This is a genomic window from Halobacillus naozhouensis, assembly GCF_029714185.1.
In the GTDB taxonomy this organism is placed as follows: domain Bacteria; phylum Bacillota; class Bacilli; order Bacillales; family Halobacillaceae; genus Halobacillus_A; species Halobacillus_A naozhouensis.
Map to the genome: position 1 here is coordinate 2363294 of NZ_CP121671.1, position 57671 is coordinate 2420964.

Sequence of the window (57671 nt, forward strand, 5' to 3'; positions counted from 1 at the left end):
AGATTCCTTGGATTTTCTCTGCAATTGCCTGAGCCACTCGGCCGCTGACACCAGTATCAACTTCGTCAAAAATAACGCTCGTTACACCTTGATGACGTGAAAAGATACGTTTGAGGGCAAGCATAATCCGAGACATTTCTCCTCCTGAAGCTACTTTGTGCAGTTCCTTCAGCGGTTCGCCAGGATTTGTAGTAATTAAGAATGTAACGGTATCAAAACCACTGGAAATCAATCGTACATGCTTTCCGTCAAATTCAGGGTCATCTGGCCGCCCCTCTTTTATTTCTACATTCGTCTGAAATGACGCCTTTTCCAAGTATAAATCTGTTAATTCTTCATGGATCATTCTGGCTAAGTGTTTGGATGCTTTTGTTCGAATATCATGAATGTTTTTAGCTTCAAGAACTGCATCTTTTCCAAGTTCCGTAATTTGCTTCTCCAATTTATCGAGGTGAGAATCCTTATTTGTAATCTCATCAATCTCCTCTTCGATTTTCGAAGCATATTCCAGCATATCCTTAACGGTTTGCCCATATTTTTTCTTCAGTCGATTTAGTTCGTTTAACCTTGACTCAATATCATTTAAACGTTCTGGGTCAAATTCAAGCTCAGCCATCTGATTACTTAACTGAAACGTCAACTCCTCTAGAACATAATAACTGTTTGACATTTCCTCCGAGAGCTTCTCTAATTGGTTGTCATAATCTGACGTATTCTCTAAAGAAGTCATCGCCAGACTCAACCAGTCTAACCCTTTCTGTTCGCCATATAACGCATTATAGGCATCATGAATCCCCTGATACACTTTCTCATAGTTCATGAGCTTTTTTCGTTCTTCCTCGAGTTCTTCATCTTCAAATGGACGTAAATCCGCCTGTTGGAGTTCACGCAGTTGGAATTGGAGCAAATCAAGTCGTTGAGCCACTTCCTGTTCATTTTCACTAAGTTCATTATACCTTTTTTTAACCGTCTGATAGCTTGAATATAACCGGTGGTACTCCTCTATAGAAGGCGATATCTCATCTATAATAAACATGTCCAAAAGGTCGATGTGGTGCTCAGGGTTCATTAAGGATTGTGTTTCGTGTTGGGTGTGAATATCAATTAAAGTAGAGCCAATCTCTCTCAAAATTCCCAGTGTAACCAGCTTCCCATTTACCCGGCAAATACTTTTCCCTTGTCGAGTGATGACCCTTTGCAATACAACCATGCCGTCTTCCCCGATCTCAACGCCGAATTGTCTGCCTTTTTGAAAAACAGGGTGAGTCATATCAACTGTAAATAACCCCTCAATTTCTGCTTTATTTGTGCCATGACGGACAAATTCAACAGAGCCTCGGCCCCCTGACAATAGCTGTATGGCATCAATAATAATTGACTTACCAGCACCTGTCTCTCCTGTAAGTACTGTGAGACCTTCCTTAAATGTGATGGATACTTGATTAATGATGGCAAAGTCCTTTATCGATAATTCAGTTAACATAGCGAATCACCTCAGCTATAACATATTTAACAACTGTTCACTGATGCTTTCGGTTTGTTCTTTACTTCTGCAAATAATCAAACAAGTGTCATCACCGCAGATGGTCCCCATAATTTCTTCCCAATCAAGATTGTCAATAAGGGCGCCTACTGCATTAGCATTTCCTGGCAGTGTTTTTAAAATTATAAAATGACCCGCTTGATCAATACTAACGAAAGCATCCATCATTAATCGTTTTAATTTTTCCAAGGGATTGAAACGCTGATCAGCAGGTAAGCTGTACTTATACCGCCCATCAAGCATCGGAACTTTTACAAGGTGTAACTCTTTGATATCCCTCGAGATCGTTGCTTGTGTGACGTCATAGTCCATCGCCTTCAACCGGCTCACTAACTCATCCTGCGTCTCGATGTCATCGTTCGTAATTAATTCGCGAATCTTAATATGACGCTGTCCTTTATTCATAGCCATCCTCCCATAACAAAAGGGCTAAATAGTAGCCCTTGAATGTCATCCATATAAATCCTATTTTCATAAACCCTATTTTCGATGTGCTTCATGCGCTTCCGCCACAACACTATCCACTTCGACATAATCGTCTATATCTCCTGCTTTTTTGCCGGTCCAATATAAATGAACAAGAAATTCGATATTTCCATCGCCGCCGGTAATCGGTGAAAACGTGAGGTTCTTAACCGTAAAACCCAGCCCGTTAGCGAAGTCGAGAATTCTCTGAATCACCTGTTTGTGGATCGCAGCATCTTTAATAATCCCTTTTTTACCCACTTGTTCACGACCTGCTTCAAACTGTGGCTTAATTAAAGCCACCACATCACTGTTTGCATTCAACAGATTCGTTAATACAGGCAATATCAAACGGAGTGATATAAACGAAACATCAATGGAAGCAAATTGAGGTGTTCCTTCTGTCAGGTCAGCAGGCGTCACATACCGAAAATTTGTTCGTTCCATGACAACTACTTGGGGATGATTTCTAAGCTTCCAGTCCAACTGATTGTAACCTACATCAATTGCATAGCTAAGGCGAATACCATTTTGCAAAGCACAATCCGTAAATCCACCTGTCGATGAACCAATATCGAGCATCGTCTTCCCTTTTAAGTCCATCCTAAACTTGTCAAGGGCTTTTTCAAGTTTTAACCCGCCTCTGCTGACATAAGGAATGGCGCTTCCCTTAACGGTAAGTTCAATCTCTTCGTCAACTTTTTGGCCAGGCTTATCGAGCCGGTGATTTCTTTCGAAAACGAGACCAGCCATTATGGTACGCTTAGCCTTTTCTCTCGTTTCAATCAGTCCCCGTTCAACTAGCAATAAATCTAATCGCACTTTTCTTCCCATAATTTAAGCCCTCTGTTTTTTCTCAGGAATAATTTCTTTAATGTTCTTTATCACGTTGTCTTCCGTCAATCCGATTTCTTCCCAAAGTTCAGGTACGCTGCCGTGTTCGATAAATCGATCAGGAATACCAAGTCTGTTTACCCAGGAAAGATAGTTGTGTTCTTCTTTAAACTCCAGAACACTTGAGCCGAACCCTCCCTGAAGCACAGATTCTTCAACAGTTAATATTGGAAGTTTATTCTTCATTATGTCATGAAGCATTGCCTCATCCATCGGTTTTATGAACCGTGCGTTGACAACACGTACGGATATACCCTCTTTACTAAGCCGTTCGCTGGCAGCAAGAGCCATAGGAATAGTTGTACCGAATGTTAAGATAACAACATCTGTACCTTCTTTTAGTACTTCCCAGCTGCCAATCGGTATCGTTTTCAGCTCTTTACTCATCTCGACTCCTAATCCATTTCCTCGCGGATAACGGATAGCAATCGGTCCATCATCATAGGAAACAGCAGTATGAACGAGATACTGCCCTTCATTTTCATCCTTTGGCATAGCGACCACCATGTTTGGAACTGAGCGAAGAAATGCCACATCAAACACTCCCTGGTGAGTTTCACCATCAGCACCAACCAAACCAGCTCGGTCCACACCGAATATAACATTTAAGTTTTGTCTTGCTACATCATGAATCACCTGGTCGTACCCTCGTTGTAGGAAGGTGGAATAAATAGCCAAAAACGGTTTCATTCCTTGAGTAGCCAATCCAGCTGATAAGGTGGTGGCATGCTGCTCCGCAATCCCGACATCGAACAAGCGGTCCGGAAATTCTTCACCGAATTTTTCAAGCTTAGACCCCAGCACCATTGCCGGTGTGATTGCTACAACTCTTTTATCGACACGAGCCTCTTTTCTTAGCGTTTCGCTTATCACTTCGCTCCACGCTGGCGGAGCGTCAGTCGGTTTAATTTTCTCCCCAGACTCAATTTTATAGGGACCGACGCCATGCCACTTATCTTTCTTGTCTGTTTCAGCGGGATGATACCCTTTTCCTTTTTGCGTGATGACATGTACAATCACAGGTCCGCTTGTCTTCTTAGCATAATTTAAGTTCTCAAATAAGTCTTGATAATCATGTCCATCTACTGGACCGTAATAGGTAAAACCTAATTCCTCAAAAAACATTCCAGGCAGAACAAAATATTTCATACTATCCTTCAATCTTTCAGCGGCCTGAGCCAATCTTCCTCCGACAGCAGGAATCCGCTTAAGTATCCATTCTAAATCGTCCTTTGCCCGGTTGTATTTTCCGGCACTTCTCATGCGCCCTAATGCTCCGTGCAGGGCACCTACATTTCTGGCAATGGACATTTCGTTATCATTTAAGATAACGGTTACATTCTTTTTCTCATCACCAATATGATTAAGAGCCTCAAGAGCCATACCGCCTGTGAGAGCCCCGTCCCCAATAATAGGCACGATCGAATGCGATTCTTTTCTCAAATCGCGGGCAATAGCCATGCCCATGGCTGCAGACAATGAGGTCGAACTATGGCCTGTCTCCCATGTATCATGTTCACTTTCATTTCGTTTCGGAAAACCGCACAACCCATTGTACTTACGTAACGTATCAAAACGGCCAGCACGCCCTGTTAATATTTTATGAATATAAGACTGATGTCCGACATCAAACAGCAAACGATCTTTCGGACTCTCAAACACTCTATGCAAAGCTAACGTAAGTTCTACAACCCCCAGGTTAGCACCTAAATGTCCTCCTGTACCTGACAAATTTTCGATAAGAAACTTGCGCATATCTAATGAAAGTTCTTCTAATTGACCAATCGACATTTCCTTCAGAAATGAAGGTTCTTTAATCTTGTACAGATCCATTAAAGGACCCCCTTAGCGTGATTTTCTAGCATGATTTGATGCGCTAGAAAGAATATTGATTTTTGTTTTATCTTCTACCCAGGCAATGAAGCGGGCAGTTGTAAAGATGACTTTAGTGGAAGAATGGATGGCAAAGTACTTTCCAAGAGCTTTGCCGCCCACCGTTAAAGCTGCCACGATACTCGTCACGAATACCGAAAAGACTAGCTGAAAGGTAGAGCCGTCGTCATGTCCCAGAACATTAACAATTTGCAGGACTACTACAGTAGAAGCAGTTCCACTGACTATACCAGATATATCCCCGATTACATCGTTACAGAAACTTGCAAAGCGATCAGCATTCCTAACGATGATAATCGCTTCCTTAGCTCCACGAATTTTCTCGGAAGCCATGGAATGAAAAGGGGTTTCCTGTGCTGCCGTCGCAGCTATCCCTAGCATATCAAATATAACCCCTATAAATACAATAGCTAGTACAATTAAAATCCCCACTGCCCATATGACACCGCTTAACGCTGATGTTGAAACAACTGAAAAAATAGCCGCTAACACAAAAGTGATAACGGCAATACTCAAACTAAATTTTAGTGATTTTTTAAATTGATTATCCATTTTCAACCTCATTATTTATATACATTCGTATGTAGGAAAGGAATGGTCATGAAAAAGGTAAAAATTACGGCTTAGGTCTAGTAGGTTTTCCCAATCAGATACCGAGTGTCACCACTCTGGCGGTTCCCCTTTAAATCTGACTCAGCCCCGTTCCCGGTGACTGGACTAGATTGCCACTGAGTCCGTACTATAATTCCCTTTTCACGTCCGTCCCAGAACAGTCTAGGGGATTTCCCCGACAGCCTTTAACCGTTCCTTAGCCTCTTTTGCAGTTCCGATTTCATATAGCTCAAGCCTTCATTTTCAGTGGCCATCCGAAAATTTGAATGCTCCATGACTATAATCCCCTCGACCCCACTCAAGGCAGGCTACGCTGCTTATACAGTAACCCAACCATATAAAGCAGGTTCATACCCCATTTCATAAGAATCTCCGGCGGGAGATACTCTTACAAAGATGGGCCTCCGCGGAAGAAGGGTCAACGCCCACATGCCTTTGTGGATCGCCCTGCCACCTTAACTCCCAGCACCGACCCAAGGCTGGGCGCCTCAAGCCGGCACAAGGAACTTCATCGATGTGCCCTTTGGCGGATTTTTAGGCCCGCCTTCAGGAACGGAGGACCGACTAGAATACTGCACCATTCCTTTTGTAACTTTAATATACCATATTCCTTCACGTGGCTCAATGAATTTCCCTTGAACGCTTATCGGTCCCTCGTGCTTAAGAAATCAATCAGGGCAGCTAAAAACGTATGATTCAATTCTGCTTTCTCTAGAGATTGCAAGGCAATATCCACATACTCGTTCATTTCTCTAATCGCCCCTTCAACGCCCAGCAATTGCGGATAAGTGCTTTTTTCGTTTCCTTCGTCACTGCCAACCGGTTTGCCAATAGCATTGGCATCCCCTAATACATCTAAAATATCATCCTGAATTTGAAAAATAAGACCAAGGACGTTTGCCATCTTCTCCATTTTCTTAAAGGTTTGTGTGGAGGAATGACTTAGAAAAGCACCCGCTATAATGGAGAAAGAAAGCAACTGTCCCGTTTTATTCATATGGATGGATTTCAATTCATCTAACACAACTCGCTTTCCCTCACTTAGCATATCCTTCATTTGTCCATCTACCATTCCAGAGCCGCCGCTTGCCCTGGAAAGCTCTCGGATCAGAAATACTTTTTCATCACTAGTTAAGCTTGGGTCTTCGGTGATGACTTGAAAGCTTAGGGTGAGGAGAGCATCTCCCGCAAGAATCGCCGTAGCTTCATCAAATGCCTTGTGAATTGTTGGTTGACCTCTTCTCAAGTCGTCATCATCCATTGCAGGAAGGTCGTCATGAATTAAAGAGTATGTATGAACCATCTCTATTGCACATGCTGCTGCATATCCACGTGTATAATCAGCTCCAAACGCCTCTATCGTGGAAAGAAGGAGGATTGGGCGAACACGTTTTCCTCCAGCATCTATAGAATGAAGAATCGCATCTCGTACTCGTCCCGGATTAATGTATTTGTTAACAAATTCAAACATTCTGTCATTGACAGCCTGCTGATAGTACTTCAGATCGTCTTGAAAAGCATTCACTTATTCCTCCTCCTGGACTTCATATGGTTCAAATTCTCCATGTTCATTTAAAATTTGCTGCATTTGGCCTTCAACATGATTAAGTTTTTCATTACAAAACTTTGAAAGCTTCATGCCGTCCTGATAATACTGAATTGCTTCTTCCAGGGGCACATCTCCTTCTTCAAGTTTTTCCACGAGCTTTTCCAATTGATCCATGGCCTGTTCAAAAGTAAGTTCCTTTTCTTGATTTGTCATGACTGATCCTCCTCAATATCATTTACAAGGCAATGCAAACTGCCATTATGAAGTTTTACTGTTAATGAATGGCCCGGTTTAGTTTGATCAACACTTTTTAGTACCTTCCCTTTTTCTGTATAAGGAATGGCATACCCCCTTTTCATTATGTCCAGGGGATTCAGCAGTCCCAGCTTATCTAAAACAGCATGAAATCGATCTTTTTTTGTACAGACCTGTCTATTAAAACTTATACTTAATTGCTTTGTTTGTTTATCCAGGAGTTTTCGATTCATTTGAAATTCCTCTTGTGGGTGCTGTTGAATCAGTCGCTTCTTCATGTAAGATAAACGTTCGGCTTTCTGATTATAAAGATCATTTATATTTCTTGACAGTTGTTCTAGTTGCCGATCAAGCTCCTGTTCCTTTTGTTTCAAAAGCTGCTCCGGATATTTAAATGCATAGGATTTCTTTAACCGTGTAAGTCGTTCTCCAGCCTCTGATTGTTTAAGAGTTACAGACCGGGTTAGACGTTGAGTCGTCACTTTAAGCTGTTCTGTCAGCTCTTTCAATGAAGGTACAGCAATTTCCGCTGCTCCCGTTGGTGTTGCTGCTCTTGTATCAGCTACAAAATCGCTGATTGTCGTATCTGTTTCATGCCCGACAGCAGAGATGACAGGGATTTGAGAATGGTGTATAGCCCGGGCAACTACTTCTTCATTAAAGCACCACAAATCCTCAATGGAACCGCCACCTCGCCCTACTATAAGAACATCACAATTCAAGTGTCCATTCGCATAGTGTATAGCTTTCTCTACAGAAGCCGCTGCTGAATCTCCCTGGACGAGCACAGGGAGAATGGAAACTTTCACAATTGGATACCGCCGTTTAATAGTTGTTAGGATGTCACGGACTGCTGCTCCTGTAGGTGATGTGATCACACCTACATGTTCCGGATAGCTAGGAAGTGCTTTTTTGTTGGTCACTTCAAAAAGTCCTTCTTTTTGGAGCTTTTCCTTTAATTGCTCATAGGCCAAGTACAATGCGCCGATTCCATCAGGCTGCATGTCTTGTATGTACAGTTGATACTGTCCCATAGGTTCATAAACATTGATCTCACCACGGATGAGCACATTCATACCATTTTCCGGCATGAATTTAAGCCTGCGATTATTTCCAGCAAACATTACAGCTTGAATACGCGATTGTTTGTCCTTGATCGATAAATACATATGACCACGGGTGTGCTGTTTAAAATTCGAGATTTCCCCCCTCAGCCACACTTCTTTCAGATGAGGGTCGTGGGAAATTTTCCTTTTTATATATTTAGTTAGCGCCGTTACCGTCAAATAGCGATCTTTCACAAGTAAATCTCCCCTATTTTTGCTCTATCCACTTCGCTGCTTTAATGGTGTTATGCAATAGCATAGTAATGGTCATCGGACCGACGCCCTTAGGAACAGGGGTAATATAAGAAGCCTTTTCCTTTGCCGATTCAAAGTCAACATCTCCTGTTAACTTCCCGTCCACACGATTGACGCCGACATCGATAACAACTGTGCCTTCAGATATATCTTCTCCTGTAATTAAACCCGCTTTACCAGCAGCTACAATTAGGATATCTGCACGTTTTGTATGCTCCCTTAGATTTTCCGTCCGAGAATGGCAGTGGGTAACAGTTGCATGTTCATTTAATAACAATTGGCCAACCGGTTTTCCCACCAGGTTGCTGCGCCCAATGATGACTACATGCTTCCCTTCAATGGATACGTTGGCACGCTTCAGCATGACTAAGATTCCAAATGGTGTACAGGGATAGAAGGTTTCCTGACCTGTCAACATCCGCCCAGCGTTTATCGGGTGAAAACCATCCACGTCTTTGCTGGGATTGATCGCTTCAATCACCTTCTGTTCATCAATTTGCTGAGGTAAAGGCAGCTGCACCAAAATGCCATGAACCGTTTTATCCTCATTTAACCGATTGATAATGTTTAATAGTTCAGCTTCTGATGTTTCTTCGGATAATTCAATCAAGTCAGAATCCATTCCGATTTTTTCTGATGCTCGTTGCTTTCCTTTAACATAGGACATAGAAGCTGGATCTTCACCTACGATCACCACAACTAATTTTGGATAAATACCGTTTTTCGCTAATTTGGCAGTTTCTTCTTTCATTTCTTGGCGTAACTCTTCTGCTAATTTCTTTCCGTAAATAACTTCAGCTGACACCTCAACGTCCTCCTTTGAATGAACTACATCATTTTTGATAAAACACCATTTATAAATTTACCTGATTGATCTTCACCAAATAACTTGGCTAACTCTACTGCTTCGTTGATGGCTACTTGACTTGGTACATCTTCAGTAAATTTTATCTCATAGGCGGCCATACGAAGCAGTGTTTTCTCAACACGAGCCAATCGTGAAAATGTCCAATTCTCTAAATGATTTTCAATCCACTGATCGATCTCAGTTCCATTTGTAACCACGCCGTGGACCAACTGGTTTACAAACGCATCATGAACTTGCTCGTCCATCACATGTTCAATCGCCTCTTCTGTGTTTATTTCACTTGAATCTATTTGAAAAAGAGCTTGAAATGCCTTTTCCCTCGCTGTACGTCTTTTCATAATCATTCTCCTTTAAGAGGATGTTCAAAAAGTCACCAAATGATAAAAGGCGAATTTCTTCGTTGCTCGGTTTTCCGGTCCTCACGTATTAAAAGGCATACGCTGTGGCCCTCAAAACTTTCACGCCTCGGACTTCTTGTTTCTCATTCGTCAAATCTTGAACACACACTTTAATGTCATTTCCGTTAGAATAATAACATTTTACCACCTGAAAAGCCATACAATGCGAAAAGACCAGCCGGGGAACCCCATAACTGGTCTTTTTATTAAACTTCTTCTGTTTCAGGCTCTTCTTCTTTACCTTCCATTTGAATCCCAACGATATGGACATTCATTTCTTTAATCTCAAGAGCTGTCATATTTTTTAGCGCCTGACTTGTATTGTCTTGAATCTTTTTTGCCGTATCTGGAATAGAAATCCCGTAATCCATTACGACATAAGCATCAATTAAAATGCCGTCTTCAGCAAGTTCTACTTTTACACCTTTTCCATGGTTCTTTTTTCCAAGGCGTTCCACAACACCTGAGGCAAAGTTTCCACGCATAGAAGCAACGCCTGCTACTTCAGACACGGCGATTCCAGCTATAACTTCGATAACTTCTGGAGCAATCTCTACATTACCAAGTGTGGACCCTTCTGAAACGTTAAGTAATTGTTTCTCACTCACTTGTGACCACTCCCTTCTTTGCTGTCCTCCATTATAGTATAGTTTTCCAGGAATTTTGTGTTAAAATCGCCGCCGACAAACACTTCATGTTCCATCATACGACTATGGAATGGTATGGTAGTATGAACCCCTTCAATGACAAACTCATCTAAAGCTCTTCTCATTTTTTGAATGGCTTCCTCCCGGTCACGACCATATGTGATCAATTTTGCCACCATTGAGTCGTAATATGGTGGAATCATATATCCAGGATAGGCTGCCGAATCTACACGTACACCAAATCCGCCTGGTGCTAAATACATATCAATTCGTCCAGCGGAGGGCATGAAGTTTTTATGTGGATCTTCCGCATTGATGCGGCATTCAATCGCCCATCCGTCAAACGTGATCTCTTTTTGAGTAAAGGAAAGCTTCTCATCGTTTGCAACCTTTAGTTGCTCTTTAATTAAATCAATTCCCGTAACCATCTCCGTGACGGGATGTTCAACCTGGATACGGGTGTTCATTTCCATGAAGTAGAAATTACTCTTCTCCTTATCAAAAATAAATTCAACTGTTCCCGCTCCAGAATAATCAACGGCTAAAGCAGCTTTAACCGCTGCCTCACCCATTTCCTGGCGAATTTCCGGTGTTACGGCAGGGGACGGTGTTTCCTCAATCAACTTTTGCAAACGACGTTGAATCGTACAGTCCCGTTCTCCTAAGTGGACAGCATTGCCGTGATTGTCAGCCAGCACCTGTATTTCAACGTGGCGGAAATCTTCGATGAATTTCTCAATATAGACACCCGGGTTACCAAATGCTGTTTCTGCCTCTTGTTGGGTAACATTAATCCCCTTCACGAGATCTTCCTCTGTTCTGGCAACACGGATTCCTTTACCGCCTCCGCCAGCAGTCGCCTTTATGATAACGGGATAACCAATTTCATTAGCTACCTGCTTGCCTTCCTCAACATCAGCGATAATTCCCTCTGAACCTGGGACAATAGGGACACCTGCTTCCTTCATAGTTTCCCTGGCGACATCTTTTGTACCCATTTTCTGAATAGCATAGGAAGACGGACCAATGAATGTGATGTTGCACTCATCACAAAGCTCTGCAAATTCAGCATTTTCAGCTAAAAATCCATAACCTGGATGAATGGCATCAGATTCAGTTAATGTCGCTGCACTCATAATATTTGTATAGTTCAAGTAACTGTCCTTACTTAAAGTCGGGCCAACACAATAGGCCTCATCAGCGATTTGTACATGCAAAGCTTCTTTATCTGCTTCTGAGTAGACAGCTACTGTTTCAATACCCATCTCCTTGCAAGCCCGGATAATACGGACGGCAATTTCTCCCCGGTTGGCAATCAATACTTTTTTTATCATCATTTAACCTCCGTATTATGCAGTTTTCACGCGGAACAACGGCTGACCATACTCCACAAGTTCACCGTCATTAACAAGGATTTCTACGATTTCTCCTGAAACTTCCGCTTCAATTTCATTAAATAGTTTCATCGCTTCTACTATACAAACGACAGATTCCTGTTTCACTTGATCACCCACCTGGACGTATGGACCTTGATCCGGAGAAGGTGATTGATAGAACGTCCCAACCATAGGCGAAATGACTTCTTTATCATAATGAGAACTTTCCTCAGACTGAGTTTCTTGTTCTTTCTTTTCAACAGCAGGTTCTTTTCGCTGTGTCTGCTCTTCCTGTACTGGTTGCGTTTGTTGTGGAACTGCTGACTGTTTCACCTCAGTCGGTACTTCTGTTACTACTTGTTCACTATTTTTTTTCATCGATACCTTTGTTCCATCTGACTCATAACTAAATTCATCAATATGAGAGTCATCAATTAACTTAATTAATTCACGTATTTCCTGCACCTTTAACATAATTACGGCACTCCCTTATGTAGAATACTTAAAAACTAAAAACTATTCATTCCTTTTAATATTTTACGATACATGTTGAGGACCTGCAACTGAAAGAAAGATCTTAAGACACACAAAAGGATCAACCCTTGTACTGTGTGAAGGGCTGACCCTGGTTTTAAAAAGCTATTTGGATGGTTGGAATTTCACATCAACAGGAACTTCTCCGAACTCATCGTAGACCATTTGCATAATTTCCCTCGTTTGAGATTTAGATAATTCGTTCGCTCTCACTGTCACATGTACGCCATTGTCTTCCGCCCTAACGAGTACATCTTCATAAGGTACACTGGCACTTATCGTTTTCTCAAGAATGTTTTCTTTCGTTCTCCTATCCTGCAGGTTGTCTAAGTTTTCAGTAGCTTTAGCCTTTTCTTCGATGGTAGCGGTAGATGATGCCATAACTGCCGACCACTGTTCTTCCAACTTATCGCGTTTATTTTGCATTTCTAAACGGATTGATGCAAACAGTTCATCTGAAGACATTTGCGAAACGACTGTGTCATCTGTAGTTCCATCTCCGTTCATGTTACCCGTAGTTTGCTCTAGTTCTGCATCCTGGATGAAGGCCATTTCCCCACTATCCGGTGATGTCATGTAGTACACACTCAAAACAATTAGCAGACTTAACATCGTCAACAACCAAACCGTCTGTTTTTTTACCAAAATAATCCCTCCCTATGATTTAGGCAAAACGGAAACTCTATGACTTGGCACATCTAGCACTCTTGACACTGCTTCTACCACCCAGCCTTTAACTTTCATTTGATCCACACCTTTGGCAGTTACAAAAACACCTCTTACTTCAGGTTTCTTTGTTTTAACTAGCAGTGGTACTTCCCGGTCGCCTTGCCTCACCAGGACTAACTGCTGTTCCTTTGAATAATCTTCAATTTCTCTTTCTCCCCCATTCGTATCAGTTTCCTTTGTAGTTTGTTTTGAGATAATTAAATTTTTATCGAATACCTTTTCTTTAGTAGCAGCCAAATTGATCATGAGCTCTACTTCACTAACCCCTTTTATATTTTCAAGAAGAGGAGTGAGTTGTTTCTCATACTCCACTTCCAGCTGACTAATTGAAACAGCTGAAGGCGCCTCTTTACTGCTGGGTGACTCCTGGACAGTCTTCGGCTGAGGAGGTGCCTCATTAGTTGGTGTTTGAAACCAGTTGCTTATGATAATGAAAAAAACTCCAATTAAGCCAACGATAATAAAGTATTTAGGCTTATTTATTTTTGGGCCATCCCCTGAAGACAGAGGTTTAAACAGCTTATTCCACCATTTACTCATTGTTTTCCTCCCAGCGGATTTCAATTTTATCGTTTTGCAATCCCAATAAACCAGCTGCCATGTCAAGAATTTCCTGCTCCTGGTTTCGTTCCAACGTCTGTTCGTCCTCGGTTATGGAGATCGCTACTTCTTCTACAGCTCCTTGACCTGGTGTGGAGGCCACGTATAAGATCAGCTTGTCCAACGATTCCAGACTATGGGGTTCTTCTGAAAAGGTCATGTCCACTTTTTCAAGTGAAAGATCGAATTGCACTTGAAGTGGCTCCTCCATTTTATTCGAGATGGTTTCTGTGACTTGTTGTAATGTATATGCATCTTGTCCCTGTATTATTTCATTTTTCTTTGACTCTATTTCCTCTGCTAATTGCTCAGTAGTTGAACGGCTCTCCAATTGATATTCCGCCGACTCGACTAATGTTTGTGGGTCGATCTGAAGTACTTTTAGCAAAGGGCTCAACAATATGAGCACTAACAGGATGGACATCACTAGCCGTGCATATTTCTTCATTGAACCTGACGGAAGAAGAGCATCCGCAACCATTGCTAATAGTAAAAATAATACAATTTGTGTGATCCATTGAGTAAAGGCTGCCATCTGTTATCACCCTCATCGAACCATCATAGTAATATTGCTAGCAGCAACCATAATCACAATAACGAGGAAGAACATCATTGAGACCATGAGTAATGCTGCGAAAATGTACATAATATGGCGACTCACGATTGCCATTGCTGTAATGACAGGTCCGTCTCCTAACGGCTGCAAGAGTGCAGCAGCCAATTTATAAATCAAAGCTATCGCAAACACTTTTAATGCCGGGAAGATCGCTATCCCTAATAAAATAATGACCCCTGCCAGTCCCAACGTATTTTTCAACAACAGGGACGCGCCGAGAATCGTATCTGTAGCATCTGTAAACAAACGCCCGACGACAGGAACAAAGTTTCCTGTTACGAAACGTGCTGTTTTCATTGTGACGCCATCCTGAACAGCCGTTACGGTCCCCTGGACAGAAATCACTCCAAGGAAAATTGTTAGATATACACCCATAATTGCCATACCGGTTTTCCTCAATAACTCAGCAAGCTGATCCACTTTATACGTATCATTCAACGTCCCAACAATTAATAACAGTGCTGATGAGGCAAATAGCGGAATGAGAATAATTTTCACTAACAGTCCACTGGATTGAACAAGAACAACGATAATAGGGTGAAAAAATGAGAATGACATAAGATGACTAAACGAGGCCATAATCCCTAAAAGCAAGGGGAGCAGGCCAATCATAAAGCTGCTCATCTGGTTGATCGCACCGATCGTGTAATCAATGACTTGTCCAAAACTCTCCAATGCCAGGGCAATAAGGGCAAGGTAAATCACCATGTAAGCGATTCGACTCACAACTGTATTCTCGAAAGAAGATTGCATAGCTTGTAATAACGTGCTGAACAAAGTAAGAAACAACAATGATGCTAGCAATTTTCCGTTGGACATTAACTCATGAAAAAGGAAAGATAGAATGCCAGACACCCACCCTTTAGGGGTACTCCCCCCCTCCTCTTCCATAACGCTCCGAAAGTCCTTTATTGAAATATCTGGTAAGTAATCGCCATACTTCTGATTGAGCTGCTGCAAACTTTGTTCGAGTTCGTTAGTAGAAACATGTTCCATTAAGGAAGGTACAGCATCTTGTGGTGTTGAAGCTGAAACTGAGTCAGGGTAACAAATCATCCCGATCAATAAACAGCTTATAAAAAATAAACGTATCATTTTAAACCACTCAATTCTCATCCTGCCGCTCCAGGAATAAAGTCCAAAATCGTTTCAATAACAGCTGTAATAATGGGGATAGCAAGCATTAGAATAAATAACTTCCCTACCAGTTCGACTTTAGAAGCGAGGGCATTCAATCCGGCATCTCTGATCAACTGTGCGCCGAATTCTGTGATATAGGCAATTCCAATAATCTTGAGGATCGTCTTAAAATAAACGGACTCTACTTTTGCTTGGTCTGCCATGTACTGGAGTAAGGAAAAAATGTATTTGATCTGATCTAGAACAGTCGTAAAGATAATGATCACCGTTATTAAAAGAAGCAAAAATGCAATCGAAGTCTTCTGCTCTTTTAATAACACGATCAATAATGTCGCGACTAATCCAAGTGAAACGATTTGTAAAATCCCCATATACTCTACCCCTGATATAAAAAGACAGATTTTATTTGTTGAAACAATTCAGCAAGGCGATGGAGAACTATGAAAAGAACGATGATAAAACCTGTTAACGTGACTACTTGAGCAATTTCTTCTTTGCCCATTTGCTTTAAAATACTATGAATCATTGCTACGATAATACCGACTCCGGCGATTTGAAACAGGATGGATGCATCTTGAAGCACAATGTCCCTTCCTCCTTATCATATGAGTAATATAATCACGAACAGACCACTTAAGACCCCTATTCCCCGAGCGAGTTTCTGATGCTTGCCTGAAGATTCAATGGCATCAGTTAATTGCAAATCGAGGTGATGAAGTGTTAACTTAATTTGCTTTTGCTGCTGCTGGAGATCATGCTGCCCTAATGTACTTCCAAATTGGGCTAATATATCCAAATCTGTTTTTGTCATGGCATTTTTATACCAATGTTGTTTTAGGCTGTCTGTCCACAAGGCTGCAAAATCCGTACATGACTCCCTTTCCATCATCAAACTCGAATAAAATTCGCTCAATGGCTGAGGCAATTGTCTTGAAATATTATCACAAACCTCCCATAAGGAAGATTGACCATAAACCATTTCTGCTTCAATCATTTGCAGGGCACTCTTCCATTGCCGGATTTGGCCAGGTCTTTTTTTAAACCTTGCTGCTATATCAAAACCTACCCATGTACTAACGGTTAATACGATTAAGGCGCCGATCCACGCCATGCTTATCTCTCCCTCCATAGGAAGTGATTTCTGCTCCTTGTGCATTTAGAATTCGAAAAGAACCACTTTGATGAGATGAAAGCCTTTCGAGTACGATGTACCTGTCAAAGGCTTGTTCACTTATTAAACTGCTGGCAGCATTCCTCTTCTGTACAGACGCAAGATTGCTGCCGTGAATACTGCAGATCACTTGAACGCCTGTATAAACAGCTTCGCGAACTGCTTCAGCATCTCTCTCACCGCCCAATTCATCTACCAATATAACTTCAGGGGACATAGAACGTATCATCATCATCATGCCTTCCGCCTTAGGGCACGCATCCATCACATCAGTTCTGACTCCGACATCCAGTTGAGGAATGCCTTGATGACAAGCAGCCAGCTCTGATCGTTCATCTACTAACCCAACCTTTGAAGCCTTTTTCAAACTTGAATCTGTACCAATACATTTAGAAAGCTCTCGCAGCAACGTGGTTTTCCCTGAATGCGGCGGTCCAATAATTAAAGTATTTTGCCATCTACCTCGATCAAGCAGATGAGGAAGAATCTTTTCTGCCAAGCTAACGGTGGAGCGGGCAATGCGTATATTCATAAAAGAAATAAATTTAAGTGTTTCGATATCCCGATTTTTCGTATTGGCTTTTCCTGCCAACCCAACTCTATGCCCGCCTTCTATGGTGATAAACCCTTCTTTTATTTCGTCTTGCAATCGATAAAGGGAAAATTGACTGATTTGGTTTAATACAAAGGATAAATCTTCTGGTGTTAAACGAATGTCAGTCAGTGTTCGAACACCTCTTGAATCTAGCACCTCCAATCGTTGATGAACCCGCAAACGAATTTCTTGAACACTTTTCCATTCGATGTTTTTTAATAGGAGAGGGTGATAGTGTTCTGGAAATAATCTCATGACCTCTTTCATTCAACCCAAAACTCCTTTTATTGATTTACCTTATACCTATGTACAAGCACAGGAGTTATGACAGTTCACCTGTGATTTTATACTGAAAATCTAGTAGAAAAACCTCTTCTGCTAACCCTCTATTAATTTAAAACAAGAACATACGCGTAAACGTCCCGGGAAACATGACGGGGGATGTTCAGATTTAAGCAATTTGTAGAGGAGGTTCGACTAAGAATGGAGCGAGCCAGAAGTTCGTTTAAAAACCAGCACATCGTGCGGGGCCAAAAAAAGAGCCAGCCCTCGCAGGCTGACTCTAATGATACCCTTATTCAATTAAGCTCGAGATACATATTTCCCATCTGTGGTACTAATAACCAACGTTTCCCCTTCATTTATGAAAAATGGAACTTGTACAATAAGACCTGTTTCAAGTGTAGCAGGTTTTGTTCCACCGCTTGCTGTGTCACCTTTAATTCCAGGTTCAGTTTCGGTTACTTCTAGTTCTACGTTCTTAGGAAGTTCAACTCCGATTGTTTCTCCCTGGTAAGACTGAATCTGAGCTTCCATGTTTGCTTTTAAATAATTAAGCTGATGGGAAATTTGAGCAGTTGGTAATTCAACTTGTTCGAATGTTTCGGTATCCATAAAGGCATGCATATCTCCTGACTCATACAAGTATTGCATTTTACGGTTTTCAATATGAGCTCGCTCTACTTTCTCACCGCCGCGAAATGTTTTTTCTTGTATATTACCATTCCTTAGATTACGAAGCTTCGAGCGCACGAAAGCCGCTCCTTTACCAGGTTTTACATGTTGAAAATCCATCACCTGCCAAATATTACCATCCACTTCAATTGTTAATCCCGTACGAAAATCATTTACAGAAATCATTGGTATCCTCCTTTATACTTTCCTCTATTTATAGAATGATTAGTTCCTTTGGTGAACGACTCAAACGTTCATTTCCTGACTCTGTTACGATCGTGTCATCTTCAATTCTACATCCACCCACAGTTGGAACATAAATACCAGGCTCAACCGTTACGACCATTCCTGCTTCTAACACTTGCTCTGTCCTAAACGATAACCCTGGGCCCTCATGTACATCAAGACCAATTCCATGGCCTGTGGAATGGCCAAAGTATTCTCCATAGCCTTTGTCCGCTATATAATCACGTGTAAGTGCATCGGCTTCTTTACCTGTAATGCCAGCCTTAATGCCTTCCATTCCTTTAAGCTGCGCTTGGAGAACGGTATCGTAAATCTCCTTCAATTCATCACTAATTTCTCCTACAGCTACGGTTCGTGTGATGTCGGAGCAGTAGCCTTTGTAAAGTGCTCCAAAATCTAAGGTTACAAGTTCTCCTGACTGAATTTCTTTTTGAGAAGCTACACCATGTGGAAGCGCAGATCGATTGCCTGAAGCCACAATAATATCAAAACTTGACGAAGTTGCTCCTTGTTTTCTCATGAAAAACTCTAACTCGTTCGACACATCAATTTCCTTTAACCCTGGTTTTATATAAGACAGAATATGTTCAAAAGCGTCATCCGCAATTTTCACAGCGTCCTTAATGATATTAAGTTCATCTTCCGTCTTGATCAAACGCAACTTTTCAATAAGTCCAGAAGTTGGAATTAACTCTGTCTTCAAATGGTTGCGATAAACATCATATTGTTTGTATGTAACGTGATCTTGTTCAAACCCAAGTTTTTTTATTTGCAGCTTCTCCACCTGTGTACTGATCTCTTCAGCCATAGGACCTTTATGTTCTATAATTTTGAATCCATCTGCCTGTTCAGCGGCCTGTTCCGTATATCTAAAATCCGTGATGAAGACCGCTGCCTGCTCTGTAATCAAGACTGCCCCCGAAGAACCCGTAAAGTTTGTGAGATATCGGCGGTTCTGACTGCTTGTGATTAACAATCCATGTAACTGCTGATCTTTCATTGCCTGACGCAATTTCCCCAGTTTATTCATTATCCTTTTCTCCCTTCCAATATCAGCGTTCTCGTACTAACCCGCACACAGGCAGCAGCCAATTATGATTTCATATATCATAGACATGCCACCCATGTGAGATCAGACCGATTACAACACATTTCAGCCCAATTTGCTGTGTTGTATCCACTTATGCACTTCCACTTTTCTAATTTTACCATACTCTTAAAATATCATCATTCTGTTGGCTGTTTTGCAGTCTGTGTTGGTTGATTATATTCATGATATTCATATGATATGGAATACCCTATAAATACCCCATATAAAACAAACAGACAGACAGCTGTCACGATGGAATCAATTGTGAGTTGTGTAAATTCAGGTACTGCCTGGAAAATGGGGTTCATTAAGTAAAATAAAACCCCAAATAGAACGACCCCGAAAATGAGGCCTGGCCATATTCCATCTTTCCTTTTTAATACGACATAATAAGCGAGAGCCATAAATATAGATAAAACGGCAACTATCCCAATCGCCAAAACTTCAGCTAAAAATGTGCTTGTCCAATCTGTTTGCCAGAAGGAACGAAAAATGAATGTGGCAGCTGATACCTGGGAAAAATTAAAGTAGTACGACACTCCACCAAGTCCGCCCCATAATATTCCTGCTACAAACCCTATAACCAACGTTTTCGATAATACACTTTGTGGCGGTTCCTGAGTACTTTGTTCTATATGTTCCTGATTTTGTTTAGGTTCTTTTGAATTCCCTTCCATTTTTATCACCTCAGCATTTATTTTCTCCATTAAGTTATAATTCATGCTAAGAGTTTATCTTTAATGGTAGTGAATCTGATGTCTTTGCGGTAAAATAAAAGAAAGACCTTAACTCTAAAAATGCGTATAGGATGATAAAATTTATTGAATAATATTAGGTAGAAGGGACAGAATCTAAAGTAGCGAGACTTCCATCTGATTGGTTCCGATATCTATGAAACATAGATCAACATAAAGATGTGAAAAAGATAGTCAATCATGATAAGAACAGAGGAATTAAGGGTATATACAATAGTAAAAGGAGATTTAAATAATTTTACCGGAGGAGGGAGCTGTAAAGATGTTGAGAAACTGGGGTGCTCTGGTTATGTACACGATGATTTCACTCGCCATTTTCTATGTTGGATTTCAATTGGTGAATAACCCATCGTCCTTTCTATCATCAATTATTATGACGATTGGAATAGCCGTACTAGTTTTCGGTGCTATTTACTTCTTGTTTCTTCGTAATCGAGTCGGATCAGGCAGCGGCAGAAATAGTAATGAAATGAAGAAATATAAACAGGCTGTTAAACAATCAAAACAAAAATATAAATCGTCCCAGCCCATTAAAAGCAATAAATCAAAGCTAGACACAAAACTCTCAGTAAATTCGAAGAAAAAGAAGCCAAAACGAAAAAACACGCCAAATTTGCGTGTCATTGAGGGCAGTAAAAGCAAAGGAAAAAATCGAGCCACCTTCTAGTGCGGCTCGATTTTTTTATTTCTTCCAACGGTCCAGAAATTGCTTCGCCTTCTCTTTCCCGATACTCATTAACTTTTCTTTTTGGTCGGCATTCATAGAAAAATCTGTCGTTTCGACTCCTTTTACCGGAATAAATATGACATCACGACTGGTAGACTCCGAAATATATCTAGCATCATGCGCTTTTTTCATAGTACGGAATAAGGCATGGAACATTTGGATAGAATTTTTTATTTTTTGCTCGGGAAGCTGGTCTGGTGGATCACTTAATTGCATACCCAATATCGGACGTCTCCGTTTACCCTGTTCATTTTCGAATAACCAAATGGGAAAGTTACTCAGCACTCCCCCGTCCACTAACAGTGATTTGCCTTTCTTCCCGTGCAGTTTGACTGGCATAAAAAAATAAGGTAAACCAGCACTAATTCGAGCAGCTTTAGCCACTGAAAATGTATCGGGATCAATTCCATACAGCCTGTGCAGATCATCTGGTATCACAACCATTTTACCTAAAGTTAAATCTGAGCAAATGACTTTTAGGCTGCCATGTGGCAAGTCAGCAAAAGTATGGACTCCTTTTTGTTCAAGCCATTTCTCAAGCAGATTTTCTAGACGGTTCCCTTTAAATAAGCCCATGCGGAAGTATAGTAACAACCATTTGTAGAACGGGAGGAACTTTTCTGGAAACGGTGTATCAATTAATTTTTCTAAAGACAGTTCTACTAATATCTTCTTTAGATCCTTAGCTTGATAACCGGACGCAATTAAACAAGCCACGATCGCCCCGGCGGAAGTTCCAGCAACTCTTTGGAAACGATATCCATTCTCATCTAACACTTCGAGTGCTCCTATGAAAGCTAATGCTTTCACTCCGCCGCCTGAAAACACACCATCTATATTTATAAGATCACCCCGCTTATTACATATATAAACGGAATTTGATTGGTTAGAACAACTTTGTTAAAACAAAAAAGACGCATATTTATGCGTCTGGTTTTGCTTCATTATTTTGGTCTTCATTTTTCTGCTGAACTCCCCGGAGCTCTTCTACCCGTGAGCTGTTTTCCTCAAAATACTGGACCAAATCTCCTATACGATCGATGGAATCCCAGCTTAAATGATGTTCGATCCCTTCAACATCATTATAAATTTTATCCTGATTCACACCGATAATCTCTAGAAATTGTTCTAGCAGTTCATGACGATAGACTAGCCTTTTGCCTATTTTCTTTCCTTTTGGGGTTAAAATAAGCCCGCGGTATTTTTCGTAGTTTAAGTATTGGTCACGATCTAATTTCTGAACCATTTTCGTAACGGATGATGGATGCACTTGAAGGTTTTCAGCAATGTCAGATACACGTGCATACCCTTTATCTTCAATCAAGATATAAATTTGTTCGATATAATCCTCCATGCTTGGTGTTGGCATGTTAAACCCCCAATATTGCTGATGTTTATGTAATTTGCTTCATAAAAAGGATACACTAGTTTGTGCCCTGTGACAAGCAACTCTCTCTTCTACAAACAAACAGGCGACCAGTCTGCACTGATCGCCTGTCTTGCTTCTCATTTAGTATTCACGATGATGGTCTGAACTTTTATAACCCGCATTTGAGTTGTGCATTACAGTTTGTACAGGTGTTACAGCCGCCAATATCTTCAACAGTTCCCTTACGGCAAACTGGACAAGTATCACCGACTTCTGATCCAATTGTCACATTAGTTTTATCTAGTTCATGGACAGTATCCATTAAAACGACATGCGGTTTCTTCTCTTCTTCAAATTCAAATTCTGTTTGTTCGCCTTCAAATCCGCTGTCCTCAGCTTTGAGGGTCAGAACCTGACTGTCACGGCTTCCATCCACATAAACGGTACCGCCTTTAGCACCTCCATGGTAAAGGCGCTGATACACTTGTTCCACTTGCTCAACTGTGTACCCTTTTGGTGCGTTGACCGTCTTAGAAATTGAACTATCCACCCAGCGTTGAATGACACACTGGGTATCCGCATGAGCTTCAGGTGTCATGGTCATAGCGGTAATAAACCAGTCAGGAAGATGCTCTGGATCCTGATCAGGGTGTTTGTCCAGATACTCTTGTACGATATCTGCTTTCACTTCGATAAATTTACCAAGACGGCCGCTTCTATAGTAGGAGAATGAGAAGTAAGGCTCGAGACCCGTACTTACACCGACCATTGTCCCTGTACTGCCTGTTGGAGCTACAGTTAGTAAGTGTGAATTACGAATTCCGTATTTGATAACATCTTCTCGAATATCCTCAGGCATATCCTGCATATACCCAGTCTCGACAAAACGCTGTCTCAGCTGCAGTGTCTCTTCTTCAGAGTCCCCTTCTAAAAATGGGAAACTGCCTTTTTCTTTCGCCAGATTGATGGACTCTCGATAAGCAGTGGTCGCGATTGCCTCAAAGATTTCGTCAACAAGCTTGTTACCTTCTTTTGAACCATATTCCGTCTCACAGTAAATAAGCAAGTCGTGAAGTCCCATTACACCTAATCCTACCCGACGCTCTCCTAGAGCCTGCTTCTTATTTTCTTCAAGGAAGTAAGGAGTTGCATCGATGACGTTATCCTGCATGCGTACACCGGTGGCTACTGTTTTTCTAAGCTTATCAAAATCGATTTTTTTCGTTTCTTTGTTTGCAACGGAAGCCAGGTTAACTGCAGCTAAATTACAGACAGAAAAAGGTGCTAATGGTTGTTCCCCACATGGGTTGGTAGCTACAACTTTTTGACCATAAGCGCTGGCGTTTGTTTTTTCATTGGCATTATCAATAAAGAAAATACCTGGTTCAGCAGAATACGTTGCACATATATTAATCAACTTCCAAAGCTCTGCAGCCTTAACTGTACGATACGTTTTTACACCGAATCCTTTTGCTTCCCACTCGCGAACGTCTCCACTCTCCTGCCATTCGGCATTGTAAGTAACCATGTCTTCTTTTGAGTAGGATTCTACATCTGGGAAACGGAGGCGGTATTCTTGATCGTTCTCGACGGCCTCCATAAACTCTTTCGTAATACATACTGAAATGTTCGCCCCAGTCAGGAATTCCGGATTATGAACAGAATAAGTGCCTCCTGTCTGTAGTTTTTCCTGTGCTTCGCGAAGGCTGCTCTCCGTAAATCCACCCTGTCCAGGCATCGTTTTATAGTTAACCACGCTTTGATACAGGTCTTTCTCGATTTCCGTTAAAGGAGTGAATTTAAGCTTTTCTTCTGCTAGTGCTTTAATTTGTTCATCTTCGGTGTTTTCAATTAAAAATCTTAAAATTCGCGGGTTCTGCATTTTTGAAATGATGAATTCGATAATATCAGGGTGCCAATCTGATAACATAATCATTTGTGCGCCACGTCTTGAACCGCCTTGCTCAACTAAATGAGTCAGCTTAGCGATATCATCAAGCCAGGAGACTGATCCTGATGACTTGCCGTTAACCCCTCTTGCCAGTGTGTTGCGGGGTCTCAGTGTAGAACCATTTGTACCAACGCCGCCTCCGCGAGACATGATTTCCATCACTTGCTTACGGTGATCAGAAATTCCTTCCCGAGAATCCTGAATGTACGGCATTACGTAACAGTTAAAATACGTTACATCTGTATTTGATCCCGCACCGTAGAGAACTCGTCCAGCTGGAATAAAGTTGAGATTCGAAAGCTCTTCGTAAAAATCATTGAAGCTTTTTTCCTTCTTAGCTTCATCGACTTCCACTGCTGATAGTCCAGTTGCATTCCTTAAAGCAATTTGCTCATAGAAAACCTCAAGCGGCTTATCAATCGTATCCAGGTTCCTAGTAATTAAGCCTGTTTCTCGTTCTTCCTCTTTTTCGAGCACATTAATAAACTCAGCCTCGACTTTAACCTTTGCCTTGTGATTTTCCCAATCAATTGACTCAATGAAACCAAATCCTCTAGCAGGGAACTTCGGATCATCCTTGACGGTCAGGACTACGAAATCCCCTTCGGACAACGTCAGCTTCTCCGTATCTTTGAATGCATAACGATCCAGCATCACTAAGCGTGATACTCCACTATGAGTTAAGTGCATATCTGATGTTATTTCGTGCACTTGATCAAATTGACGGATATCCGCGTTCAGCCGTTCCACATTCAACCTTGATGGCGTGTTACCTGTGGTTGTTGTCTGCATGTCTACCTCTCCTTTTCACCCTTTAACTACTTTTATGCTGCATGTCTAAAACTCATTGAATTAATCTCTATAGGTAACATACCACACCCACAAAAAGTTAATCAATATATTGTATTCGAATTAAGAATATTTCTCCATATATTGTGTTTCGATCAAGTTTAAGTCATTTTGTCAATCTAATAATTTTGCAAAATCAAAAGAAAAATAAAGCTAAGAAGAGAATGTTCCCCTTTTTTTATAACTCATAAACTTTTTCCTCTGTTGCATCCACCGAAATTCAAAAAATGCCTAGACAAACGGATTGAATTCGATAACATGCCCAAATATTTTTTATTTTAAATTCATCGGCTATAAAAATTCTTTGAAAACCGACGCATTCCACCATATAATAGATAAGGGAAGAGGGGGTATATAGAGTATGGAACTTTGGATATTAATAGGTGGCCTTGTCATCTTAATTGCATTCGGTGTATTCCGGTTTATCAAAGCAAATAAAGTACTGACCACATTAACGGAAGACGAATTCCGACAAGGATACAGAAAGGCACAACTGATTGACGTTCGCGAACCTAAAGAATTCGATGGCGGCCATATTTTAGGCGCAAGAAACATTCCTTTATCTCAAATGAGAAATCGTCTCGTTGAAATCCGAAAAGACAAGCCTGTTTATTTCTATTGTCAAAATGGCACACGCTCATCAAGAGCTGCTCTGATGTTAGATAAAAAAGGATATCAAGACCTTAATCAACTTAAAGGCGGCTTTAAAAAATGGACAGGTAAAATAAAAGTGAAAAAATGAGTAAAGGACGGCGCCCTGTAAAAATAAGGGGCCGTCCTCTTTAAGTTATACTTAAAATACAAATCCAGATATTAAAAACAGAACTGAAGCTATACCAGCTGCCATTAATGCATACGGAAGCTGTGTATTAATATGTTCCATATGTTCTACGTCAGCACCAACTGAAGACATGATACTTGTATCAGAAATAGGTGAAGAATGATCCCCAAATGCTCCGCCTGAGAGGACCGCTGCAGCTGCAAGGAATGGGTCTCCTCCTGTTGCGATCATCAGCGATACACCAATCGGCATCATAATGGCCCAGGTTCCAAATGAGGTTCCCATCGAGAAAGCCACAAATCCCGAAATAATGAAAATGGCTACTGGGATAATACTATTTGGTATGACACCCGCTGCCACTTCCTTAATATATAGAGCAGTTCCAATCCCTTCCGGGGCTCCAGCCCGCATAATGTCCCCTAATGTCACAGCCAAAATAATAATGACTCCACCAAGGATAACGGTCTTACTTCCTTCAAATAATTCATCCAGAAATTCATGTGCCGACATCAGCTTTTTCGAAGTATACTTAATAAAAGCAATTACGATTCCTATGGAAAAGCTCAAGATTAACATTTTATTTCCATTAAGAGGAACAGTAGGAACATCGACAAAGTTAGTAACTGTATAATTCCATAAGCCTAAGAATACGAGAATAGCAACAGATACCCCAAGTGGAAGAACCATATCCGAAACGGTTCCGTTAAGTGAGCTTTTTTCGGAGGAAGATTGGTTATTTTCTTCCTTCGCCGCAGCGATCTCACTTTGTGCATTGATCCCCTTTTTAGCTCTCTCTTCCGCTCTTTTCATAGGACCAAAATCCTTAATTTTACCAGCTGCATACAGATACACTATAATTAAAATAACAATATTATAGAAGTTATAGGGTACCGTCTTGGCTATTCCCATAATTGGATCCTCTACACTTGGTATATTATCTACCATTAACGCCCCCATAAAGGCCACCCATCCCGAGATAGGAACAAGCACATTAATCGGTGAAGAAGTAGAGTCCAGAAAAAAAGCAAGCTTCGCACGAGAAATATTCATTCTGTCATAAATTGGCCTAAATACCGTTCCAGTCGCCAAGGAACTAAAGTATGCACTAGTAAATAAAGAGCTACCCATCACGGCCGTCGAAAGTTGCGCACCCTTTTCACCTCTCACCTTTTTGGAAAGCCATTTACCAAAAGCGTAAGCTCCTCCAGATTTGTTCAGAACTCCTATAAATGCCCCTAGAAGAAAAACAACAATGATAAGTTCTGCACGACCTGCTCCCTTCACCAGTCCCATTCCTCTTATCCCTGCTTCGGGATCTGCAGGGTGACCTGCGATAGCACCAAACATATTAATAATCGAAAAAATAATTGCATGAATAACCCCATTATTCTGAATGTCCATCATCATCGTTCCTATTAATATACCTGCTAGCAAAGAAGGAACAACCCTTTTTGACCATATCGCTAAAGCCAAAGCCAAAATCGATGGCAACAAGGAAAATATTCCGAAATGATCCATGAAAAAGACCCCTTTCTCTATATTCGTTTCCGAATAATTTTAATTGTTCGAAAACTCAGTTCAAATTATAGTAAAAGGATAGGCTTGTTCACAGAGAAAAGAATGAAAAAAATGGACGACACCGAACTAGTGGCTACTTCGTATACCAGCGATAAAGTTTCTTAGGGCGGCCAACCTTCTGGTGACTCTCTATCAGTTTGACCTTTCCCTCCTCAAGCAATTGCATTAAGTATCGATACACCGTAGGATAGGCTAGACCAATATCTTTAGATAGCTGATCAACAGACTGTGGCTCACTATGCTGAGTAAGGAAGTCAGTAATATGGGACATTGTCTTCTTGCTAATCCCTTTTACACTGTAAACATCTTCTTCTGAAGCATGAAAATCTTTAATGTTCGAAAGCTGAACGTGTATTTGGATACGAGATATGATGTCAGGAGCTTTAACCGGTTTTAAGGCAAAGTCTGTTGCACCGGCCTCGAGAAAAGCGTCAGCTACCTCCTGACGTTCGTCAACAGTCAAAACTAGAATCGGAATGTGACTATTCATTTGGCGTAACTTTTTAACCGCTTGTAACCCATCCATTTCCGGCATGTGGTAATCCACTAATACGATATCATAGGCATCATCCAGAAACATTTCCATTCCTTCACGTCCATTTTCTGCTAAGCTGGATTCCCATCCAGCATAGTTAGCTATTTCTCTTAACATATACCTTAATGACTCATCATTATCGATGATTAGAATCTTCATAGCGTACACTCTCCTCTAGTACAGTAATCCAAAACGTTGTTCCTGCATCAATGCAAGTTTCTATTGATAAATCAGCCTCATGCTCTTCGACGACATTTTTCACAAATGTTAACCCTACTCCCGGATGGGCTTTAGTGCTATATCCCGGCTCCCATATATTATTCTGTTCCCGCTTTGAAATTCCTCTGCCGTTGTCTTCCACCCCCAATAAAACGTTTTGGCCCTCTAGTTTGGAATGGATCGTTACTCGGGGGTTCGATACCTGCCCGACAGCATCAGAAGCGTTATCAATTAAATTTACCATAGCTCTCGTCATACGAATCTTATTAATATAAATTTCAACATCTTTGTCGGCAAGTAAATTAAATTCATAGGATGTTTCCGAATTAGAAAGTTTGTTTTGGCGTACATAATTAATCAAGGAATCGAGTGTGCACCAATTTTTACTCTTTTGATTCAATATTTCAGATACCATGCTATTTGTTGATTGAATCGAAGTGGATATACGCCTTGTGTATTCTTTAATGTCCTCGTCCGTTGTCTTCATTTCAATAAGTGAATTCAGTCCTTCCATTAAAGCAAGCGGTGTCTTTATATCATGAACAAGGTGAAGAGCCTCTCTGCCAGACCTGGATTCGACTATCTCTCCGTGCGCAATCCTGAGGTCCTGTGTCATCTGCCACTTTTGTTCCGAAACAGTCAGATAGATAGCTAGTGCTAAAGCATTCACCATAAAAACCGTACAAAGAACGAGACTATAAAAAGACAAAACTCCTCCGAATTGCAGTTCTAAGGCTATGTCTTTGACTTGGGTAGAGATGGGGCCACCTCCAAAACCAAACACCGTTAGGAAAATGACCATATCAAGCCACTGAAATCCAAACAACAGCTGAACTAAAACAAATGATTTGAATACGGGGCGCAGCCGGCCTTTCCCTATCAAATTTAGTAAAATAATCGACAAAAGCAGCAACAAGGCTGGACCGCCAAAGTCGTAGTTCAATGGATTATATAGATTAATGATTATATAGACAAGCGGGATAATTAGAAGAGGAATCACTACCTTCATCCATTTTTTCTGAAAGTGGTAGCTCAATTCGTCACCAAGAAGAAGCGCACCTATATAATGGGGCAGCGCCCGAAGGGTATTTAACATGACCAGCACAAAGACGGTAATCATCAATGTACTTGCGGAGGGGTTCCTATTCAATTCATCTAGTAACGATGTTAAGCCTACTTCATCCGCACCTATCCAGAGCGGCATTGTAATCCCTATAACAATCAACAAAATTTTGATTAGAATACTTTTATTTCGTAACCATAGATGATCCATTCAGATCCCTCCTTCGAGAAAAATATGAAAAATAATTGTTTTTATTTTTATAGGTATGAAACACTTTAATTACTGCCTCTTTGCAGTCGTTTTTAACAATTCAATTTATCATTTTATACCCATTCCCGTCGAGTGAACAGGAGGATTTTTTAATGGATACATTAATAAAGCAAGCAAGAAATTTTAGTAATGAACTAACCGAATGGAGACGTTGTTTACATGAGCAGCCTGAAACTGGCTTTGAAGAGTATCATACTTCTCAGTTTGTTCAAGAAAAATTAAAGGAACTTGGCTATGAACCAGAAATCATCGCTAAAACGGGAGTTGTGGCTGTACTAAAGGGACAACATCCTGGTCGTACAGTCGCTCTAAGAGCAGATATGGATGCACTACCTATACCTGACGAGAAGACAACAGCCTATGCTTCAAAGATAGAAGGTAAAGCTCATCTATGCGGGCATGACGGACACACCACAATGCTAATCGGCGCTGCGCGGTTGCTAAAAGATAACCCTCCTGAAAAGGGAACGATTAAATTTATCTTTCAACCAGCTGAAGAAGGGTTGTTTGGAGCGCAGGCGATGATTGAAGAAGGCGTATTGGAACACCCAGAAGTCGATGTTATGGCTGGGTTGCATGTTAACCCGGATATAGAAACAGGACAAGTCACTTGTGCTCAAAGTGAGGCTTGTGCTGCCGCTGACTTCTTTAATTTAGAGATTATTGGCTCAGGAGGACACGCAGCTCATCCACACAAAGCAGCCGATTCCATAACGATAACAGCTGAGATCATAAGCTCTCTTCAGCAGCTGGTGAGTCGTCAGATCAACCCACTATCACCGACCGTCTTAACCATCGGACAAATTCATGGTGGAACCGCCGATAATGCAATTGCTCCAAAGGTGAAAGCCGGAGGAACTGTGCGAACACTGGATCCTGAAGTCCGGTATTCAATTGAAGAACGAATGGAGCAGCTCATTCGTGGGATTTGCCAGGCCTTTGGGGTAGAATACCGTCTGAATTATAAATACTTTTATCCCCCGTTAGTAAATGATCAATCCCTTCTGCCTTCAATAGAAAAATCTGTGGAACGTGTACTAGGTAAAGAGAGCTTTTCTGTTGTTAAACCCTCAATGGGCGGCGAAGATTTCTCTTTTTATGCTGAAAAAGTTCCGGCCATCTTTTTCAGGATCGGGGTACGGAGTCAAGATAAAAGAGCTACCTATCCTTTACACCATCCTCTTTTTGATTTAGATGAAGAAGCTTTACCTAATGGCTCAGCTATTCTTGCAGATTGGGCCCTATCAATGACAGTCGAAACTCAAGATTACATTAATAATTTGTAAATATGAATCGATAACGAATAATAAAAGGGAGTATTCCAGAGGAAAACTCAGGAACACTCCTTTTTTGTATTAACCCTATTAACCTTCTTTACTGTAACGAAGAACAGGCTTTCTAGCTGCTGTCGTCTCATCCATACGACTCACAATCGTGGTGTGAGGAGCGTTTTGAACCAGTTCGGGATCTTCTTTCGCCTCATTTGAGATTTGAATCATCGCATCAACAAACTCATCGAGGGTTTCTTTAGACTCCGTTTCTGTTGGCTCAACCATAAACGCCTCATCCACATTTATTGGAAAATAAATAGTTGGCGGATGATATCCAAAGTCAAGCAGACGTTTTGCCATATCAAGCGTACGTACTCCAAGTTTCTTTTGCCGTTTGCCGGATATTACGAACTCATGCTTACAATGCTGATCATACGGTAAGTCAAACTCCGATTGAAGTCTTCTCATCATATAGTTCGCATTTAGTACGGCATATTCACTCACTTTTCTTAAACCTTCTGCCCCCATCGTACGAATATACGTATAGGCACGAACGTTAATACCGAAGTTTCCGTAGTAAGGCTTAACGCGTCCAACCGATTGCGGGCGGTCTCCGTCAAACACAAACATATCATCCTGCTTTGTTAAAATCGGCTTAGGCAGGAAAGGTTCGAACTCTGCGGTCACACCGACCGGGCCTGATCCTGGTCCTCCCCCTCCATGTGGTCCTGTAAATGTTTTATGAAGATTAAGGTGAACGACATCAAATCCCATATCTCCAGGCCGGGCATAACTCATAATCGCATTTAAATTCGCTCCATCATAGTAAAGCTTGCCGCCAGCATCATGGATAATTGCAGCCATTTCTTCAATATCTTCTTCGAACAAGCCGAGTGTGTTCGGGTTTGTAAGCATAAGGGCTGCTGTCTTTTCATCGACTACCCGCTTTAAATCCTCTAAGTCTACAAGCCCTCGTTCGTTCGTCTTAACGGTAACTGCCTCGAAACCCGCCACCGTAGCTGAGGCAGGATTCGTCCCATGAGCTGAATCTGGTACAATTACTTTCGTTCGTTGGAAATCACCGTTCCCCTCATGGAAAGCACGGATCATCATTAAGCCGGTCCATTCTCCATGCGCTCCAGCAGCAGGCTGCAATGTAACCGTATCCATACCAGTAATTTCAGCTAATGTTGTTTGCAGATCGTACATTAAGCCTAGAGCTCCTTGGACCGTCTCAGGAGCCTGATAAGGATGGATATGACTAAAGCCGGCAAGCCTGGCCACATCCTCGTTCATCTTCGGATTGTATTTCATGGTACAGGACCCTAACGGATAAAATCCAGAATCAACCCCGTGATTTCGCTTAGACAATGCCGTATAGTGACGCATGATTTGCAGTTCACTCACTTCAGGAAGATCCGGTTCATTTTTTCTAATATACGCTTCTCCCAACTGTTCTTCTACGTTTGTCTCTGGCACATCTAATTCTGGCAAGCTAAAGCCTGTACGGCTCTCTTGACTCAATTCAAATATTAATGGAAAGTCTTGATTAGCCATGAATATCCCCCAATTCTTTTACAAAGAGATCAATTTCTTCTTTTGTGCGGATTTCCGTAATTGCAATAAGCATGTGTCCTGCTAAATCATCGTAGTCATTTCCCAAATCGTACCCGCCGATCATTCCTTTTTCCAGGAGCTGCTGATTAACCTTGGTAATATCTCTGTCAACATTAACCACAAGCTCGTTAAAAAATGCACCTTGATAAGGAATAGTAAATCCTGCAGATTCCAGTTGTTGTTTCATATAAGAAGCTTTCTGCATATTCATCCAAGCCATGCGCCTCAAACCCTGTTTTCCTAAAGACGACATTGCTACTGAAGAAGCCAGCGCATTTAAAGCCTGGTTTGAGCAGATATTGGACGTTGCCTTATCTCGACGAATGTGTTGTTCACGAGCTTGTAATGTAAGTACAAAACCTCGTCTGCCTTCTTCATCTTTCGTTTGTCCAACTAGGCGACCGGGTACTTTGCGCATAAGTTTCTTCGTTGTGGCAAAATAACCACAATGTGGTCCACCGTATTGTGCCGGAATGCCAAATACTTGCGCATCACCTACTACGATATCTGCCCCGAATTCTCCTGGCGGGGTGAGATACCCAAGAGCAAGCGGGTTGCTGGAAGCAATCAGCATCGTTTTCTTCTGATTATCTACAAGTGAGCGCACTTGATCCAGTGGCTCTATTTGACCAAAGAAGTTAGGATACTGTAAGACAACACTAGCTGTGTCCTCATCCAACTCCCTCTCAATTTGGTTAAGATCCGTAACGCCATCTTTATGGTCTATCTCAACGATTTCCACTCCTGGTCCTTTAACGTAAGAGTGAATGACCTCCATAGATTCCGGATGGATAGCTTTTGAGACTAGAACTTTTTTCTTTTTCGTTTGCCCGGCAGAAACATTAACTGCTTCAGCGAGCGCAGTACCCCCGTCATACATAGATGAGTTGGCTACGTCCATTCCGGTGAGCTCACAAATCATCGTTTGAAATTCGAAAATCGCCTGAAGCTCTCCTTGAGAAATTTCTGGTTGATAAGGTGTATAGGCCGTATAGAATTCGGATCTGGAAATCACATGATCTACGATAGATGGAATATAGTGATCATATACCCCGGCCCCTAAAAAAGAAGTATGTGACTTCACATTAACGTTTTGTTCTGCAAGTTGAGTAAGTTCTTTCATTAAAGCAAATTCATTCTTTGGCTCTTTGATATTTAACTCGCCTTTATAGCGAATATTTTCCGGAATGTCAGCAAATAACTCATCTGTTGATGTAATACCGATCGTCTCCATCATCTGTTGTTTATCACGTTCTGTCATAGGTAAATAACGGAATTCCATGACTCTTCCCCCTTATGGCTTATCGTTTATAAAAAGGTGTAGCGACAACTTTTGCCTGTAATTTTCGTTTACGAACCTGAACGGTGACTTCTGTCTCTTCCGTCGTGTAATCAGTATCCAAAAGTGCAAGACCCACATTCTTACCTAACGTAGGTGACTGAGTTCCCGTTGTAACAAATCCGATGATCTTATCCCCATCCAATACTTCATAATTTGTACGCGGGATACCTTTATCGATCATTTCAATACCGACTAGTTTTCGGCTTGTTCCTTCCTCTTTTTGCTTTTTCAATACTTCTTTGCCGATAAAATCTGCATCTTTCTTCACTCGAACTGCAAAAGAGAGACCTGCTTCGATCGGAGTGATTTCTGGACTTAATTCTTGTCCATACAATGCCAGGTTCGCCTCAAAGCGTAGTGTATCCCGGGCTCCCAAACCGATCGGCTGTACACCGGCTGCTTCCCCTTTCGACAAAATAGCCTGCCACAAAGCTGGGCCAGACTCAGCAGGGAGATAGATTTCAAAACCGTCCTCCCCCGTATATCCCGTGCGTGAAACGATAGCTTTATCCTCCACGCCTTCAAAGGATACATCCTGCAAGAAGCGGAAAAATTTAATAGAAGAAAGGTCGGCTTCGGTCAATTGCTGCAGCGTTTCTTCTGCACGCGGTCCTTGAAGAGCAAGCTGAACGTAATCATCAGACACATCCTCAACGGTAACGTCCCCTCTCTGATGATCCTTAAGCCATTGCACATCTTTATCGCGGTTAGCCGCATTGATGACGAGCAGATATTCGTTGGCATCAAGCATATAAACAATTAAATCGTCTACTGTACCGCCGTTCTCATAACACATAATTGTGTATTGTGCTTTACCTGGTTCCAATTTTGACACATCATTCGTTAACATGCCCTGTAAATAATTCAGACTATCTTTCCCTTTCACCATTACCTCACCCATGTGAGACACATCAAATAAACCTGCCTTAGTTCGTGTTGCTTCGTGCTCTTCTTTAATGCTTGTAAATTGAACGGGTAAATCCCATCCGCCAAAATCGATCGTTTTTGCTCCTAATTTCTTATACTCAGAATAAAGTGGTGTTCGTTTCAATTCAGCCATCCTATCACTCCTCCAAGAACTAATTAAGCATAAAAAAGAGACTCTACCGCTTTTTACGGGAGTCCCTGTCCATTCACCAGAAAGTTTCACGCTACCCTGACGTCGTTGTCAAAAATAGTCGCTTGCTTCTTGGGTGGTTTACTATATGTAAACACTCTCCAGAGCTGCGTCCTACAGAGGTCTTTTTGCCTGAGAGATTCACAACTCTAAATTGTTTGCTCCTTCGGCGCTACATCAGTAGTCTCTCCCCCTGCAGTCATTCGCAATTAGTATTTTATTAGATTAATTTGGGCATACTAACCTGTAAAGTTCATACGACAAACTCTCTTAATTTTCAGGTTCATTATACCATAGCGTTGCAAAAGAGCGAATGCAGAATTCGAATTTATATGAATTCTTTTGATAATTCCCTCCAGGAGGTGGATCCGATGGTAGAAATTCTACACGATCAAGACTATATAGAAACGCTTTCCAACAACCTTTCTCAGCCAGATTCTTTATGTTCATGGGACGAATTTAAGCTCGGGTACAAAGCTTTACAATACCGGTCAGTTCCTGAGTTTAATGGTGTACTCTCGACGAAACATTTACCCCATGTAGACTTTCTAGACCATCAAATTCAAGCATGTGAGAAGGTTATCCATGAAATGAACGGAAGAGCTATCCTAGCCGATGAGGTTGGTTTAGGAAAAACTCTTGAGGCCGGACTTATTCTAAAAGAATACATGATCAGAGGAATGGCTAAAAAGGTCTTGATTCTAACACCGGCCTCTCTCGTCAATCAATGGGTACAAGAATTAAATGAAAAATTTTACATCCAGGCCGCAACGCCGAGAAAGAAAATGGCTGCCTGGTCAGATTGGGACATAACCGTCACCTCAATTGATATGGCAAAACGTGAAAATCATAAAGAGGAAATTCTGTCTATCTCCTACGATATGATCATCATTGATGAGGCTCATAAATTAAAAAATCATCAGACAAAAAATTATCAATTTGTTAAACAGTTAAAGAAAACATACTGTTTGCTGTTAACAGCAACACCCATCCAAAATAATTTAAGTGATTTATTCAATTTAGTTTCTATTCTTAAGCCTGGATATCTAGGTGATTTAGCAACATTTAAAAAGAAATACCGCAAAACCTCACTCGATCACTCAGAGTCGCATCAGCACATCCACTCTCTGTTAAGTAAACTGATGATTCGAAACCGAAGGAAGGATACTGGATTAGATTCTTCAAAACGACATGTGACTAATGTTCGACTCACATTCACAGATGAAGAAATGGACATGTACGAAAATCTGGCAGCCTTGAAGTCTAACTCTCCTTCTTTTACCTGGCTGACGTTGGCCAAGGAGCTATGCTCTACTAGAGAGGCCTGCTTTATGTCTCTGCAATCCATGCAAAATAAACAAGAAGACGAATCACCATTATTAGCTGACCTTATCGAAAAGCTTGGGACACTCCCACACCACATTAAAGCAAAACGTGTTGTTGAGATTATGGAAAAGTCTGAAGAAAAGTTTATTATTTTCACAGAATACCGGGCCAGTCAGTTTTATTTACAGTGGTATTTACAGCAGCACGGAATTACCTCCGTTCCCTTTAATGGTAAATTCAAAAAAAGTAAACGTGACTGGATGAAACAGCTGTTTAGGACAAAAGCACAAGTAATGGTTGCTACGGAAGCTGGGTCTGAGGGAATTAACCTCCAATTTTGTAATAACATGATTAACTATGACTTGCCCTGGAACCCGATGCGTCTTGAACAACGAATTGGGAGAATTCATCGATTTGGCCAGGAGAAGGATGTTCACATTTACAATTTTGCGATTGAAAATACGATTGAGGATCAAATATTAAACCTTTTATATGAAAAAATTGAAATGTTTAAAACCGCTGTAGGAGATCTTGATAATATTTTAGAAAACATTCCTGGAGGGAACTTTGACAATCAGATTCAATCAATCATGAGTCAATCTGAGAGTCAGGGAGAGATGGATATTAAATTGAAAAACCTCGTAAGTTATGTTGAACATACTGTGAATGAGCGGAGGGAATTGAGTTGACATCAAGTACGTATTACCAATTTGCAAAAGACTTCTTTTCAACTCATGGGTGCAGCATCTTGGAAACATCAGAACGTTCCATGGAAGTACAGCTAACAAGTGACATGGATGAAGCACTAATGAATCGGCCGTTTTACTGGCATTATATGAAAAAAATGAACCGGGTTGGAGAAGCGATGAAGCTTACTTTTACAGATGGGCTTATGGAAGAGAATAATGGGATCCACCTGCATGCCGGAACACCAAAACTTCATCAAATGTACCAATTAGCCATTGACCGCTCTTATTCTACGAGACTTTATGAACACTTGTCCGCCTTGACCGTCAACCAACCCCTGCATCCATGGATGGTATTGAATATTAAAATCGTATATCGCGGAAAACAAACACGGGATGAAATATTGTCGGTCGGCTTAAACCTTATAAATGGTGCCCTGCTATCAGGGATGGTGGATAAAATTTGGGAGATTGATTTCTGCTCAACCGTGTCTGATTTTAGTTTTCCGATGACCCCTGTTGTGAGAATGGAAAGTGGATATCAGCGTATTCTTAACTACGTAAAAGATCAACTTGCTTCATTGCATGATGAATGGGCAACAGAATCTCTTAAACAATTGGATAGTGAAAAGGACTTGCTTCATCACTTTTATACGTCAGATGACGTGGATGAGGATTATTACGAAAAGGAACTTGATCAACTGCAAGTAAGATACAAACCAAGAGTCGCTATACACGTTGCCAATGGGGGATTATTTTACTTGTCACAGGAAACCAGTCAAAGTTTGTTTCGTCAAACTTAAGCCATTAGATAAGGAGAGCTCATCGATATATCTATATAGACAAAAGCTAAAGAGGCTGCTATCTAGGCCTCTTTTAACTATGCCTCTGCCACCTTCTCTTCATCATTTTTAGAGCAAAAGGAATGATACCAAACCAGTAAGATGAGCTGCCTTTAGATGTTCTTTGAATTCTTCGATCGTGTTTTTCCTGCTTAGACCGATGCATATACTTCATCATCTCTTCAGTAAGAAACTGAACATACTCATTTTTTTTCATAATGAATCCCTTCCTCGTTTTATGAATTATCTGTTAGTATGCCCGGGAGTGTATTTCTTTAGACAACTCCCTTCTTTCGAGCACTTCCAGGTACTTTTAGGAAAATATTTTATATTTTTTCAAAAAAAAGAAGGATTTACGCATAGTTTGTCGAAGTATATTACAAAAGAAATGAGGTGATATATTACTGTGAGTCACATTGCAAAGTATGCTCAGGATCTACTGGTTTCGGCAATTCAGCAAACTGCGTCGGACATTCACTTTTCCCCATACATCGAGAAAACGGATATCCATTTCCGCATTCATGGCCAACGCATTTTTCATTCCTCTCTGCCATCAGCCTCTTATCAAAAGTTACTTGCCTATTTTAAGTTTATTTCCGGAATGGATATTGGCGAAGTTACAAAGCCTCAAAATGGCATCATTGAACACAGGCTGAAACAACATCTTTTTAACATGCGCTTGTCCACCCTCCCGATTATTGGCTGCGAAAGTCTAGCAATTCGAATCCTCTCCCCCGACAGCCAGCTTCAGCTGGAGCAACTCTTTCTTTTCCCAAATCAACTAAGACAAATTAAAAGATGGCTTACCTTTTCAAGCGGGATGATTTTATTCACCGGGGCAACCGGGAGCGGTAAAACGACAACATTGTATGCTTTGCTTCAGTCTTTATTAAACCAACACTCCTTCCAGGCTATAACACTTGAGGACCCAATTGAGAAGAATTTAAACAATATTATTCAGGTACAAGTCAATGAACGAGCGGGAATCACTTATGATGCTGGTCTTAAAGCAGCTCTTCGACATGATCCAGATTTACTCATGGTTGGAGAAATTCGTGACAAGGAAACAGCACACTTTGCGTTTCGCGCTGCATTAAGCGGGCATTTGGTGATCAGTACAATTCATGCAAAAGATGCTTTTGGCACATTAAGGCGGCTGGAGGAAATGAAAATTAAGTCCTCCGATTTAGAACAAACTTTAATCGCGATAGCCGCCCAGCAGCTCCTTCCGCTAAAAACGAACGACTCACTACCTCGAAGGGCAGCTATTGTTGAGCTACTTGATGGAAACACACTCCAACAAGCAATCAAGGGCTCACCCCCTAATAAGCACGCACACTTTCAATCATTTCATTCTTTAAGGAGAAAAGCTTATGCCCTCGGTTACATCTAAACTTTTTTCTCGTGGTCCAGAACAACCGAAAAAACTCCCCATTCGTAAACAAATCTTATTCCTACGAAGGATCTGCCACTTATTGGACAGGGGGTTTCCGTTACTGGAGGCTCTTAAAATGACCAGTTGGGATCCATCTTTAGCCCCAATCACCCATACGATAACTGAACAACTCAAGAGCGGTCAGCCTATGGACACAGCTTTCAAACAGGCCAGTTTTTCCAGGAATGTTGTGTCCTTTCTATTTTTCGCACGTATTCATCAAGATCTACCCTCAATGTTTATGCAATGCGCTGACTTGTTACACATTCAAGAAGAGTACACAAGAAAGCTCAAGCAAGTAATGAGGTATCCGCTTTTTTTACTCATCTTTGTAATTATCGCATTTAGTGTAATAAAGCGTACAATCATCCCAAGTTTTCAATCCTTATTTGAGAGTGAGGCTTCTAAACCATTAAGCTTGATTGTATTAAATACGATTGATGTGGGGATAACAGGTTTTTGTTATATGGCCGTTGTGATTATTTTAGCGTTGGTTCTATTTAAACTGTACTTACCTAAGCTGACTATTGGCCAAAGGCTGAAAGTCTACGAAAAGACCCCTCTCCTTAAAGAATATCAAATGTTCACCGTTACTTTTCTTTTTTCCACCCATCTAAGTTCTCTGCTCAAAGCTGGCTTATCACTTAAACACGCCCTGGAAATCATAGCCGGGCAAACTAAATATATCATCCTGTCTCATTATGCAAAGGTGATTTTAGCCAGACTGAATGAAGGCATGCTTCTCGGCCAGTCTGTCCATCCTTGTTCATTAATTAAAGGAGATGTAACAACTATTTTTCATCACACAAATGATCTTGATACATTAAGCAAAGAACTACAAGTTTATTCAGAATTACTCATTGATCAGCTAAAAGAAAAGCTAACCCATACGATGCAGTTCATACAGCCTGTCTTCTTTATGATCATTGCCTGTGTAGTTATTCTGATTTATGCCTCCATCATGCTGCCCATGTACCAATGGATGGAACAAATATAGAAGGGAGCACTCCATTGAAGAACCAAAAAGGATTTACTCTTATCGAAATGCTCATCGTGCTTTTAATTATATCGGTATTGCTCGTAATTACGATTCCTAACCTCGCTAAAAATAACGAAACGATCCGGTCAAAAGGATGTGAAGCACTCGTGCTAACTGCGGAAGCTCAAGTACAAGCCTATAAAATTGATCAAGATACATTTCCCGAATCACTAGATATCCTTGTGACTGAGAAGTATTTAAAGCAGAAAACATGTCCAAATGGGAAAGAGCTGAACTATGTACCGGACACAGGTACAGTCACCAATCCGAATTGATATGAATCAAAGTCAAACGGGATATACGCTCAGTGAAGTAATGATTGTTCTCGTGGCATTTTCTGCAATCCTGGCAGTTGTTGTCCCCTTTCATCATCAAGTTGTAGCAACAGTAAAAGTTACCCATTATTTGGAACAGATAGAAAATGATTTGCTTTTAGCGCAACAACTCACTATGCAACACCATCCCCACTACTGGGTTATGATCCGTCCTGATCAACGCGATTACTACCTTTATGACTATGCTAATAGAAAAATTTTGCTACACCGTAAATTTCCAAAGGAATGGGCAATCCGTTTACCAACACTTGAAATCCCTATACAATTTAATGCCTCTGGTTCAATTCAAAATCCAGGAACGATGGTCTTACTTACTCCTAAAGCTAACTATAAACTAACCTTTCCTTTTGGTAAAAGCCGGGTAACGATTCATGAACAATAAAGGATTTACAGTTGTTGAAGTCATCTGTGCATTTGGAGTATTGCTAATAATAGCTACATCTATCCTTCCCTTATTAGGAGAATTAAGGCTTTCACAAAAAGAACTTGCAGAGGAACGAGCAATCATTAGCAAGCTGCAGAATGAACTATTGAAGTACAAGCTTCACCCGAGAGAAGAGTATCCCTTTACTAAGGAATATGATTTGATGACGGTAACTTATAAAAAACAGCCATCCCTTCTCGAGGCATGCGCAACATGGGAAACTCGGCGTGATCATAAGGAGCTGTGCTTGTATGCTAGCCGGCAATAACAGAGGATTTACATTGATCGAATCACTATTTTGTTTAACATTGCTTTCAGTTCTGCTAACCTTAAGCCTTCCTTTGCTTAAATTTATTGATAGTCCTGCCTATTCTGCCGATCTGTCCGCACATCAATTTTTCACCTTTATTGAAGGAGAAATCAATCAATCGTTAAAGGTGATCTCCTTAAACAACGAACTATCTATTACCGATCCTGATGAGCGGCTCATAACGATCTCAAAGTATAATGATGGTGTTAGAAGGCAAGTTGACCAAACTGGACACGAACTGCTGATTACAAACATTCAGAACCTTACATTCACTCAGAAAAATCATCTTCTTACTGTATCTTTAGTTCTTAAGGATGGGACGACATATGAAAAAGTATTATATTTGCCTCCTCAGTAATGAGAGGGGAATTATTTTCCCCTGGGTATACGCTTTAGGCAGTATCCTCATCTTGCTAACCGTCTTTGCTGCCGCACAGTATAAAAGTCAAATTCTTTCCACACATGTGTTAAAAGAATATTATCAACTTCAGAGTCTCTTCCATTACAGCCATGATCAGCTGTTAGTAAAACTAAACGGGCAAACGCATTATACTGAAGTCCTTTCCGAGCAATTTATCCTTCCTTTAGGTCAATCAACAGTTGATTGCACACTTACTGCGGGAAGATATGACTGCAAATGGCAACTAAAATTAATAACAGGAACTACAAAGCAAATTAATCGTTTTTACGAATTAAGCCAGTACAGTTCAATAAACGCGGCTGCACATAATCGCAGCCGTGTTTTATGTTTTATGCATAATGTATCTCTTTTTCCATAAGACTAATATAACCTTATAACCTCTACTTCTTGGGGATAATGCCGCTTCAATGTATATAGTTATAATCGCTTGATACCCGCACATTAAACTAGGTGCATTAAACTAGGTGCAGTAATCCATTCCAACAAAGAAGCGGGATTCACTAACAAGATTTATTTACATTCCCTGAAGGGTCGTTTATAATATGAATGATAGTTTAATGATGAAAGATGAAAAAGGAGGGGGAAGAAGCATGGATCGCATGTTTCGAGTGATGGCGTTTTGGACTGGTATATTTACCGTCATGTTTTATGCTGGCGACATGATGGAAGCAGCATTATTATCTCTCGTTCAAACTGCCTTTTTCCTTACAATTGGCTACCTTAAACTGTCTGAGCGTATGTATATTTACATATTTTTCTCGTACTTGACAGTATTTATGATCGGATTTACTTATTATTCATCATTTATTCTCGTACCGTCTTTCGGTGGTCACTAAAAAAATCCTGTTATCCAGAGTTGGATAACAGGATTTTTTTATTTAGTAGCCAATTAGGGATAGTTACTTTTTTTCAGGGAGGACTTTTAAGTGAAAAATGGATTACTCGTTTTCTCTTCGCCAATCGTTGTAGGCAAACCATGACCTGGGTATATCTTCATGTCGTTTCTCAAACTGAACAACTGATCTTGAATACTTCTGGTTAACTCATGCCGATTACCTCCCGGAAGATCTGTTCTTCCTATTCCCTGTTGAAACAGCGTATCGCCACCAATCGTAAAACGTTGCTTGCGAAATACAAATGATACGCTGCCAGGAGAATGCCCAGGCGTATGACGTACTTCAAATGAAAAATGACCAATTTCTTTCATACCAGGTTCTAAGTAAAAATCTGCGGGACTCGCCTTAATATCTCCTATTTGAAATAAAGCAGATCCGTTTAGTGCAGGGTCTGTAAGCCAATCCGATTCGGCAGCATGTAAGTGTACGGGGGCTTTATAAGCGTCTCTCGCAGCCTCTACTGCCCCAATGTGATCAAAGTGAGCGTGGGTTAACAAGATCGATTTTACATTCAAATCACGTTCAGAAATGAAGTCCTGCAATTTATCAAAATCCCCTCCCGGATCAATTACTAATGCTTGTTTATTTTCATAAACAATGTAGGCATTTGTTGCCATTGGACCTAGTGGCAGTCGTGTAATTTTCAGCATTTCCATCACCTCTTTAAAAAGATATAAAAAAATTTTAGAAGGACTCGACAAATCATGTTAGATACTATAGAATGAGTGAGTAATGAAATGAGCTACACACAGTATAACATTTTTAAAATGTAGTATGATAATAATGATCTGGAATTAGGGGGGCTTATTTGTGGTAACAGCTATTATTCTTTTTCTTGTAACAATCCTTTGTGTATGCGCGGTCTTCCGTGAAATTAAAACAAAGAATTTCTTCGCAGTACTATTTGCGGCAGCATCAGCCCTAGTCTTTGGCTGGTTCTCTGTTATGACAATTTACGCAAACTTATTTGGATAATGTATTAGACCGAACTGTTGTAACAGTTCGGTTTTTTAGTGGACTCCTGAAGGATCGGGAGTATAATGGATGCCAACTGCAAAAGCAAAGAGTCTTCCCTTTTACAGGAAGACTCTTTGTTTTTACTACTCACTGTCTTTGTTTGTAAAGTCGTAGAATCTAAACAAATCTCCATAAATAATATTATCCGAATACTCCAGTTCTTTTTCTACCTTTTGTTTGATTGGCTTACATACCTGTTTTTCGGATTGAATTGGTTCACCAGTTTGCCTGTCATAACATGTTCCCTCAGTATATACATATTTCTCGGTAATGAAACTTCCATCCCTTAGTGCTGTAAACTTCTGCTGATCATCCAGAAACATATCTGTCCCAAACGACAAGTCTTTTTCAGCCTTTATACCAAGCAGACTTAATAAGGTTGGTTTAACATCGATTTGTCCCACAACCTCCTCGCGAATTTCTCCATTTTTATAGCCAGGTATATGGACCATAAATGGCACGCGTTGCAATTGGATATGCTGATAAGGAGTAATTTCCTTATTTAAAAAATCTCCCATTGCACTATTGTGGAACTCACTGATGCCATAATGGTCTCCCATAAGGATTATAACGGAATCCTTGTATATCCCGGCATCTTTTAGTTGTTGAAAGAACTGTTTGAGTGCTTCATCAGTATAACGAGCGGTTTGGAAATAACTATTTAACGTCTCAGAACTTGAATCGTACTTATCAATGTTTGCTTCATCTTCCGGCAGTTCAAACGGAAAGTGATTTGTAAGAGTTATAAATTTACTATAAAAAGGTTTTTCTTGCTGTTTCAATTCATCAATTGATTGGGAGAAAAATGCTTTGTCACCAAGTCCCCAGCCGAATGAATTCTCTTTCGTTACCTCGTATGCCTGTTCACCATAAAACTTATCGTACCCCATCGTATCGTACATAACGTCCCGGTTCCAGAAACTCTTATTGTTAGCATGGAAAACGGATGTTGTATACCCATGACTATTTAGGATTTCAGGTAAGGCATGATATTCATTTTGAGCATGGGTGAAATAAACAGCACCCCTGCCTAATGGGTAAAGCGAATTTTCTACAATAAACTCTGAATCAGAGGTTTTTCCTTGAGCAGTTTGATGATAGAAGTTCTTAAACCAAATCGTCTCTTCACTCTCTTTTAAATCGTTAAGAAACGGTGTAGTTTCCTTCCCATTGATTTCTGAATCCAATAAAAAGTTTTGGAACGACTCTATACTAACAAAAATAACGTTTTTGTCTTCTGCAATTCCAAACAGCTCTGATTTTTCATCTGTATCAGAATTTTCGTTAATATAATTTTTAATTTCACTGATTTCACTGCTATCCGCGAAAACGCGCTGTGCCTTGGTTTTCGTTTGCATCATAGCATCATACATATGATAGTTATACACACCGATGTTTTTCACTAAATACTCGCGGTCAAAGGCGCGTACAAACAACATCGGACGTTCCAATTCAGCGAGTGCAACATTTCCAGATAACATTAGAAAAGTGACGGCCGTCGCCGCAATCTTTCCGCTTTTTGAAAAATTCACTGACAGATCCATTGTTTTTTTGCTCGTAAGGATCCAAATGATCACAACATCAGCAAACAGAAGCAAATCCCCTAAATGAATCAGTGTAAAGATGCTCGTAGTTAAATCTGCTGCATTGTTTCCCTGAAATAAGACAGGAATAGTGATGAAGTCAGTAAAGTTTCTATAAAATAACAAGTTTATATAAAGAACAAGAGAACCGATTACAGCGGTCCACCTTAAATATTTCATTTGATTCTTGGGTTTCAACCAAACACTAATGGCAAAAATTAAATAAGCACTAGCTATCGGGTTGAAGAACAGGATAAATTCCTGCAATGCATTTTCTATAGTTAGTTCAAACATGAACCTGTACACAAAATAGGTTTTCAAACCAAATAGAAAAGAGGCAATAACGAATAATGGTATTCGCGGCTTGTTCCATTTCATCAATGTTCCTCCTCCATCCAGTGCATTCATAATTATTACATATGATTTACTTGGACATTATCTCTCTTTAATAAATTCCACGTATCATAATTATTAAACTGGTTCCTTGTATATGACGAAAAAAAAACCATAAAAGTTTCATGTTTTTCTGGATTTACTCATCTATTTTACTTGATGGGATTTCAAAAAGAAACCCACATGAATAGGAAAAGAAGCCCAATTGAAGGCTTCTTTTCCTTAGAGGTTCTCTTTAACTAAATAGGCACCGCCAATTACTCCGGCATCATTCCCAAGTTCAGCTATTTCAAAGGTACAAGCTTCAAACGTGCGAGCTAAAGCATAAGATTTAAATGTTTCTTTAAGAGGATTTAACAATTGATCTCCGGCTTTCGAGACTCCCCCGCCAATTATTACTTTATTTGGATTCACCGCAATTGCCAAATTAGCAATCGCTAATCCAAGCGTATCCGTGACAGATGTAAGGACTTTATTGGCGGCAGGGTCATGCGCTGCTGCGGCCCGAAAAACATCCTTTGCTGTCAGGTCTTCTACTTTATTTAACGAAGAGTCCGGGATAGTGACCAATGCTTCTTTGACTTTCCTAACGATCGCTGTTGCCGAAGCTTCCGTCTCAAGACATCCTGTTTTCCCACAGTTACAAGGGGCACCTCCATTAGAGATAACAGTCATATGCCCAATTTCAGCGGCCATTCCATTTGCCCCGCTAATAATTTGACCATTAGCAATGATGCCTCCCCCAACACCTGTCCCTAGTGTTACAGCGATCACATTTTCAGCTCCATTACCTGCACCGAGCCAGTTTTCGCCAAGAGCAGCTAAATTAGCGTCATTGTCTACCCATACAGGGTATCCCGATAGTTTTGACAACTCGTTTCCGAAATCATAATCTTCCCAGCCAATATTCACGGCCACGTAAATAAAGCCCGTTTTCGTATTAATGAAACCTGGAGCACCAACTCCAATTCCTAGAATATTGGACTTATGTATATCTAATTCAGAACGAGCCGCTTCTATTGCTTCATGAATATCATATGCAATATGTTTTCCTCGTTGACTCTTATTAGTGGGTATTTCCCATTTTTTAAAAATTTCACCTTTTGTTGAAAGCACAGCAAGTTTTATTGTTGTACCACCAATGTCGACCCCAAAACAATACTTGTCACTACTCATTTATTTGCCTCTCCCTTATGTTCATCTTGCATTTTAGCGATTTCAGTACGAAGCAACAAAATCGCCATATTGTAATCTTCCCCTGAGATACACTGCGATTGATTTAATTCCTTTACCTCTTGTTCCATTAGCTGTAACTCTGCCAAGCGATCCCCTACATAAATAAAAGTACCAAATTGTTTTAAAAATTGCTGAATATCATAAATTGTTCTCACTATTATCACCTTTTTCATTATACCAATGTAGTTTAAGAATGAAAATGTAAAACCCACAATGTGTGTACTTACTCCATTCAGTTACTATTTTTTTGCATGTAAATTCCTTCAATCACATAAGTTTATACAACCTATTATTAAATCACTGTTGGAACCCAGATGACTGATTGAGATAACAGAGACCTTCCCTTTGATCACATGATAGTGGTCATTGGACAAGACATGCTTATTTTTCAGTAACTACTTACGAATTTTTCAAAGAAGGAGATGCTCGACATGAAACACATATGGATGTTCGCCATTATAGGATTTCTAGCCATCTTATTCTCTTATTTCTTTATGAGTTCCGAAGATCTGGCGGTTATTAAATACTTTCCGATTGATGAAACTCATCACTTCATCGAGGCCCAGACTACTATTACGACTTCCAATGATGAAAAAAATGACCAAATTAGATGGACCATATCTTCTGCTAGTAATGAAACGATGTATTTACGCCAGGATGTCTCCCTTTTATATGTAAATGGTCGATTGAAAGGCGTAGTGAATAAATGGGAAGAAAACGCTCAACACATAGAAAAAGAATCAATCCTTCAAAGCGAAGATAGTAAAAAGTATGAGGCGATTTCCTTTCACCACGGTGAAATTCATGAGAATAACGGAGAGATAAAAAGCATCCAAGCTACATCTAACGATACTCTGTACCTTATTGACTCTCCACATTCAAAAGAAGAAGCCTTCCAAGAGCCTCAGTCAGATGAAGAGGAAGAATGGGCAAACAAACTGGACCATGCGATTCAACAGCAGTTAGAAGCACAGTGGGACGAGCTTATTCATCATTATCAGATCCCAAGAGAGAAATATATACACGTTCCTTTAACAGGTCTTACCGCCTTTAGTAAAGATCATCCTTTTCCAGGTACGACAGCAGCCGATTTTGACCGAATACTTGGCCAACTTTGGGAAGGACTGTACAAAAACTATGTGATCGGGATTGAAGACTCGCAAACCAAGCATCCTATCCAAAGCTATATCCCTCTTCTGCTTCTAGACAAAAACGGGAAGCATTTAATCGTTCTATATGAGGACGATGCGGGAACTAAACATCAACTCATCCAATATTATTGATCAAAACTTTTTAATAAATCTTGAAACTGCTCACGTTCAGGTTTTAAACGTGAAGCTTTATTTGCATGTGTTTCAGCCTTATCCATCATACCTGCTTGTCGGTAAAGCAGTGCTAAATTGAAATGGGCCTCTGCAAACTCAGGATCTAAAGCAATGACTTGGGCAAGATCCTCGATCGCTTTAGTGTATTGTTCGGTTTTTGTATAAGCATAGGACCTATTGAAAAGTAATTCGGCTTGGTAATTACCGGGTTTCTCAAGAGCCTCTGTTGTCAGGTTGATGGCTTTTCGATAATTTTGTTCCTCAATTAAGTTTTGAGACAGTTGAACTTCAATGAGGGCATAAGACCGATTATCCACCTGTTGAATCCCTAAAACGATCATCATTCCAATCGCTGCCGTGTAAATCAAGACGGACAGACTTTGGAGGAACCATTGTCTCTTTTTAGGAAGATTGCATATAGCAGAAGCAATAAACCCGCCTATTAATCCTCCCATGTGGGCTCCATTATCAACTTGCGGCACGAGCAGACCAAAAGCAATGTTTATGCCGATAACAACAAATAAATTATAACCCATTGTTCGAAAAAACAACCTTTTGTGATGCACACCAAAATATAACAAGGCACCGAACAAGCCAAAGATGGCCCCGGAAGCGCCTGCAGCAACTTGAGGATTTAACATAAAGCTGGCTATTCCGCCAAAAATACCTGCCATAAAATAAATCCATGTAAACCGAAACGTACCATAAATTCGTTCTACAGCTGTACCTAAGTAGTATAGTGCCAACATATTCATAAGTAGATGAAGAGTTCCAATATGAAGAAACATTGAACTCAGGATACGCCACCATTCACCGCTGACAATAGCAGGATTATACTTGGCTCCGTATTCAATCAGTGTAATAATTGAAGTCGAACTGCCTGTAAACTCAATAAATAAGTACATTAGTATATTAACAGCCAGAAGCACGTAGGTCAGCAACGGCTTTCCATAAGTGAATAGGGCCTGCGTATCATGCTTTCTCTTACGTTGACTTCTTTCCATATGATCTTTCAAGTAATGAACATGCGTTTCTGCGTCATGTTCGCTTAATTCTAGTGACCATTCAGGGGGCGTTATTCCTAAATCGTTGTATAAGTTATAAATTCCTTCTCGTTTATGGTCATCATCTAAATAAACAATATTTGTATTTAATGGAAGTTGGTCCTTATTAATCTTCTCCCATTCGTCAACTGGAGGGTATTGAGAAATGTAGAGACAGTGAACCACTATTTTTCTATTGCGAAACAAACGCCGATTTTGCTTGATTTGTAAATGAATGTTTTCCAAATCGCGGACTAACTGGCTACGCCAATCAAACTGAGCATGGTATAGCCGGAAAACATGTGTTTTACCCTTTATATCTTTTTCAAGCCATATTTCACTACTGTTCTTATTTACATGTAATACCTCGAAATTTTGTCCGTCGACAAGATCCTGCGCAATCTTCCATAAAAAATAATCTTGTTTAATATACAAATTTTCCCCTCCTTGCTAACCCTTATCATAGCACGATGCCCTTCGATGAAGCGAAACCCCTGTTTAATAAGTTGTATTGTAAAATCAAAACCGGACTGTCAGCTGATCTGACAGTCCGGTTTCATTTAAACATATTAGAAAGAAACTTCCTTCTTACATACGGCATGCTCATAGTTTGCTGAATAAGCCAGTGCCTTAAATACGGCACAGTTGACAACACGTCAAAAACTTTATAACGGCAACGATAAAGCAATGTCCCCAAAGAGAAAACAATAACCATCCATGTCAATATGCGAGTCATTTCACTCACCTCATTTTCATTTACGATTATTGTGCTCCATCTGGCCGTGATTATTCTTAGGTAATTTGAGAAAGTTTTTTACTAAATCGTCAGCCAGTTCTCTTCGGTAATAATATGCTGAACGGGAATATCAAACCCTTCAGAAGGCAGTTCTTCCGTTACTTGTTTTTCAGATACTAGCGAAACCGTGACTCCGTTGAAATCAGCAAGGAAGCGGTCGTAGAACCCTCCTCCAAAGCCAATTCGGTATCCTTTTCGATCGAAGATTAACCCTGGTACGATCAGCAGATCAATCTCTTTTTTCTCAATAGCTTGTGATTTAGCAGGAGATGGTTCCTGTAATCCGTAGTAAACAACTTCTAATTGCTCATAACTCTGCAAGTCATAAAATGTCAGGATTTTTAATTCTGGATCGCATTTGGGAACGACAATTTTCTTTCCTTGATCCCATGCCGCTTCTATTATAGGGTGTGTGGACCACTCGTGAGTCAGTGAAATCGTAACAGCGACGACTTCGGCCGACTTCCATAATGCTGATTGAAACAATTGATTATGTACCGCTTTTTCTATATTTCCTTTTTCCTCTTTGGAATAAGACTCCAACAGGGACTTCCCTTTAGTTCGCCATTCGCTTTTATCCATTAGGACCCCTTTCTATGCGTACAAAAAAACAGCAGGAAGAATTCCTGCTGTTTATTTTGTTTCACGATGAAGCGTATATTTACCTAATCGCGGGCTGTATTTGTTTAGCTCCAGACGCTCAGGATTGGTACGCTTATTTTTTGTAGTAATATAATTACGGTCACCAGTTTCAGTGCAAGCAAGTGTAATGTTTACACGCATGATTTATCCCTCCAAACATGATTCAATTCAACTCTATGCTAATAATCAGACCTTATAATAATATCAAATGTTTATACAGCTTTCAAGTACATATTTCTTGTCGTCTAGTAAATTTCGTAGTCGAACTTCCTCTGAGTGCCTACCGGGGCGCTTACGCTTTTGTTCTTAATCTAAGAAACACCATAGATATCCTTCTCATTCTATGGTATAAATAAAAGAGTTAGGAGTGAATAGAATGATCCCAAGTATCATTACACTTGCTTCAGTGGGTCTGATATTATTTATTGTGTCATTTTTCATGAATGACCGACTTAGAGATGTAGAAGATCAAGTGGAACAACTTTCTTTACAGTACATGCAAGAAAGTTATCAAATGAAGAAAAAATTAAATGTCCTGGAAGAGGAGTTACTCTCCAGCGATTTAACGGAAGAGATTCTAAAGCAATCTCAATCTAAACAGCAGAGTCCGCCATTAGTTGCTAAAATTGAAAACTTGCACCAATCAGGATATTCATTAGCAGAGATTGCTAAAAAAACTAATTTAAACGAATATGACGTACATTCCATTGTCCTCCAATTCAAGAATGAGGGACTTTCCAAATGAAACAAACTGTACGATCATTTTCAATCGGATTAATGGCCGCAACTCTTATGTTAAGTATTTTTTATTGGGTGGAACCAAGGGAAATGTCCGGAAAGACACCGCAGCTTTCCGAAAATGATATGATCAGCAAACTTAAAAGTGATGGATACCATATATTCACTGAGGCACAGCTCGAAAATGTTAAAAACGAGGCTAAGGCAACTCAGGAAACCACTAAAAAGACAGATACTCCTGAAAAACGGCCAGGAAAAGTAACTTTTTCGATAGCGTCCGGCATGAGTTCAACTGAGATTAGTCAAATGCTTGCTGATGCAGGATTGATTGATGATGTAGAAGCCTTTGATGAATATATGCGCAACCAAGAACTCAGTCGCTACATACAAATTGGTGAATATGAAGTTCCAAAGGGAATGACAATAGAACAAACTGCTGATATTATTACCTCAAAATAAAAGGCTGTCTCAAAAGAGACAGCCTTTAGTTATATCACTGGATTCTTTAATTTAAATCGTATGTTCTTCCTTTTACTAAATAGAAGACACTTTCGCCAATATTAGTAACATGATCCGCAAACCTCTCGATATATCGGGCAGTGTACGCCATTTGCATAATATGCTGTATTTGTTCTGGATTAATGGCTGTAAACTCAAGCAGCTCATGAACAATTTTCCCATAAAGTTCATCGATCTCATCATCCATACCAGCCAGCTTTTGAGCAAGTGAAATGTCTTCATGCTCGAAAGCTTTTAAAGCTAAGTCCACCATATCCATCGCCATTACTGCCATCTCTCGTAGTTCAGGGTTAATCTTTATCCCATGTTTATCCCCTAAATGGATAGTAGCCTTAGCTACATTTGTAGAATGATCAGCCATTCTTTCCAAATCAGATGAGATTTTGATGGCGACAATCAATCGTCGCAAATCTGTTGCGACAGGTTGTTGTTTAGCAATGGTTAAAATGGCTTCTTCATTAATTTGTTCTTCTTTAGCATCTATAAAAGCGTCATCTTCCATAATTTCTTTAGCTTTATTTACGTCTCCCTGGTAAAGCACATGAATTGCTGTATCCAGTGACTCTTTAACATCAAGTGAAAGCTGCTTTAATTGGTCTTTGATGCTTAGTAATTCCTCTTCAAATTGAGCACGAATCGGCATGCTAACCCCTGCCTTCCAGTTAATTATTATCCAAAACGACCTGTAATATAATCTTCTGTTCGTTTATCGCTTGGGTTTTGAAACAGTTCACCCGTTTCAGCAAATTCGATTAACTCACCATTTAGAAAAAAAGCTGTTTTATCTGAAATACGCGCCGCTTGCTGCATATTGTGTGTCACAATAACGATGCTATATTTTTTCTTAAGCTCTTGAACAAGCTCTTCTACTTTCAAAGTAGAAATTGGGTCCAGCGCTGAAGTCGGTTCATCCATTAAGATGACATCCGGCTCTACAGCTAGAGCACGAGCAATACATACACGCTGTTGCTGGCCACCTGACAAACCGTAGGCATTTTCATCTAAACGATCTTTTAATTCATCCCAGATCGCAGCATCTTTTAAACTTTTCTCGACAATTGCATCAAGTACTTCCTTTTTCTTAATTCCATGAACTCGTGGACCATAAGCAACATTATCATAGACGGATTTAGGAAATGGATTTGGTTTTTGAAAGACCATCCCTACTTTTGCGCGTAAATCTTCTACATGAAATCTATCCTCATAAATATTCTTATCACGATATTTAATGGTCCCCGATGTTTTAACTATCGGAACCATTTCTACCATGCGATTAAGAGCTTTTAAATAAGTTGATTTACCGCAGCCGGAAGGACCGATAATGGCTGTTACTTGTTTTTCCGGAATTTCCATATTGATTTTATATAATGCCTGGTCAGAACCGTACCACAAGTTCAAGTCCGATACTTGAAAGATTTTGCTCTCTTCCCCAGCCTCTTTCTTGTCATTGTTTATCTTAGTTCTGTTTTTGACACTTGTAGTAGTTTTCATGTCTTTTCTTTCATCCAATTTAATTGTCATTTGAAACCCTCCGCATCATAATTTATAGGCGTTTCTGAAATTTATTTCTAATGCCTACTGCAATGGCGTTCATCATCAATAACACAACGAGCAATACAATAATCCCAGCAGCTGCAACATACTGCCACTCTTCTTGTGGTCTGCCTGTCCAGTTGTAAATTTGAATCGGCATCACAGTGTATTTTGAAAGCAGAGAATCTGGTAACGTGTAAATAGCCGTTGCAGCCCCTACGATGATTAAAGGTGCAGTTTCACCTATTGCTCTGGAAAGCGCAATAATCGTACCCGTAAGCATTCCTGGAAGTGCAGCGGGAAGAATTATCCGAGCAATGGTTTGCCATTTTGAGGCCCCCATTCCATAAGATGCTTCTCTTAATTCGTTTGGAACTGAACGGATAGCTTCTTGTGAGGCAACGACTATGACAGGCAGGATCAGTAGGGCCATCGTTAACCCACCCGCTAACAACCGATAACCAACGCTGAACATATAAACGAAGAAAGTAAGTCCTAATAGTCCAAATACGATCGAAGGAACCCCAGCTAAATTTTGAATATTTGCCCGTATAAATTCTGTGAATTTATTTTTAGAAGCATATTCCTCTAGATAAATCGCTGTAGCAACCCCAATGGTAACAGCAACAGCTGCTACAATTACCATTAACATAATCGATCCGATCAGACCTGCCCATATCCCTGCCTCTTCCGGAAACGGTGCCGGGAAGCTTGTAATATAATCCCAGCTCAAATAACCAATTCCTTGATTCAGAACACGGTAGATGAGTAAGGCAAGAAAAATTAATCCAATCAACGTAGCTGAGAGAAATGCCGTTTTCATAATAGTGTTGAGCCACAATCTTCCCTTTACGTTTCGATTTACCGAATGGTTATTGCGCTCAAGCATTAGTATTCCTCCCTATACTTACGTGAAATATATTGAGATAACAGGTTCATTAATAGAGTGAAAATAAACAATGTTATCCCGACAGCATATAAACTGTAATAAATCGTTGATCCATAAGTCGTATCCCCCGTTGCAGCCTGAACAATAAAGGCGGTCATGGACTGAATAGACTCCGTCGGATTAAATGTAAGGTTAGGTGTGGCCCCAGCAGCAATTGTAACAATCATCGTTTCACCAATTGCACGAGAAATAGCTAAAACAATTGAGGAAATTATGCCGGAAAGCGCTGCGGGGAGCACGACCTTTGTGACTACCTCAAATCTAGTAGACCCAAGACCATAAGCTCCTTCCCGTAAGCTGTTCGGCACAGAGTTCATAGCATCTTCTGATAGAGAAGCTACCATTGGAACGATCATGATTCCGACAACAATTCCCGCACTAAGAGCGTTAAAGATACCCAATCCTGGAATGAATGACTGAAGAATGGGCGTGACGAAAGTCAAGGCGAAGAAGCCATAAACGACGGTTGGAATTCCCGCTAACACTTCTAATATTGGTTTAATGGTTCTTCTTACACGATCACTGGCATATTCACTCAGGTAAATCGCGGCCATCAATCCTAATGGCACGGCTACAATTGCAGCAATAGCAGTGATAAGCAATGTTCCTCCAATTAAAGGTGCCACCCCAAACTCGCCTGTCCATGGGGACCAATTAGTACCCGTATAAAACTGAACAATATTGACCTCGGAAAAGAATCCAATCGATTCTCTTAATAACGTAAACAGAATCCCGGCCGTTGTTAAAATACTTACACATGCACATAAGAATAAGAAGACTGGAATGACTTTCTCAAACGTACCTGCAAAACTCTTTCTCTGTCTTTTCTGTTCAATCAACTGTTGAATATTCAGTTGTGTTCTCTCAGACTGCAAAAGTTTATCCATCGGTAAACTCCTTTCATCCATAACCCGAGGTGAGACGATTATGTTTCGTCTCACCTCAGCTGAAAATTTTCTGTTTTATCTATTCTTCAGAAGCCCACTTTTTCACTTGTTCAAGTTGTTCTTGATAACGTTCCTCTGGAAGAGCAACATACCCTACCTGTTTCGCTGCTTCACCGGCATTTTTAAGGGTGAATTTAACGAAGTCAAGTACCTGTGGCTTCGTCTTAAGGGACTCTACATTCACGTAAGTGTAAAGAGGACGAGACAGTGGCGTGTACTTACCACTCTGAATGGTTTCATTCGTCGGTTTTACCGGCTCCCCTTCTCCATTATCAATACCCAGCACTTTAAGTTTGTCTTTGTTTTCTGCATAGTAGGCATAACCAAAGAATCCGATCGCATACGGATCGTTAGCGATTCCGCGGACAAGCACATTATCATCTTCAGAAAGAGTTGTATTTTCGCCCTCTTTCAATGGCTTTTCTTCAAGGATGACTTCATTAAAATAATCAAACGTACCGGAATCATGGCCTGGACTGAAAATTTTAATGGTTTTATCAGGCCATTCTGGATTAATATCTGACCATTTTTTGGCATCTGAAGATTCTAAGAAAATTTGTCTTAATTGCTCAACTGTAAGGTTTTTCACAAAATCATTTTGTTGACTAACTACTACAGAAATACCATCTTTAGCTATTTCAAGGGGCTCTAGTCTCACACCATTTTCCTCTGCAATAGCTTTTTCTTCTGGTTTGATCTCGCGTGAAGCATTGCTTAGATCAATTTCTCCGCGAGTGGCTTTTTTAAATCCACCACCAGTGCCTGAGCTATTAACAGTTGGAGACGTTTCAGGATGCTCTTTTTGATATTGATACGTTAATGCTTCCATGATAGGGAAGACCGTAGAAGACCCATCAATTGTAATCGGGCCAGACACTGTTGATCCCTCACCGGAACTACTTTCACCGTTTGCACTGTCATCAGATCCACACGCTGCCAACATGCCGATAATTACAATAAATGCTGATAACAATGCTGCTTGTTTAAATCTTTTCATTTCTTCTCCCCCTAGTAATTCTGAAATGATATGGAACCAGCTTTGCCAGCTCTCACTTTGTATACTAGAACTATAAATTTAAGGAGATATGAAAAGAATGTTAAGGTTATGTAAATAAGAGAGGAAAATTGCATAAAAAAATGATGCACAATATGTGCATCATTCTTCATCCTCTTCTTTTGAAAGAAGATTTTTGTCGATTCCCTCTTCTGCGCGTGTTTCCTTCAACTCGAAGTAAGCATCTAAAATTTTTCGTCCAATTTCATAATTTATCGGAGTATTTGCTCCTTTACCAACGTATGGAACCATTACAGAAAACGCAACTTCTGGATCATTATATGGGGCATAACCTACCAGGGCTAAGTTTTCTGTATTTACAACCTTCGTATCTTCTCCCCCATTAATTGGGATATATTTTGCGGTTTCTGCTGTTCCGGATTTACCAGCTGCTTTGTAGTCAACATTTTTGAAGTGACTATAAGCTGTTCCATGTGGATATCCTCCTGTAAATACTTCACGAAACCCACGTTGTACTCGTTCAATGTTTTCATCGCTCATTTCAAGCGTATTTAATACTTTAGGGTCGTACTCTTTATAAATTTCTCCTAACCCCTCACCGACACGGCTTGGGTTGTGTATTTCACTGACTAGTCTGGGCTTTAAGCGTTTGCCGCCATTTGCGATTGTTGATACGTACTGATTTAGCTGCATAGCTGTATAGGTGCTGTACTGACCGATCGCAAAGTCAAGAATGTTACCAGGGCCAGGATTATCACCTTTAAAACCTGTCGCTTCAAATGGAAGATCTATCCCTGTTTCAACACCTAATCCAAATTGCTGGAAGTTATATAAAAACCGTTTGAAAGTATCATCCTGTAAGTCTAAAGGAGCATTTCTCTCATAGTGAGCGCCGCCCATCCAAATAGCAACGAAAAACATATACACGTTGGAAGACTCTTTTAAAGCGGATAAATAGTTTACAGGACCGAGTGTTGAATAAGAGCTCTTCTCGTCTGTTCCCTTAATCTTTAATGGACGATCATAGACTGTGGTGGAAGGGGAGATAACGCCTTCGTTAAAACCAGTCAGCACAGTCGCCCCTTTGACGGTTGAACCTGGAGCATATGCATTATAGACGGCCATATGTGACCAATTAGACACCAATTCTTCACCATCTTCACGGTCATGATTATAATGTTGACCTGAAATGGCTAGAATTTCTCCAGTCATCGGGTCAGACATGACAACTATGGCATTTT

64 protein-coding genes and 2 riboswitches (2 of these 66 running past the window's edge) are annotated in these 57671 nt (G+C 40.4%); of the genes, 17 read left to right on the forward strand and 47 right to left on the reverse strand.

Annotated elements, in window-relative coordinates; genetic code table 11:
* The 24 genes from recN to P9989_RS12535 all read right to left on the reverse strand — a co-directional run.
* A protein-coding gene (recN, locus tag P9989_RS12420) for a DNA repair protein RecN (protein WP_283075232.1) crosses the window boundary here: on the reverse strand, window positions 1-1483 show its 5' portion. Its footprint begins 245 nt before the window's first position; 1483 of the gene's 1728 nt are visible here — the first part of the coding sequence; its start codon is at window positions 1481-1483; its stop codon lies beyond the left edge, outside the window.
* A gap of 15 nt (window positions 1484-1498) precedes the next feature.
* The gene (ahrC, locus tag P9989_RS12425) at window positions 1499-1948 is read right to left on the reverse strand and encodes a transcriptional regulator AhrC/ArgR (RefSeq protein WP_283075233.1); all 450 of its coding nucleotides are present in this window, start codon (window positions 1946-1948) and stop codon (window positions 1499-1501) included.
* Window positions 1949-2023: 75 nt separating this feature from the next.
* Complete coding sequence (locus P9989_RS12430) at window positions 2024-2845, reverse strand: TlyA family RNA methyltransferase (RefSeq protein WP_283078904.1); 822 nt, start codon at window positions 2843-2845, stop codon at window positions 2024-2026.
* The gene (dxs, locus tag P9989_RS12435; protein ID WP_283075234.1) at window positions 2846-4735 is read right to left on the reverse strand and encodes a 1-deoxy-D-xylulose-5-phosphate synthase; all 1890 of its coding nucleotides are present in this window, start codon (window positions 4733-4735) and stop codon (window positions 2846-2848) included.
* Window positions 4736-4747: 12 nt separating this feature from the next.
* Window positions 4748-5347, reverse strand: coding sequence for a CNNM metal transporter family protein (locus tag P9989_RS12440; RefSeq protein WP_283075235.1), 600 nt, complete (start codon window positions 5345-5347; stop codon window positions 4748-4750).
* 703 nt (window positions 5348-6050) lie between these two features.
* Window positions 6051-6932, reverse strand: coding sequence for a polyprenyl synthetase family protein (locus P9989_RS12445; protein WP_283075236.1), 882 nt, complete (start codon window positions 6930-6932; stop codon window positions 6051-6053).
* The gene (locus tag P9989_RS12450) at window positions 6933-7169 is read right to left on the reverse strand and encodes an exodeoxyribonuclease VII small subunit (RefSeq protein ID WP_283075237.1); all 237 of its coding nucleotides are present in this window, start codon (window positions 7167-7169) and stop codon (window positions 6933-6935) included.
* Window positions 7166-8512: an exodeoxyribonuclease VII large subunit gene (xseA, locus tag P9989_RS12455; RefSeq protein ID WP_283075238.1), complete on the reverse strand. Its 1347-nt coding sequence runs from the start codon at window positions 8510-8512 to the stop codon at window positions 7166-7168. The genes P9989_RS12450 and xseA overlap by 4 nt, the downstream gene beginning before the upstream one ends.
* Before the next feature lie 13 nt (window positions 8513-8525).
* Entirely contained in the window at window positions 8526-9377 is an 852-nt protein-coding gene (folD, locus tag P9989_RS12460) for a bifunctional methylenetetrahydrofolate dehydrogenase/methenyltetrahydrofolate cyclohydrolase FolD (protein ID WP_283075239.1), read from the reverse strand.
* A 23-nt stretch (window positions 9378-9400) separates the two neighbouring features.
* On the reverse strand, window positions 9401-9778 hold the full coding sequence (nusB, locus tag P9989_RS12465; RefSeq protein ID WP_283075240.1) for a transcription antitermination factor NusB: 378 nt from the start codon (window positions 9776-9778) through the stop codon (window positions 9401-9403).
* 266 nt (window positions 9779-10044) lie between these two features.
* Window positions 10045-10446, reverse strand: coding sequence for an Asp23/Gls24 family envelope stress response protein (locus tag P9989_RS12470; protein ID WP_283075241.1), 402 nt, complete (start codon window positions 10444-10446; stop codon window positions 10045-10047).
* Complete coding sequence (accC, locus tag P9989_RS12475; RefSeq protein ID WP_283078905.1) at window positions 10443-11819, reverse strand: acetyl-CoA carboxylase biotin carboxylase subunit; 1377 nt, start codon at window positions 11817-11819, stop codon at window positions 10443-10445. Before accC ends, P9989_RS12470 begins: the two co-directional genes overlap by 4 nt.
* Before the next feature lie 15 nt (window positions 11820-11834).
* Window positions 11835-12335: an acetyl-CoA carboxylase biotin carboxyl carrier protein gene (gene accB, locus P9989_RS12480; protein ID WP_283075242.1), complete on the reverse strand. Its 501-nt coding sequence runs from the start codon at window positions 12333-12335 to the stop codon at window positions 11835-11837.
* Between the two features lie 165 nt (window positions 12336-12500).
* Complete coding sequence (locus P9989_RS12485; RefSeq protein ID WP_283075243.1) at window positions 12501-13040, reverse strand: SpoIIIAH-like family protein; 540 nt, start codon at window positions 13038-13040, stop codon at window positions 12501-12503.
* Between the two features lie 12 nt (window positions 13041-13052).
* Complete coding sequence (spoIIIAG, locus tag P9989_RS12490) at window positions 13053-13664, reverse strand: stage III sporulation protein AG (protein ID WP_283075244.1); 612 nt, start codon at window positions 13662-13664, stop codon at window positions 13053-13055.
* A complete protein-coding gene (gene spoIIIAF, locus P9989_RS12495; protein ID WP_283075245.1) occupies window positions 13657-14259 on the reverse strand; it encodes a stage III sporulation protein AF in 603 nt (200 codons plus the stop codon). The genes spoIIIAG and spoIIIAF overlap by 8 nt, the downstream gene beginning before the upstream one ends.
* Window positions 14260-14271: 12 nt before the next feature.
* Window positions 14272-15435, reverse strand: a complete 1164-nt coding sequence (gene spoIIIAE / locus P9989_RS12500; protein WP_283075246.1) for a stage III sporulation protein AE — start codon at window positions 15433-15435, stop codon at window positions 14272-14274.
* 17 nt (window positions 15436-15452) lie between these two features.
* Window positions 15453-15851, reverse strand: a complete 399-nt coding sequence (gene spoIIIAD / locus P9989_RS12505; RefSeq protein ID WP_079530248.1) for a stage III sporulation protein AD — start codon at window positions 15849-15851, stop codon at window positions 15453-15455.
* A 5-nt stretch (window positions 15852-15856) separates the two neighbouring features.
* Window positions 15857-16063, reverse strand: coding sequence for a stage III sporulation protein AC (gene spoIIIAC, locus P9989_RS12510; protein ID WP_079530249.1), 207 nt, complete (start codon window positions 16061-16063; stop codon window positions 15857-15859).
* Window positions 16064-16081: 18 nt separating this feature from the next.
* Complete coding sequence (gene spoIIIAB, locus P9989_RS12515; protein WP_283075247.1) at window positions 16082-16591, reverse strand: stage III sporulation protein SpoIIIAB; 510 nt, start codon at window positions 16589-16591, stop codon at window positions 16082-16084.
* Window positions 16554-17513, reverse strand: a complete 960-nt coding sequence (spoIIIAA, locus tag P9989_RS12520; RefSeq protein ID WP_283075248.1) for a stage III sporulation protein AA — start codon at window positions 17511-17513, stop codon at window positions 16554-16556. Before spoIIIAA ends, spoIIIAB begins: the two co-directional genes overlap by 38 nt.
* Window positions 17514-17828: 315 nt before the next feature.
* Window positions 17829-18386 carry an elongation factor P gene (gene efp, locus P9989_RS12525; protein ID WP_283075249.1) on the reverse strand — a complete coding sequence of 186 codons (558 nt, stop codon included), beginning with the start codon at window positions 18384-18386 and terminating at the stop codon, window positions 17829-17831.
* A 28-nt stretch (window positions 18387-18414) separates the two neighbouring features.
* Window positions 18415-19476: a M24 family metallopeptidase gene (locus P9989_RS12530; RefSeq protein WP_283075250.1), complete on the reverse strand. Its 1062-nt coding sequence runs from the start codon at window positions 19474-19476 to the stop codon at window positions 18415-18417.
* A gap of 197 nt (window positions 19477-19673) precedes the next feature.
* Complete coding sequence (locus P9989_RS12535; RefSeq protein ID WP_283075251.1) at window positions 19674-20258, reverse strand: YqhR family membrane protein; 585 nt, start codon at window positions 20256-20258, stop codon at window positions 19674-19676.
* 295 nt (window positions 20259-20553) lie between these two features.
* Here P9989_RS12535 and P9989_RS12540 point away from each other — a divergent pair, with 295 nt between their 5' ends.
* On the forward strand, window positions 20554-20958 hold the full coding sequence (locus tag P9989_RS12540; protein ID WP_283075252.1) for an SA1362 family protein: 405 nt from the start codon (window positions 20554-20556) through the stop codon (window positions 20956-20958).
* A gap of 15 nt (window positions 20959-20973) precedes the next feature.
* Here the strand turns inward: P9989_RS12540 and P9989_RS12545 are convergent, their stop codons facing one another.
* The 3 genes from P9989_RS12545 to P9989_RS12555 all read right to left on the reverse strand — a co-directional run bounded on the left by P9989_RS12545 (window position 20974) and on the right by P9989_RS12555 (window position 25130).
* Window positions 20974-21828 carry a patatin-like phospholipase family protein gene (locus P9989_RS12545; RefSeq protein ID WP_346274844.1) on the reverse strand — a complete coding sequence of 285 codons (855 nt, stop codon included), beginning with the start codon at window positions 21826-21828 and terminating at the stop codon, window positions 20974-20976.
* Between the two features lie 112 nt (window positions 21829-21940).
* Window positions 21941-22387, reverse strand: a complete 447-nt coding sequence (gene mntR, locus P9989_RS12550; RefSeq protein WP_283075253.1) for a transcriptional regulator MntR — start codon at window positions 22385-22387, stop codon at window positions 21941-21943.
* 169 nt (window positions 22388-22556) lie between these two features.
* On the reverse strand, window positions 22557-25130 hold the full coding sequence (locus P9989_RS12555) for a vitamin B12-dependent ribonucleotide reductase (protein ID WP_283075254.1): 2574 nt from the start codon (window positions 25128-25130) through the stop codon (window positions 22557-22559).
* A 418-nt stretch (window positions 25131-25548) separates the two neighbouring features.
* Here P9989_RS12555 and P9989_RS12560 point away from each other — a divergent pair, with 418 nt between their 5' ends.
* Window positions 25549-25929, forward strand: a complete 381-nt coding sequence (locus tag P9989_RS12560; protein ID WP_283075255.1) for a rhodanese-like domain-containing protein — start codon at window positions 25549-25551, stop codon at window positions 25927-25929.
* Window positions 25930-25980: 51 nt separating this feature from the next.
* Here P9989_RS12560 and P9989_RS12565 read toward each other — a convergent pair whose 3' ends face one another.
* The 3 genes from P9989_RS12565 to P9989_RS12575 form a co-directional block, all read right to left on the reverse strand.
* Window positions 25981-27486: a Na+/H+ antiporter NhaC family protein gene (locus P9989_RS12565; protein ID WP_283075256.1), complete on the reverse strand. Its 1506-nt coding sequence runs from the start codon at window positions 27484-27486 to the stop codon at window positions 25981-25983.
* A 133-nt stretch (window positions 27487-27619) separates the two neighbouring features.
* A complete protein-coding gene (locus tag P9989_RS12570; protein ID WP_283075257.1) occupies window positions 27620-28240 on the reverse strand; it encodes a response regulator in 621 nt (206 codons plus the stop codon).
* On the reverse strand, window positions 28218-29573 hold the full coding sequence (locus P9989_RS12575) for a sensor histidine kinase (RefSeq protein WP_283075258.1): 1356 nt from the start codon (window positions 29571-29573) through the stop codon (window positions 28218-28220). The genes P9989_RS12570 and P9989_RS12575 overlap by 23 nt, the downstream gene beginning before the upstream one ends.
* A 152-nt stretch (window positions 29574-29725) precedes the next feature.
* Here P9989_RS12575 and P9989_RS12580 point away from each other — a divergent pair, with 152 nt between their 5' ends.
* Window positions 29726-30919, forward strand: a complete 1194-nt coding sequence (locus tag P9989_RS12580) for a M20 metallopeptidase family protein (protein WP_283075259.1) — start codon at window positions 29726-29728, stop codon at window positions 30917-30919.
* Between the two features lie 78 nt (window positions 30920-30997).
* Here the strand turns inward: P9989_RS12580 and gcvPB are convergent, their stop codons facing one another.
* From gcvPB to gcvT, 3 genes are read right to left on the reverse strand one after another with little or no spacing between them, the layout of a single operon-like run.
* Window positions 30998-32461 carry an aminomethyl-transferring glycine dehydrogenase subunit GcvPB gene (gene gcvPB / locus P9989_RS12585; RefSeq protein WP_283075260.1) on the reverse strand — a complete coding sequence of 488 codons (1464 nt, stop codon included), beginning with the start codon at window positions 32459-32461 and terminating at the stop codon, window positions 30998-31000.
* On the reverse strand, window positions 32454-33803 hold the full coding sequence (gene gcvPA, locus P9989_RS12590; protein WP_283075261.1) for an aminomethyl-transferring glycine dehydrogenase subunit GcvPA: 1350 nt from the start codon (window positions 33801-33803) through the stop codon (window positions 32454-32456). The genes gcvPB and gcvPA overlap by 8 nt, the downstream gene beginning before the upstream one ends.
* A gap of 19 nt (window positions 33804-33822) precedes the next feature.
* Complete coding sequence (gene gcvT / locus P9989_RS12595) at window positions 33823-34923, reverse strand: glycine cleavage system aminomethyltransferase GcvT (RefSeq protein WP_283075262.1); 1101 nt, start codon at window positions 34921-34923, stop codon at window positions 33823-33825.
* A gap of 63 nt (window positions 34924-34986) precedes the next feature.
* A riboswitch (glycine riboswitch) is annotated at window positions 34987-35087 on the reverse strand.
* 3 nt (window positions 35088-35090) lie between these two features.
* A riboswitch (glycine riboswitch) is annotated at window positions 35091-35183 on the reverse strand.
* A gap of 168 nt (window positions 35184-35351) precedes the next feature.
* Here gcvT and P9989_RS12600 point away from each other — a divergent pair.
* Both P9989_RS12600 and P9989_RS12605 read left to right on the forward strand, forming a co-directional pair.
* Window positions 35352-36995 carry a DEAD/DEAH box helicase gene (locus tag P9989_RS12600; protein WP_283075263.1) on the forward strand — a complete coding sequence of 548 codons (1644 nt, stop codon included), beginning with the start codon at window positions 35352-35354 and terminating at the stop codon, window positions 36993-36995.
* Window positions 36992-37795, forward strand: coding sequence for a YqhG family protein (locus P9989_RS12605; RefSeq protein ID WP_283075264.1), 804 nt, complete (start codon window positions 36992-36994; stop codon window positions 37793-37795). Before P9989_RS12600 ends, P9989_RS12605 begins: the two co-directional genes overlap by 4 nt.
* Before the next feature lie 73 nt (window positions 37796-37868).
* Here P9989_RS12605 and P9989_RS12610 read toward each other — a convergent pair whose 3' ends face one another.
* Window positions 37869-38051: a YqzE family protein gene (locus P9989_RS12610; protein WP_283075265.1), complete on the reverse strand. Its 183-nt coding sequence runs from the start codon at window positions 38049-38051 to the stop codon at window positions 37869-37871.
* A 189-nt stretch (window positions 38052-38240) separates the two neighbouring features.
* Between P9989_RS12610 and comGA the strand changes: the two genes are divergently transcribed.
* The 8 genes from comGA (at window position 38241) to P9989_RS12650 (ending at window position 42634) form a co-directional block, all read left to right on the forward strand.
* Window positions 38241-39227: a competence type IV pilus ATPase ComGA gene (gene comGA, locus P9989_RS12615; protein ID WP_283075266.1), complete on the forward strand. Its 987-nt coding sequence runs from the start codon at window positions 38241-38243 to the stop codon at window positions 39225-39227.
* 82 nt (window positions 39228-39309) lie between these two features.
* The gene (locus P9989_RS12620) at window positions 39310-40266 is read left to right on the forward strand and encodes a type II secretion system F family protein (RefSeq protein ID WP_283078907.1); all 957 of its coding nucleotides are present in this window, start codon (window positions 39310-39312) and stop codon (window positions 40264-40266) included.
* Between the two features lie 14 nt (window positions 40267-40280).
* Window positions 40281-40583, forward strand: coding sequence for a competence type IV pilus major pilin ComGC (comGC, locus tag P9989_RS12625; protein WP_283075267.1), 303 nt, complete (start codon window positions 40281-40283; stop codon window positions 40581-40583).
* Window positions 40546-41025, forward strand: a complete 480-nt coding sequence (locus tag P9989_RS12630; RefSeq protein ID WP_283075268.1) for a prepilin-type N-terminal cleavage/methylation domain-containing protein — start codon at window positions 40546-40548, stop codon at window positions 41023-41025. Before comGC ends, P9989_RS12630 begins: the two co-directional genes overlap by 38 nt.
* Entirely contained in the window at window positions 41015-41335 is a 321-nt protein-coding gene (locus P9989_RS12635; RefSeq protein WP_283075269.1) for a type II secretion system protein, read from the forward strand. Before P9989_RS12630 ends, P9989_RS12635 begins: the two co-directional genes overlap by 11 nt.
* Window positions 41319-41735, forward strand: a complete 417-nt coding sequence (comGF, locus tag P9989_RS12640; RefSeq protein WP_283075270.1) for a competence type IV pilus minor pilin ComGF — start codon at window positions 41319-41321, stop codon at window positions 41733-41735. Before P9989_RS12635 ends, comGF begins: the two co-directional genes overlap by 17 nt.
* Entirely contained in the window at window positions 41704-42156 is a 453-nt protein-coding gene (locus tag P9989_RS12645; RefSeq protein WP_283075271.1) for a hypothetical protein, read from the forward strand. Before comGF ends, P9989_RS12645 begins: the two co-directional genes overlap by 32 nt.
* 232 nt (window positions 42157-42388) lie before the next feature.
* Window positions 42389-42634, forward strand: a complete 246-nt coding sequence (locus P9989_RS12650) for a DUF2626 domain-containing protein (protein ID WP_079530641.1) — start codon at window positions 42389-42391, stop codon at window positions 42632-42634.
* An 86-nt stretch (window positions 42635-42720) separates the two neighbouring features.
* Here P9989_RS12650 and P9989_RS12655 read toward each other — a convergent pair whose 3' ends face one another.
* A complete protein-coding gene (locus tag P9989_RS12655) occupies window positions 42721-43344 on the reverse strand; it encodes an MBL fold metallo-hydrolase (RefSeq protein ID WP_283075272.1) in 624 nt (207 codons plus the stop codon).
* Window positions 43345-43504: 160 nt separating this feature from the next.
* Between P9989_RS12655 and P9989_RS12660 the strand changes: the two genes are divergently transcribed.
* On the forward strand, window positions 43505-43669 hold the full coding sequence (locus tag P9989_RS12660) for a DUF2759 domain-containing protein (protein ID WP_079530272.1): 165 nt from the start codon (window positions 43505-43507) through the stop codon (window positions 43667-43669).
* Between the two features lie 125 nt (window positions 43670-43794).
* Here the strand turns inward: P9989_RS12660 and P9989_RS12665 are convergent, their stop codons facing one another.
* The 3 genes from P9989_RS12665 to P9989_RS12675 all read right to left on the reverse strand — a co-directional run bounded on the left by P9989_RS12665 (window position 43795) and on the right by P9989_RS12675 (window position 47078).
* Window positions 43795-45672: an LTA synthase family protein gene (locus P9989_RS12665; RefSeq protein WP_283075273.1), complete on the reverse strand. Its 1878-nt coding sequence runs from the start codon at window positions 45670-45672 to the stop codon at window positions 43795-43797.
* Between the two features lie 237 nt (window positions 45673-45909).
* Entirely contained in the window at window positions 45910-46863 is a 954-nt protein-coding gene (locus tag P9989_RS12670; protein WP_283075274.1) for an ROK family glucokinase, read from the reverse strand.
* A complete protein-coding gene (locus tag P9989_RS12675; RefSeq protein WP_283075275.1) occupies window positions 46860-47078 on the reverse strand; it encodes a YqgQ family protein in 219 nt (72 codons plus the stop codon). Before P9989_RS12675 ends, P9989_RS12670 begins: the two co-directional genes overlap by 4 nt.
* A gap of 276 nt (window positions 47079-47354) precedes the next feature.
* Here P9989_RS12675 and P9989_RS12680 point away from each other — a divergent pair, with 276 nt between their 5' ends.
* Window positions 47355-48206 carry a hypothetical protein gene (locus P9989_RS12680; protein WP_283075276.1) on the forward strand — a complete coding sequence of 284 codons (852 nt, stop codon included), beginning with the start codon at window positions 47355-47357 and terminating at the stop codon, window positions 48204-48206.
* On the opposite strand, the gene P9989_RS12685 is transcribed toward P9989_RS12680, so the two are convergent.
* From P9989_RS12685 to rpmG, 3 genes are all read right to left on the reverse strand, one after another.
* A complete protein-coding gene (locus P9989_RS12685) occupies window positions 48200-49726 on the reverse strand; it encodes a rhomboid family intramembrane serine protease (protein ID WP_283075277.1) in 1527 nt (508 codons plus the stop codon). The two genes, P9989_RS12680 and P9989_RS12685, sit on opposite strands and share 7 nt — an antisense overlap.
* 382 nt (window positions 49727-50108) lie before the next feature.
* Window positions 50109-50669, reverse strand: coding sequence for a 5-formyltetrahydrofolate cyclo-ligase (locus P9989_RS12690; RefSeq protein ID WP_283075278.1), 561 nt, complete (start codon window positions 50667-50669; stop codon window positions 50109-50111).
* 51 nt (window positions 50670-50720) lie between these two features.
* Complete coding sequence (gene rpmG / locus P9989_RS12695) at window positions 50721-50870, reverse strand: 50S ribosomal protein L33 (RefSeq protein WP_079530279.1); 150 nt, start codon at window positions 50868-50870, stop codon at window positions 50721-50723.
* A 235-nt stretch (window positions 50871-51105) separates the two neighbouring features.
* Here rpmG and P9989_RS12700 point away from each other — a divergent pair, with 235 nt between their 5' ends.
* Window positions 51106-51474 (forward strand): hypothetical protein, encoded by a 369-nt coding sequence (locus tag P9989_RS12700; RefSeq protein WP_283075279.1) that lies wholly within the window; start codon window positions 51106-51108, stop codon window positions 51472-51474.
* Window positions 51471-51926, forward strand: coding sequence for an MltG/YceG/YrrL family protein (locus P9989_RS12705; RefSeq protein WP_283075280.1), 456 nt, complete (start codon window positions 51471-51473; stop codon window positions 51924-51926). The genes P9989_RS12700 and P9989_RS12705 overlap by 4 nt, the downstream gene beginning before the upstream one ends.
* 46 nt (window positions 51927-51972) lie before the next feature.
* On the opposite strand, the gene phoU is transcribed toward P9989_RS12705, so the two are convergent.
* From phoU to P9989_RS12735, 6 genes are all read right to left on the reverse strand, one after another.
* Entirely contained in the window at window positions 51973-52629 is a 657-nt protein-coding gene (gene phoU / locus P9989_RS12710; protein WP_283075281.1) for a phosphate signaling complex protein PhoU, read from the reverse strand.
* Window positions 52630-52655: 26 nt separating this feature from the next.
* Window positions 52656-53507, reverse strand: coding sequence for a phosphate ABC transporter ATP-binding protein PstB (gene pstB, locus P9989_RS12715; protein WP_283075282.1), 852 nt, complete (start codon window positions 53505-53507; stop codon window positions 52656-52658).
* 22 nt (window positions 53508-53529) lie between these two features.
* The gene (gene pstA, locus P9989_RS12720; RefSeq protein WP_283075283.1) at window positions 53530-54408 is read right to left on the reverse strand and encodes a phosphate ABC transporter permease PstA; all 879 of its coding nucleotides are present in this window, start codon (window positions 54406-54408) and stop codon (window positions 53530-53532) included.
* Window positions 54408-55355 carry a phosphate ABC transporter permease subunit PstC gene (gene pstC / locus P9989_RS12725; RefSeq protein WP_283075284.1) on the reverse strand — a complete coding sequence of 316 codons (948 nt, stop codon included), beginning with the start codon at window positions 55353-55355 and terminating at the stop codon, window positions 54408-54410. The genes pstA and pstC overlap by 1 nt, the downstream gene beginning before the upstream one ends.
* 79 nt (window positions 55356-55434) lie before the next feature.
* Entirely contained in the window at window positions 55435-56412 is a 978-nt protein-coding gene (locus tag P9989_RS12730) for a PstS family phosphate ABC transporter substrate-binding protein (RefSeq protein ID WP_283075285.1), read from the reverse strand.
* 159 nt (window positions 56413-56571) lie between these two features.
* A protein-coding gene (locus tag P9989_RS12735) for a peptidoglycan D,D-transpeptidase FtsI family protein (protein ID WP_283075286.1) crosses the window boundary here: on the reverse strand, window positions 56572-57671 show its 3' portion. 1018 nt of this gene lie beyond the right edge of the window; only the last 1100 of its 2118 coding nucleotides appear in the window; its start codon lies beyond the right edge, outside the window; its stop codon occupies window positions 56572-56574.

What these genes read in the sequence shown, in the direction of transcription:
- ahrC (WP_283075233.1), bottom strand. Translation starts at nt 1,948, where the DNA reads ATGAATAAAGGACAGCGTCATATTAAGATTCGCGAATTAATTACGAAC.
- dxs (WP_283075234.1), bottom strand. Translation starts at nt 4,735, where the DNA reads ATGGATCTGTACAAGATTAAAGAACCTTCATTTCTGAAGGAAATGTCG.
- P9989_RS12440 (WP_283075235.1), bottom strand. Translation starts at nt 5,347, where the DNA reads ATGGATAATCAATTTAAAAAATCACTAAAATTTAGTTTGAGTATTGCC.
- P9989_RS12450 (WP_283075237.1), bottom strand. Translation starts at nt 7,169, where the DNA reads ATGACAAATCAAGAAAAGGAACTTACTTTTGAACAGGCCATGGATCAA.
- nusB (WP_283075240.1), bottom strand. Translation starts at nt 9,778, where the DNA reads ATGAAAAGACGTACAGCGAGGGAAAAGGCATTTCAAGCTCTTTTTCAA.
- accC (WP_283078905.1), bottom strand. Translation starts at nt 11,819, where the DNA reads ATGATAAAAAAAGTATTGATTGCCAACCGGGGAGAAATTGCCGTCCGT.
- accB (WP_283075242.1), bottom strand. Translation starts at nt 12,335, where the DNA reads ATGTTAAAGGTGCAGGAAATACGTGAATTAATTAAGTTAATTGATGAC.
- spoIIIAG (WP_283075244.1), bottom strand. Translation starts at nt 13,664, where the DNA reads ATGAGTAAATGGTGGAATAAGCTGTTTAAACCTCTGTCTTCAGGGGAT.
- spoIIIAF (WP_283075245.1), bottom strand. Translation starts at nt 14,259, where the DNA reads ATGGCAGCCTTTACTCAATGGATCACACAAATTGTATTATTTTTACTA.
- spoIIIAE (WP_283075246.1), bottom strand. Translation starts at nt 15,435, where the DNA reads ATGATACGTTTATTTTTTATAAGCTGTTTATTGATCGGGATGATTTGT.
- spoIIIAD (WP_079530248.1), bottom strand. Translation starts at nt 15,851, where the DNA reads ATGGGGATTTTACAAATCGTTTCACTTGGATTAGTCGCGACATTATTG.
- spoIIIAB (WP_283075247.1), bottom strand. Translation starts at nt 16,591, where the DNA reads ATGGCGTGGATCGGCGCCTTAATCGTATTAACCGTTAGTACATGGGTA.
- spoIIIAA (WP_283075248.1), bottom strand. Translation starts at nt 17,513, where the DNA reads ATGAAAGAGGTCATGAGATTATTTCCAGAACACTATCACCCTCTCCTA.
- efp (WP_283075249.1), bottom strand. Translation starts at nt 18,386, where the DNA reads ATGATTTCTGTAAATGATTTTCGTACGGGATTAACAATTGAAGTGGAT.
- P9989_RS12530 (WP_283075250.1), bottom strand. Translation starts at nt 19,476, where the DNA reads ATGAATAAACTGGGGAAATTGCGTCAGGCAATGAAAGATCAGCAGTTA.
- P9989_RS12535 (WP_283075251.1), bottom strand. Translation starts at nt 20,258, where the DNA reads ATGAATTATAACTTAATGGAGAAAATAAATGCTGAGGTGATAAAAATG.
- P9989_RS12540 (WP_283075252.1), top strand. Translation starts at nt 20,554, where the DNA reads ATGTTGAGAAACTGGGGTGCTCTGGTTATGTACACGATGATTTCACTC.
- mntR (WP_283075253.1), bottom strand. Translation starts at nt 22,387, where the DNA reads ATGCCAACACCAAGCATGGAGGATTATATCGAACAAATTTATATCTTG.
- P9989_RS12555 (WP_283075254.1), bottom strand. Translation starts at nt 25,130, where the DNA reads ATGCAGACAACAACCACAGGTAACACGCCATCAAGGTTGAATGTGGAA.
- P9989_RS12560 (WP_283075255.1), top strand. Translation starts at nt 25,549, where the DNA reads ATGGAACTTTGGATATTAATAGGTGGCCTTGTCATCTTAATTGCATTC.
- P9989_RS12565 (WP_283075256.1), bottom strand. Translation starts at nt 27,486, where the DNA reads ATGGATCATTTCGGAATATTTTCCTTGTTGCCATCGATTTTGGCTTTG.
- P9989_RS12570 (WP_283075257.1), bottom strand. Translation starts at nt 28,240, where the DNA reads ATGAAGATTCTAATCATCGATAATGATGAGTCATTAAGGTATATGTTA.
- P9989_RS12575 (WP_283075258.1), bottom strand. Translation starts at nt 29,573, where the DNA reads ATGGATCATCTATGGTTACGAAATAAAAGTATTCTAATCAAAATTTTG.
- P9989_RS12580 (WP_283075259.1), top strand. Translation starts at nt 29,726, where the DNA reads ATGGATACATTAATAAAGCAAGCAAGAAATTTTAGTAATGAACTAACC.
- gcvPB (WP_283075260.1), bottom strand. Translation starts at nt 32,461, where the DNA reads ATGGCTAATCAAGACTTTCCATTAATATTTGAATTGAGTCAAGAGAGC.
- gcvPA (WP_283075261.1), bottom strand. Translation starts at nt 33,803, where the DNA reads ATGGAATTCCGTTATTTACCTATGACAGAACGTGATAAACAACAGATG.
- gcvT (WP_283075262.1), bottom strand. Translation starts at nt 34,923, where the DNA reads ATGGCTGAATTGAAACGAACACCACTTTATTCTGAGTATAAGAAATTA.
- P9989_RS12600 (WP_283075263.1), top strand. Translation starts at nt 35,352, where the DNA reads ATGGTAGAAATTCTACACGATCAAGACTATATAGAAACGCTTTCCAAC.
- P9989_RS12610 (WP_283075265.1), bottom strand. Translation starts at nt 38,051, where the DNA reads ATGAAAAAAAATGAGTATGTTCAGTTTCTTACTGAAGAGATGATGAAG.
- P9989_RS12630 (WP_283075268.1), top strand. Translation starts at nt 40,546, where the DNA reads ATGTACCGGACACAGGTACAGTCACCAATCCGAATTGATATGAATCAA.
- P9989_RS12635 (WP_283075269.1), top strand. Translation starts at nt 41,015, where the DNA reads ATGAACAATAAAGGATTTACAGTTGTTGAAGTCATCTGTGCATTTGGA.
- comGF (WP_283075270.1), top strand. Translation starts at nt 41,319, where the DNA reads ATGCTAGCCGGCAATAACAGAGGATTTACATTGATCGAATCACTATTT.
- P9989_RS12645 (WP_283075271.1), top strand. Translation starts at nt 41,704, where the DNA reads ATGAAAAAGTATTATATTTGCCTCCTCAGTAATGAGAGGGGAATTATT.
- P9989_RS12650 (WP_079530641.1), top strand. Translation starts at nt 42,389, where the DNA reads ATGGATCGCATGTTTCGAGTGATGGCGTTTTGGACTGGTATATTTACC.
- P9989_RS12655 (WP_283075272.1), bottom strand. Translation starts at nt 43,344, where the DNA reads ATGCTGAAAATTACACGACTGCCACTAGGTCCAATGGCAACAAATGCC.
- P9989_RS12665 (WP_283075273.1), bottom strand. Translation starts at nt 45,672, where the DNA reads ATGAAATGGAACAAGCCGCGAATACCATTATTCGTTATTGCCTCTTTT.
- P9989_RS12670 (WP_283075274.1), bottom strand. Translation starts at nt 46,863, where the DNA reads ATGAGTAGTGACAAGTATTGTTTTGGGGTCGACATTGGTGGTACAACA.
- P9989_RS12680 (WP_283075276.1), top strand. Translation starts at nt 47,355, where the DNA reads ATGAAACACATATGGATGTTCGCCATTATAGGATTTCTAGCCATCTTA.
- P9989_RS12690 (WP_283075278.1), bottom strand. Translation starts at nt 50,669, where the DNA reads ATGGATAAAAGCGAATGGCGAACTAAAGGGAAGTCCCTGTTGGAGTCT.
- rpmG (WP_079530279.1), bottom strand. Translation starts at nt 50,870, where the DNA reads ATGCGTGTAAACATTACACTTGCTTGCACTGAAACTGGTGACCGTAAT.
- P9989_RS12700 (WP_283075279.1), top strand. Translation starts at nt 51,106, where the DNA reads ATGATCCCAAGTATCATTACACTTGCTTCAGTGGGTCTGATATTATTT.
- P9989_RS12705 (WP_283075280.1), top strand. Translation starts at nt 51,471, where the DNA reads ATGAAACAAACTGTACGATCATTTTCAATCGGATTAATGGCCGCAACT.
- phoU (WP_283075281.1), bottom strand. Translation starts at nt 52,629, where the DNA reads ATGCCGATTCGTGCTCAATTTGAAGAGGAATTACTAAGCATCAAAGAC.
- pstB (WP_283075282.1), bottom strand. Translation starts at nt 53,507, where the DNA reads ATGACAATTAAATTGGATGAAAGAAAAGACATGAAAACTACTACAAGT.
- pstA (WP_283075283.1), bottom strand. Translation starts at nt 54,408, where the DNA reads ATGCTTGAGCGCAATAACCATTCGGTAAATCGAAACGTAAAGGGAAGA.
- pstC (WP_283075284.1), bottom strand. Translation starts at nt 55,355, where the DNA reads ATGGATAAACTTTTGCAGTCTGAGAGAACACAACTGAATATTCAACAG.
- P9989_RS12730 (WP_283075285.1), bottom strand. Translation starts at nt 56,412, where the DNA reads ATGAAAAGATTTAAACAAGCAGCATTGTTATCAGCATTTATTGTAATT.